This is a genomic window from Janthinobacterium sp. SUN206 (assembly GCF_030587305.1).
GTDB classification, from domain to species: Bacteria; Pseudomonadota; Gammaproteobacteria; order Burkholderiales; family Burkholderiaceae_D; genus Janthinobacterium; species Janthinobacterium kumbetense.
The window spans coordinates 2,686,497-2,744,167 of the sequence record NZ_JAPWIB010000001.1 but is presented as its reverse complement, the minus strand read 5'-3'; the positions used below and the strand labels follow the sequence as shown (position 1 = coordinate 2,744,167).

50 protein-coding genes, 1 tRNA gene and 1 pseudogene (2 of these 52 cut by a window edge) are annotated in these 57,671 nt (G+C 63.1%); 24 read left to right on the top strand and 28 right to left on the bottom strand.

The annotated features are described in order from the left end of the window. On the bottom strand, positions 1–678 hold the 5' portion of the coding sequence (gene rfbF / locus O3300_RS12305; RefSeq protein ID WP_099666671.1) for a glucose-1-phosphate cytidylyltransferase. It extends 93 nt beyond the left edge of the window; the window shows 678 of its 771 coding nt (coding positions 1–678); its start codon is at positions 676–678; its stop codon lies off the left edge, out of view. An 883-nt stretch (positions 679–1,561) separates the two neighbouring features. Then, positions 1,562–2,461: a sulfurtransferase gene (locus O3300_RS12300; RefSeq protein WP_305053055.1), complete on the bottom strand. Its 900-nt coding sequence runs from the start codon at positions 2,459–2,461 to the stop codon at positions 1,562–1,564. 253 nt (positions 2,462–2,714) lie between these two features. Here O3300_RS12300 and dnaE point away from each other — a divergent pair, with 253 nt between their 5' ends. Further along, entirely contained in the window at positions 2,715–6,215 is a 3,501-nt protein-coding gene (gene dnaE, locus O3300_RS12295) for a DNA polymerase III subunit alpha (protein WP_305053054.1), read from the top strand. Between the two features lie 63 nt (positions 6,216–6,278). Here dnaE and O3300_RS12290 read toward each other — a convergent pair whose 3' ends face one another. From O3300_RS12290 to O3300_RS12275, 4 genes are all read right to left on the bottom strand, one after another. After that, entirely contained in the window at positions 6,279–6,509 is a 231-nt protein-coding gene (locus O3300_RS12290; RefSeq protein ID WP_092713976.1) for a DUF6139 family protein, read from the bottom strand. 177 nt (positions 6,510–6,686) lie between these two features. Then, positions 6,687–7,685, bottom strand: a complete 999-nt coding sequence (locus tag O3300_RS12285) for a VirK/YbjX family protein (RefSeq protein WP_305053053.1) — start codon at positions 7,683–7,685, stop codon at positions 6,687–6,689. Positions 7,686–7,739: 54 nt separating this feature from the next. Continuing rightward, positions 7,740–8,294: a universal stress protein gene (locus tag O3300_RS12280; protein ID WP_099666675.1), complete on the bottom strand. Its 555-nt coding sequence runs from the start codon at positions 8,292–8,294 to the stop codon at positions 7,740–7,742. A gap of 88 nt (positions 8,295–8,382) precedes the next feature. Then, positions 8,383–9,204, bottom strand: coding sequence for a MipA/OmpV family protein (locus O3300_RS12275; protein WP_289898810.1), 822 nt, complete (start codon positions 9,202–9,204; stop codon positions 8,383–8,385). Positions 9,205–9,361: 157 nt separating this feature from the next. Here O3300_RS12275 and O3300_RS12270 point away from each other — a divergent pair, with 157 nt between their 5' ends. From O3300_RS12270 to O3300_RS12255, 4 genes are all read left to right on the top strand, one after another. Next, the gene (locus tag O3300_RS12270; RefSeq protein ID WP_289911354.1) at positions 9,362–10,048 is read left to right on the top strand and encodes a response regulator; all 687 of its coding nucleotides are present in this window, start codon (positions 9,362–9,364) and stop codon (positions 10,046–10,048) included. After that, positions 10,045–11,433 carry an ATP-binding protein gene (locus O3300_RS12265; protein ID WP_305053052.1) on the top strand — a complete coding sequence of 463 codons (1,389 nt, stop codon included), beginning with the start codon at positions 10,045–10,047 and terminating at the stop codon, positions 11,431–11,433. Before O3300_RS12270 ends, O3300_RS12265 begins: the two co-directional genes overlap by 4 nt. Before the next feature lie 118 nt (positions 11,434–11,551). Next, positions 11,552–13,147 (top strand): ATP-binding protein, encoded by a 1,596-nt coding sequence (locus O3300_RS12260; RefSeq protein WP_251350540.1) that lies wholly within the window; start codon positions 11,552–11,554, stop codon positions 13,145–13,147. After that, the gene (locus O3300_RS12255; RefSeq protein WP_077408234.1) at positions 13,134–13,745 is read left to right on the top strand and encodes a response regulator transcription factor; all 612 of its coding nucleotides are present in this window, start codon (positions 13,134–13,136) and stop codon (positions 13,743–13,745) included. The genes O3300_RS12260 and O3300_RS12255 overlap by 14 nt, the downstream gene beginning before the upstream one ends. 15 nt (positions 13,746–13,760) lie before the next feature. On the opposite strand, the gene O3300_RS12250 is transcribed toward O3300_RS12255, so the two are convergent. The 4 genes and pseudogenes from O3300_RS12250 to O3300_RS12235 all read right to left on the bottom strand — a co-directional run. After that, positions 13,761–14,861: a glycosyltransferase family 9 protein gene (locus tag O3300_RS12250; RefSeq protein WP_099666679.1), complete on the bottom strand. Its 1,101-nt coding sequence runs from the start codon at positions 14,859–14,861 to the stop codon at positions 13,761–13,763. A gap of 35 nt (positions 14,862–14,896) precedes the next feature. Beyond that, positions 14,897–16,630, bottom strand: a complete 1,734-nt coding sequence (gene msbA / locus O3300_RS12245) for a lipid A export permease/ATP-binding protein MsbA (RefSeq protein ID WP_077408230.1) — start codon at positions 16,628–16,630, stop codon at positions 14,897–14,899. 51 nt (positions 16,631–16,681) lie between these two features. Then, complete coding sequence (locus O3300_RS12240; RefSeq protein ID WP_305053051.1) at positions 16,682–17,893, bottom strand: O-antigen ligase; 1,212 nt, start codon at positions 17,891–17,893, stop codon at positions 16,682–16,684. 252 nt (positions 17,894–18,145) lie between these two features. Then, positions 18,146–19,384, bottom strand: a pseudogene (locus tag O3300_RS12235) (malic enzyme-like NAD(P)-binding protein); the annotation flags it as partial. Positions 19,385–19,591: 207 nt separating this feature from the next. Between O3300_RS12235 and O3300_RS12230 the strand changes: the two are divergent. Both O3300_RS12230 and O3300_RS12225 read left to right on the top strand, forming a co-directional pair. After that, positions 19,592–20,617, top strand: a complete 1,026-nt coding sequence (locus O3300_RS12230; protein WP_099666682.1) for a LacI family DNA-binding transcriptional regulator — start codon at positions 19,592–19,594, stop codon at positions 20,615–20,617. Positions 20,618–20,690: 73 nt separating this feature from the next. Beyond that, entirely contained in the window at positions 20,691–21,230 is a 540-nt protein-coding gene (locus tag O3300_RS12225; protein ID WP_077408222.1) for a hypothetical protein, read from the top strand. Here the strand turns inward: O3300_RS12225 and O3300_RS12220 are convergent. From O3300_RS12220 to O3300_RS12170, 11 genes are all read right to left on the bottom strand, one after another. Continuing rightward, complete coding sequence (locus O3300_RS12220; protein WP_305053050.1) at positions 21,206–21,832, bottom strand: LysE family translocator; 627 nt, start codon at positions 21,830–21,832, stop codon at positions 21,206–21,208. The two genes, O3300_RS12225 and O3300_RS12220, sit on opposite strands and share 25 nt — an antisense overlap. 79 nt (positions 21,833–21,911) lie before the next feature. After that, positions 21,912–22,700, bottom strand: coding sequence for an AraC family transcriptional regulator (locus tag O3300_RS12215; RefSeq protein ID WP_305053049.1), 789 nt, complete (start codon positions 22,698–22,700; stop codon positions 21,912–21,914). A gap of 2 nt (positions 22,701–22,702) precedes the next feature. Further along, positions 22,703–24,166 carry a ribonuclease G gene (gene rng, locus O3300_RS12210; RefSeq protein ID WP_099666686.1) on the bottom strand — a complete coding sequence of 488 codons (1,464 nt, stop codon included), beginning with the start codon at positions 24,164–24,166 and terminating at the stop codon, positions 22,703–22,705. Positions 24,167–24,207: 41 nt separating this feature from the next. Then, on the bottom strand, positions 24,208–24,828 hold the full coding sequence (locus tag O3300_RS12205) for a nucleoside triphosphate pyrophosphatase (protein WP_305053048.1): 621 nt from the start codon (positions 24,826–24,828) through the stop codon (positions 24,208–24,210). Positions 24,829–24,835: 7 nt separating this feature from the next. Then, the gene (rlmH, locus tag O3300_RS12200) at positions 24,836–25,306 is read right to left on the bottom strand and encodes a 23S rRNA (pseudouridine(1915)-N(3))-methyltransferase RlmH (RefSeq protein ID WP_305053047.1); all 471 of its coding nucleotides are present in this window, start codon (positions 25,304–25,306) and stop codon (positions 24,836–24,838) included. A 6-nt stretch (positions 25,307–25,312) separates the two neighbouring features. Continuing rightward, a complete protein-coding gene (gene rsfS, locus O3300_RS12195; RefSeq protein WP_289903725.1) occupies positions 25,313–26,002 on the bottom strand; it encodes a ribosome silencing factor in 690 nt (229 codons plus the stop codon). After that, a complete protein-coding gene (gene nadD, locus O3300_RS12190) occupies positions 26,003–26,650 on the bottom strand; it encodes a nicotinate (nicotinamide) nucleotide adenylyltransferase (protein ID WP_257218867.1) in 648 nt (215 codons plus the stop codon). Positions 26,651–26,670: 20 nt separating this feature from the next. Continuing rightward, a complete protein-coding gene (gene hemF / locus O3300_RS12185) occupies positions 26,671–27,585 on the bottom strand; it encodes an oxygen-dependent coproporphyrinogen oxidase (RefSeq protein ID WP_305053046.1) in 915 nt (304 codons plus the stop codon). Between the two features lie 103 nt (positions 27,586–27,688). Further along, positions 27,689–28,483 (bottom strand): hypothetical protein, encoded by a 795-nt coding sequence (locus O3300_RS12180; RefSeq protein ID WP_305053045.1) that lies wholly within the window; start codon positions 28,481–28,483, stop codon positions 27,689–27,691. A 125-nt stretch (positions 28,484–28,608) separates the two neighbouring features. Beyond that, on the bottom strand, positions 28,609–29,877 hold the full coding sequence (purD, locus tag O3300_RS12175; protein ID WP_099666692.1) for a phosphoribosylamine--glycine ligase: 1,269 nt from the start codon (positions 29,875–29,877) through the stop codon (positions 28,609–28,611). 70 nt (positions 29,878–29,947) lie between these two features. Then, positions 29,948–30,673, bottom strand: a complete 726-nt coding sequence (locus O3300_RS12170; protein WP_077408206.1) for a YebC/PmpR family DNA-binding transcriptional regulator — start codon at positions 30,671–30,673, stop codon at positions 29,948–29,950. 143 nt (positions 30,674–30,816) lie between these two features. On the opposite strand from O3300_RS12170, the gene O3300_RS12165 reads away from it, so the two are divergent. From O3300_RS12165 to O3300_RS12150, 4 genes are all read left to right on the top strand, one after another. Further along, positions 30,817–33,300 (top strand): alkaline phosphatase, encoded by a 2,484-nt coding sequence (locus O3300_RS12165; RefSeq protein ID WP_305053044.1) that lies wholly within the window; start codon positions 30,817–30,819, stop codon positions 33,298–33,300. 83 nt (positions 33,301–33,383) lie between these two features. After that, positions 33,384–34,304, top strand: a complete 921-nt coding sequence (locus tag O3300_RS12160) for a DMT family transporter (RefSeq protein ID WP_305053043.1) — start codon at positions 33,384–33,386, stop codon at positions 34,302–34,304. Between the two features lie 29 nt (positions 34,305–34,333). Continuing rightward, entirely contained in the window at positions 34,334–34,723 is a 390-nt protein-coding gene (locus tag O3300_RS12155) for a methylglyoxal synthase (protein WP_099666696.1), read from the top strand. 92 nt (positions 34,724–34,815) lie between these two features. Then, entirely contained in the window at positions 34,816–35,745 is a 930-nt protein-coding gene (locus O3300_RS12150; protein WP_251350740.1) for a quinone oxidoreductase, read from the top strand. A 308-nt stretch (positions 35,746–36,053) separates the two neighbouring features. On the opposite strand, the gene O3300_RS12145 is transcribed toward O3300_RS12150, so the two are convergent. Beyond that, positions 36,054–36,683 carry a DUF4136 domain-containing protein gene (locus O3300_RS12145; protein ID WP_305053042.1) on the bottom strand — a complete coding sequence of 210 codons (630 nt, stop codon included), beginning with the start codon at positions 36,681–36,683 and terminating at the stop codon, positions 36,054–36,056. 198 nt (positions 36,684–36,881) lie between these two features. Between O3300_RS12145 and pepN the strand changes: the two genes are divergently transcribed. From pepN to O3300_RS12125, 4 genes are all read left to right on the top strand, one after another. Next, positions 36,882–39,536 (top strand): aminopeptidase N, encoded by a 2,655-nt coding sequence (gene pepN / locus O3300_RS12140; RefSeq protein WP_305053041.1) that lies wholly within the window; start codon positions 36,882–36,884, stop codon positions 39,534–39,536. Between the two features lie 45 nt (positions 39,537–39,581). After that, positions 39,582–40,583: a class 1 fructose-bisphosphatase gene (locus tag O3300_RS12135; protein WP_077408194.1), complete on the top strand. Its 1,002-nt coding sequence runs from the start codon at positions 39,582–39,584 to the stop codon at positions 40,581–40,583. A 115-nt stretch (positions 40,584–40,698) separates the two neighbouring features. Further along, positions 40,699–40,774: transfer RNA gene (locus O3300_RS12130), tRNA-Thr, on the top strand. Between the two features lie 227 nt (positions 40,775–41,001). Further along, entirely contained in the window at positions 41,002–41,442 is a 441-nt protein-coding gene (locus tag O3300_RS12125; protein ID WP_305053040.1) for a hypothetical protein, read from the top strand. A gap of 136 nt (positions 41,443–41,578) precedes the next feature. Here O3300_RS12125 and O3300_RS12120 read toward each other — a convergent pair whose 3' ends face one another. Then, positions 41,579–43,453 (bottom strand): amidohydrolase, encoded by a 1,875-nt coding sequence (locus O3300_RS12120; protein ID WP_305053039.1) that lies wholly within the window; start codon positions 43,451–43,453, stop codon positions 41,579–41,581. A gap of 243 nt (positions 43,454–43,696) precedes the next feature. Here O3300_RS12120 and O3300_RS12115 point away from each other — a divergent pair, with 243 nt between their 5' ends. Continuing rightward, entirely contained in the window at positions 43,697–44,395 is a 699-nt protein-coding gene (locus O3300_RS12115; RefSeq protein ID WP_305053038.1) for a YoaK family protein, read from the top strand. 15 nt (positions 44,396–44,410) lie between these two features. Here the strand turns inward: O3300_RS12115 and O3300_RS12110 are convergent, their stop codons facing one another. Then, entirely contained in the window at positions 44,411–45,043 is a 633-nt protein-coding gene (locus O3300_RS12110) for a response regulator transcription factor (RefSeq protein ID WP_305053037.1), read from the bottom strand. 208 nt (positions 45,044–45,251) lie between these two features. Between O3300_RS12110 and O3300_RS12105 the strand changes: the two genes are divergently transcribed. Beyond that, entirely contained in the window at positions 45,252–45,938 is a 687-nt protein-coding gene (locus O3300_RS12105) for a hydrolase (protein WP_305053036.1), read from the top strand. Between the two features lie 71 nt (positions 45,939–46,009). Continuing rightward, positions 46,010–46,291: a XapX domain-containing protein gene (locus O3300_RS12100; RefSeq protein ID WP_099666703.1), complete on the top strand. Its 282-nt coding sequence runs from the start codon at positions 46,010–46,012 to the stop codon at positions 46,289–46,291. 11 nt (positions 46,292–46,302) lie between these two features. Here O3300_RS12100 and O3300_RS12095 read toward each other — a convergent pair whose 3' ends face one another. From O3300_RS12095 to O3300_RS12085, 3 genes are all read right to left on the bottom strand, one after another. After that, positions 46,303–46,950 carry a response regulator transcription factor gene (locus tag O3300_RS12095; RefSeq protein WP_305053035.1) on the bottom strand — a complete coding sequence of 216 codons (648 nt, stop codon included), beginning with the start codon at positions 46,948–46,950 and terminating at the stop codon, positions 46,303–46,305. Between the two features lie 8 nt (positions 46,951–46,958). Continuing rightward, positions 46,959–47,702, bottom strand: coding sequence for a sensor histidine kinase (locus O3300_RS12090; RefSeq protein ID WP_305053034.1), 744 nt, complete (start codon positions 47,700–47,702; stop codon positions 46,959–46,961). Between the two features lie 176 nt (positions 47,703–47,878). Next, a complete protein-coding gene (locus tag O3300_RS12085) occupies positions 47,879–48,859 on the bottom strand; it encodes an alpha/beta fold hydrolase (RefSeq protein WP_305053033.1) in 981 nt (326 codons plus the stop codon). Positions 48,860–49,044: 185 nt separating this feature from the next. On the opposite strand from O3300_RS12085, the gene O3300_RS12080 reads away from it, so the two are divergent. Beyond that, positions 49,045–49,458 carry a DoxX family protein gene (locus O3300_RS12080; RefSeq protein WP_305053032.1) on the top strand — a complete coding sequence of 138 codons (414 nt, stop codon included), beginning with the start codon at positions 49,045–49,047 and terminating at the stop codon, positions 49,456–49,458. On the opposite strand, the gene O3300_RS12075 is transcribed toward O3300_RS12080, so the two are convergent. After that, entirely contained in the window at positions 49,455–50,855 is a 1,401-nt protein-coding gene (locus O3300_RS12075; RefSeq protein WP_369812278.1) for a PLP-dependent aminotransferase family protein, read from the bottom strand. The two genes, O3300_RS12080 and O3300_RS12075, sit on opposite strands and share 4 nt — an antisense overlap. Before the next feature lie 376 nt (positions 50,856–51,231). Between O3300_RS12075 and O3300_RS12070 the strand changes: the two genes are divergently transcribed. From O3300_RS12070 to O3300_RS12050, 5 genes are all read left to right on the top strand, one after another. Continuing rightward, complete coding sequence (locus O3300_RS12070; protein WP_251350576.1) at positions 51,232–51,585, top strand: YqjD family protein; 354 nt, start codon at positions 51,232–51,234, stop codon at positions 51,583–51,585. 246 nt (positions 51,586–51,831) lie between these two features. Beyond that, positions 51,832–54,243 carry a catalase gene (locus O3300_RS12065; RefSeq protein ID WP_305053030.1) on the top strand — a complete coding sequence of 804 codons (2,412 nt, stop codon included), beginning with the start codon at positions 51,832–51,834 and terminating at the stop codon, positions 54,241–54,243. A gap of 194 nt (positions 54,244–54,437) precedes the next feature. After that, positions 54,438–56,132, top strand: coding sequence for an MFS transporter (locus O3300_RS12060; protein ID WP_305053029.1), 1,695 nt, complete (start codon positions 54,438–54,440; stop codon positions 56,130–56,132). Next, the gene (locus O3300_RS12055; RefSeq protein WP_289898760.1) at positions 56,119–57,303 is read left to right on the top strand and encodes an HlyD family secretion protein; all 1,185 of its coding nucleotides are present in this window, start codon (positions 56,119–56,121) and stop codon (positions 57,301–57,303) included. The genes O3300_RS12060 and O3300_RS12055 overlap by 14 nt, the downstream gene beginning before the upstream one ends. Continuing rightward, positions 57,300–57,671: the 5' portion of an efflux transporter outer membrane subunit gene (locus O3300_RS12050; RefSeq protein WP_305053028.1), read on the top strand. Its footprint extends 1,038 nt past the window's final position; 372 of the gene's 1,410 nt are visible here — the first part of the coding sequence; the start codon lies at positions 57,300–57,302; its stop codon lies off the right edge, out of view. Before O3300_RS12055 ends, O3300_RS12050 begins: the two co-directional genes overlap by 4 nt.

Genomic DNA, 57,671 nt, shown 5'->3' with positions numbered 1-57,671 from the left:
ATGGAAGAAGGCATGCATTTCGCCTTCCCGCGCCAGGCGCTCCATCGGCGCCTTTTCCCACACGGTGCTGTCTTCGGCGATATAGTCGATGACTTGCGGCGACAGCACGAAATAGCCGCCGTTGATCCAGGCGCCATCGCCTTGCGGTTTTTCCTGGAAACTGTTGATCTTGTTGCCATCCAGATTCAGCGCGCCAAAGCGGCCGGGCGGCTGGGTCGCAGTCAGGGTGGCGAGCTTGCCGTGCGCCTTGTGGAAGGCGATCGATTCTGTAATGTTGACATCGCTCACGCCATCGCCGTAGGTGAAACAGAATGCCTCTTCGCCTTCCAGGTAGGGCTGGACACGCTTCAGACGCCCGCCGGTCATGGTCTCGTCGCCCGTGTCGACCAGCGTCACTTTCCACGGCTCGGCATTGCGCGCATGCACTTCCATCTGATTATTCTGCATATCGAACGTCACGTCCGACGTGTGCAGGAAATAATTCGCGAAATATTCCTTGATGACATAGCCCTTGTAACCGCAGCAAATCACAAAGTCGTTGATGCCATGGCTTGAATAGCTTTTCATGATATGCCACAAAATTGGCTTGCCGCCAATTTCAATCATGGGCTTGGGTTTGGTGTGGGTCTCTTCGGAGATCCGGGTGCCGAGGCCACCCGCAAGAATGACTGCTTTCATTTTTATTATTCCTATTGAACGAATTAAATTTGCCTGCCTCATTGGTTTGCGGGCTGGCGCCCGTACAACTGATCGGCCAGCGCAGTGCCTGGTGGCAAAGTATAAGTTCGGTGTACAGGTCAGGCCACACGCTACCATGTCTGCTCTTGTCCCTGCTTTTCCGCATCGCTCAAGTTGATACCTTGATGCTTGTCACTAACTCGCCGGCCCATGGCCTGATCGCGTAGCGTTGTTTTTTGGTATGGTAATTTTCGCAACGCCGGGCGTCATGAATAGAAAACCGGCTGGAAAAATAGCTCGGTAGACTGGATACCTATTGCGCTAATTTTCCGAGCAAGCTTTCCGAGCAAGCGTGCTTATCACATCAGTTGCTGGTTCATCGTTCCGTGCAAGCCGAGTCTGCATGAAGTGAAATTATAAAATAATAAACTTCGGCTCTCCTGTTACCAAAATCATCTAAAATTTCCCATGCGACAAAAAACAATTAGCTCTTGATTATAATTCAGAACACATGGAATTGCCATGTATGCATCGCTTCAACGGACACCGTCCGGTTACAGGTGGATCGGAAAGAATGTGAAATAAAGCACGCAATAATGCCTGATATTAAAAATATCCAAACGGCAATTATTATTGTGGAGACGAACAGTGTTTATTAAAGCTCCAAGCAAATCCAATGTTGTTACATTTGCTTGCGTTTGGCGCGAGAGTCGGACGTGTATGTGGTGGAATATGTAATGATGTTAAAAGATTCTCTATCTAAACATTGCATGGCAACCATTTCAGGGTGCTGACTGCAATGTCTTGGAGCGTCAGGTTAGGCGTGCTGCGTCATGTGTGGCCACCAAGCCACACATTTCTTCACAATGATTTTGGGCTGACGTTATTGAACGATTTTCTTGCCGTAGCAATGCGGGCATGACACTTCATACACATATTCCGGCGCCAGCTGCTGGCGCGGCGTGACGACGGCGCGGCAGACGAAGCATTGCACGGTTTCCGTCGGTTCCAGTTTCGGGTTCAGCGCCGTGCGGTAATCGAAGACGAAGCAGTCCCCCGTGTAGTGCTCCCCGCCGACCTCTTCGAAGTATTTCAGGATGCCGCCGTCGAGCTGGTACACGCTGTCATAGCCGATTTCCTTCATGTGGATGGCGGCCTTTTCGCAGCGGATGCCGCCCGTGCAGAAGGTGACGACGGTCTTGCCTTCCAGCTCATCCTTGTGGGCGGCAGCCACGGCCGGGAATTCCGTGAACTTGTCGATGCGGTAATCAAGCGTGTTGTTGAACGTACCCACGTCCACTTCAAAGGCGTTGCGCGTTTCCATCATGACCACGGGTTTGCCCGCATCGTCGACGCCGGCGTCGAGCCAGCGCTTGAGCGTATGCGCGTCGACGGACGGGGCGCGGCCCAGTTCCGGCTTGATCAGCGGCATGCGCATGGTGATGATTTCTTTTTTCAGCTTGACCAGCATGCGCTTGTGCGATTGTTCGTTCGACAAGCTTTCCTTCCATTCCAGATCGGCCAGACGCGCGTCGCTGCGGACCCAGGCGAGGAAGGCATCGATATGCTCGCGCGTGCCCGACAGGAACATGTTGATGCCTTCCGGCGTCAGCAGGATCGTTCCCTTCAGTTCCAGCGCCAGGCATTGCTCCTGATACAAGGGACGCATGGCTTCCGTATCGTCGAGCGTAATGAATTTATACGCGGCGATATTGACAAACGTGGTGGCGGACGGGCTGACGGCGGCGGAAACGGCGGGTGTTGCTGGGGTGATGGCTTGCATGATGGCGATCGGCTTAGACTGAACAGCCGATATTATAAGCCCGACAGGCCTGGCGGGATACCCGGCCAGCCACGTTTTGCCGTGCCGGCGGGCTGTGCACGGCAGGAATTTCTTGCCCGCAATAGGGGGGGCGCACCGCCGGTCCGGGGCCGCGACGCGGTAGAATAGACCCCATTGAATTTTGCACGAAACGGTACACAGGATGGAAATGGTAATGCAAGAGGCCGGCGTTCCGGCAGGTTCACAGCAAGCGATGCAGCCCGGCCCTGCCTTCGTCCATTTGCGCGTGCACTCGGAGTACTCGATCGTCGATGGCCTGGTGCGCATCGACGACGTGGTCAAGGCGGCGGCGAAGGACAAGCAGGTGGCGCTGGCCGTCACCGACCTGTCGAACCTGTTTGGCATGGTCAAGTTCTACAAGGAAGCGCGCGGCAAGGGCATCAAGCCCATCGTCGGCGTCGACGTGTGGATCACGAATGACGACAACCGCGAAAAGCCGTCGCGGCTGCTGCTGCTGGCGAAGAACCGCATGGGCTATCTGCAACTGTGCGAATTGCTGTCGACGGCCTGGCTGACGAATCAGTACAAGGGCCGCGCCGAGCTGCGCATCGAATGGCTGCAGGCGCTGGCGACGAATACCTATGAGCTGTATCCGGGCGAAAGCGCGGCCAATGGCTTGATCGTCCTGTCGGGCGCGCACTTCGGCGATGTTGGCACGGCCATCGAGAATGGCAACCTGGCGCTGGCCGAGCGCAATGCGCAACGCTGGGCCGAGATTTTCCCCGGCCATTTCTATGTTGAAATTCAGCGCGGCGGCCAAGCCAACCAGGAAGCGCAGGTGCGCCATGCGGTGGCGCTGGCAGCCAAGCTGGGCTTGCCCGTGGTGGCCACGCATCCCGTGCAATTTATTTCTCCAGAGGAATTTATTGCCCACGAAGCCCGCACCTGTATCGCCGAAGGCGAAATGCTGGCCAATGCCAAGCGGGTAAAGCGCTTCAATGACAGCCAGCGCTTCCTGTCGCAGGCCGACATGGCGGAATTGTTCGCCGACTTGCCGGCCGCGCTGGCCAATTCCGTGGAAATCGCCAAGCGCTGCAATTTGACCTTGACCCTAGGCAAGCCGCAATTGCCGAATTTCCCCACGCCCGAAGGCATGACGATCGATCAGTTCCTCGTCGCCGAATCGCAGGCGGGCCTGGAAAAACGTTTATTACAGCTGTATCCCGATCCCGAGCGGCGTGAAAAGGAGCGCCCGCGCTACGAGTCGCGCCTGAAATTCGAGACGGACACGATCTGCAACATGAAATTCCCCGGCTACTTCCTGATCGTGGCCGAGTTTATCCAGTGGGCCAAGGAAAACGGCGTGCCCGTCGGCCCGGGCCGCGGTTCGGGCGCGGGTTCGCTGGTGGCGTATTCGTTGCTGATTACCGATCTTGATCCATTGCAATACAACCTGCTGTTCGAGCGCTTCCTGAATCCCGAACGCGTCTCGATGCCCGACTTCGATATTGACTTTTGTCAAGAAGGGCGCGACAGAGTCATCCAGCACGTCAAGGATTTGTATGGCAAGGAGGCTGTCTCGCAGATCGCCACCTTCGGTACCATGGCGGCCAAGGGCGCGATCCGCGACGTGGGCCGCGTGATGGACTTCGGCTATAACTTCTGCGACGGCATCTCCAAGCTGATCCCGTTCAAGCCCGGCAAACCCGTGTCGATCGCCGACGCCATCGAGGAAGAACCGCTGCTCAAGGAACGCCTGGAAAACGAGGAAGAGGTCAAGCAGTTGCTGGACCTGGCGCAGCAAGTCGAAGGCATCACGCGCAATATCGGCATGCACGCGGGGGGCGTGCTGATCGCTCCGGGCAAGCTGACGGATTTCTGCCCGCTGTACACGCAGGGCGGCGATTCCGGCGTCGTGTCGCAGTACGACAAGGACGACGTGGAAGCCGTCGGCCTCGTGAAGTTCGACTTTTTGGGTCTGACCACGCTGACGATTCTCGATCGCGCCGTGCGCTACATCAAGCAGCTTGATCCGGCGCAAGCCAATTTCGATCTGGCCACCTTGCCGCTGAACGACAAGCCATCATACGACTTGTTGACCAAGGCCAAGACCGTGGCCGTGTTCCAGCTGGAGTCGCGCGGCATGCAGGGCATGCTGAAAGATGCCCGTCCCGACCGTTTCGAGGACATTATCGCGCTGGTGGCGCTGTACCGTCCGGGCCCGATGGACCTGATTCCGGATTTTTGCAAGCGCAAGCACGGCGAACGCTTCGATTATCCCGATCCGCGCACGGAATCGATTCTGTCCGAAACCTACGGCATCATGGTGTATCAGGAGCAGGTGATGCAGATGGCGCAGATCGTCGGCGGCTACTCGCTGGGCGGCGCTGACATGCTGCGCCGCGCCATGGGTAAAAAGAAAGCCGAAGAGATGGCCGAGCACCGCGAGATCTTCCGCGCCGGTGCGGCGAAAGATGGTTTGACGGCGGAAAAGGCCGACGAGATCTTCGACTTGATGGAAAAGTTCGCCGGCTACGGTTTCAACAAATCGCACGCCGCCGCCTACGCCTTGCTGTCATACCACACGGCTTACCTGAAAGCGCACCACACGGCCGCCTTCATGGCAGCCAACTTGTCGCTGGCCATGGACGACACCGACAAGATCAAGATCCTGGTGGAAGACTCGCTGGAAATCTGCAAGCTGACCTTGTTGCCGCCGGATATCAATGAATCCGATTACCGCTTCATGCCGAGCGGTGCGGCGCCATCCGTGAGCGGCAAGAAAGTCACGCAGATCCGCTATGGCCTGGGTGCCGTGAAGGGCTCGGGCCAGAACGCCATCGAAGCCATCATCGCCGCGCGCGAGGCGGGCGGGCCATTCACCAGCCTGTTTGATTTCTGCAAGCGCGTTGATAAAAAGCAAATCAACCGCCGCACCATCGAATCCCTGATTCGCAGCGGTGCCTTCGATTGCCTGAAGGTCGACCGCGCCATCCTGCTCGCGTCCGTGGCGTTCGCCATGGAATGCGCCGACCAGGCGGCCAAGGCGGCGAACCAGGTGAGCCTGTTCGGCGGCGACGACAGCGACATGGTGGCGCCGCCCGAGTACGTCAAGGTGCCCGTATGGACGGACAAACAGCGCCTGACGGAAGAAAAGATCGCGCTGGGCTTTTACCTGTCCGGCCACCTGTTCGATTCGTATGCGCCCGAGGCACGTCGTTTTGCCCGCACGAAACTGTCGGAACTGTCGCCGTCGCGCGAACCGCGCATGATGGCGGGCGTCATCACGGGCTTGCGCACGCAGATGACGCAGCGCGGCAAGATCCTCATCGTCACGCTCGACGACAAGAGCGGCACGGTGGAAGTGACGGTGTACGGCGAATTGTTCGATTCCAACCGGAAAATCTTCAAGGAAGATGAATTCCTCGCCGTCGTGGGCAAGGTGTCGGAAGACCGCTTTTCGGGCGGCTTGCGCATCACGGCCGAGAGCGCCTTCGACATCATCTCCGCGCGCGTGCAGTATGGCCGCCAGCTGGGCTTGACTCTGCCCACGACGCTGGACATGAAGCGCATCAGCGACGTGATCATGCCGCACCGGGCTGCGGACGGACTGCCGATCGCCGCCAAGGTCAGCCCGCAAGGCGTCAGTTGCGTGCTGCAGTTCGGGGACGAATGGAAAGTGGCGCCATCGGATGAATTGCAGATGGCGCTGGAGCAAATGCTGGGTGCGCAAGAAGTGGCGGTCGAATACTGACCGGTACCGCCCGGCGTATGCAACAAAGCCAAACCGCAGACATGCTGGTTTGGCTTTTTTCGTTTACATGTCTTTCAGGCCCGTGATCGCATAGCCCTTGGCGGCGATCTGCTGGTGCGGCTGTTCGATATGGTAGTTGGGCAAGATCTCGGCATCGTCAGCCACTTCGCTGGCGCGTACTTCCAGCTGCCAGTCGGTATTGGTAACTTCTTCCGGAATGAGCTTTCCTTCCGGCACGGCGAGGTAGGAAAAAATGCCGTCGTGCTCGGCCCGGCGGTAGATGTCTACGCGCATGACTTGCCTCCTAGTAAGCGTTGGGGGAACCGGCGCACCGCAGTGCATGCCGATAGTGCTAGCGTAACAGGATTGAGCCGTGCATGGGTTGAAGCGTGTGTTGCAGGAGGGGCGGCGGTGCGGCAGCGATGGCAAACAACGATGCGGGGGCGGGGCATCGTGCAGTGGCCGGGGGACTCAGGCGATAGCGGAAGCGTAGTCGTCGTCATCCAGATCGACCGCTTGCCGTACTTCGTTGGCGGCTGCCGCAGCGCCTGCCGTGGCGAGCTGCACCGGGCTGCGATGGGCGTCGAGGCCGTTACGCAGGCTGCTGATCATGGCCAGCGTCAGTTCGTGGCGTTTACGTGCTTCCGAGCGCTTTTTCGAGGGAATGTCTTCCAGGGCAGGCAGGGGCAAGTTTTCGCATGGCAACTCAAAATCGCCATCCGTGCGTGCCTGAGCGCCGAGTTCTTGCCAAAGGGCATTGTAGTCGGCGAACAAACGCCCCTTTTTGGCGGAATGATGGACGGCGCGGTTGACGTTGCCTACAAGCACCATGTTACGGCAGCCATGTTCATGTCCCAGCTGGCGCACCAATCGCACCATCAGGGCCTTGGGGCGCATGCCATGCAGGTCGCGCGTGGCTTCGCGCACGCGGCGCAAGCCTTCCGCGCCGCGCGGGCCCTGGATGCAACCGATGCCCACGCTCATGCTGGCGCGCGCGCGGGAACCGAAAAAGCTAAACGCGACCGAGTAGATCACGTCATCGCCGTGCGCCAGTTGCAGGACCATCTCGCCTTCGCGGTCCATCGGTTGTAGCGAGCACAGCTGCAGGTGGTAGGGCGCGCCCGATTTTCCCGGCACGGTGCCCAGCCGCACCGGCGCGCGCGCCGCCTGCGTCATCAACTTGCCCCAGCCCTGCTGCAGGATGAAATGATAGTGTTCGACCAGCAAGGCGACGCGCTGACGGCACGACAGGTTCGTGCTCAGGTAAGGGCGGTACACCTTGTGCATCAGGCGCGGATAGGCTTGCAGCAAGTCCTGGAACACGGGGTGGGAATTGAGCAGCTGCAGCCAGATGCGCGTCTGGCGGCGCTGCAGTTGCGCCCGCAATTGCAGCTTGAGCAGCTCGCGCATGCGGGACATGCCTGGCGGCATATTGCTCAGGCCCGCATGCAGGGTAATAGCTTGTGTCATCAAAGAGTTTTCATGTGAATGTGGATGGGCCGGACGCGGGGTGCTGGCGGCGCTTCAGGCCGGCGGCGGCCCGCTCATGCCGTCGGTGTCGGCCAGCAATACCGTGGCGCTGCGCGTAGCGCGCGCCAGCTTGCGCGCGAGCGCACCGGAAAAACGACGCTGCCAGGGACTATGACGCAGGGCCGGCAGGACGATTTCGTGGCAACCGAGCAGTTCAGCAGTATCGAGGATCGTAAACAGCAGCTCGCCGGCAAAAATATGGGTATTGAAGGCGAGTTGAGAGCGGCTCAGGTACAGTCCCGCCTCGTGCATCATGTGCTGCGTGGCCGGGTCCAGCGCATGGCATTCGCCGGCGTTGTGCTGGGGCAAGCCATCGGCCCGGCGCGCTGGCGCCGGTGTCACGTGCAGCAGGCTGACGCTGACCTGGATACCCCATTCCTGCAGGCGCCGGGCGTAGCGCGCACCGTAGATGATGTCGCTGGCGCGCTTGACGGGCAAGAGCAGCAGCAAGGTATCCTGGCCCGGCTTGCCGCCCGTGCCCGCGGCGCTGTCCGGGGCGCGGTGACGTTGCGGAGCAAGGCGCGATGCATGCATGGAAGGGATGGCCATAGTGGGAAAACCATGTCATCTTATCCATGCGATTCCCCTCTGTAAATTGGCGAAACAGCGTACGGGTTTCCCTTATGCCGTCACGGTTTTAATAGCGGTAGGTGACGTACACGGCGCCGACCGGGGAGGTCTTGCGCTGCACGATGGGGCTCTTGGCCGCGTCGCCCAGGCGGCTCTCGACGCCGACCAGGGTATTGATGCCCCAGCGCGCATCGAAGCGGTGCTCCCAGTTGATGGTGGCCTGTGCTTCATAGAAACCGCCCTTGGGCGTGTATTGCTTGAACGAGGTGTTCGCGGCCTGGGTGGCCGTCACGCCATACATGGTCTGCACGTACTTGCGCTCGCCCCAGCCCAGCTGCCCGCCGATGGTCACGCTGTCCTGCTGCGCGCCCTTGGCATCGGTCCGGCTGTAGATCTGGCCCGCCGCGCCGAAATGCACATTCGCGCCATTTTCGCGGTTCGACAGGGGAATGTCGCTCGACACGCTCAGCGACAGGCCCGGCAAGGGCGAATAGCCCGCGCTGAGCAGGGCGCTGGCGTTGCCCTTGACTTCGCCCATGCCCTTCAGGTAGTCGCTGCCGCCCCAGCCATTGGCGCCATTGCGCTTGTGGTCTTCGCGGTTGCCGCGGTAGCCCAATGCAGCGCTATAGCTGAAGGGGCCGGCCTGGCCGCCATAGCCGATGCCGCGCGAAGTGCTGAAGAACAGGCCATTGGCCATGGCGTAATCGAGGATGATCAGGGGCGAGGCCGACAGCTTGTCGGCGCCGGAATAGCTGGACACGGCAGCGACGCCGCCGCCGATGGTGAAGACATTTTGCGGGGCCGGTTCGGCCGCGGCGGCGGCCAGCGGGTTGAGGATCATGCCGCTGGCGAGTGCCAGCGCGGTCAGCAGGGTTGTGGGTGCGTGCATGGAATTTTCCGTCAGGTGGAGAACCGAGTCCGGAGTGGCTCGATTGACTGCCGACAGTATCCATCCTTGCCATGAAGGAAAAATGAGCCTTTTATTAAGATTGGATGAAGAACGCTTCTTTACCCATTCTTCAGCTTGCGGTGGTTTAATACTCACCATGAAGATACTGCTGATTGAAGACGATATGGACCTGGGCAATGGCGTGCGGATCGCCCTGCGCGACCAGGGCATGCAAGTGGTCTGGGTGCGCAGCCTGGAGGATGCGGCGCGCAGCATCGAGCACGACAGTTGCGAACTGGTGCTGCTGGACCTGGGCTTGCCCGACGGCGATGGCCTCGATTTGCTGGCCCGGCTGCGCGCGGCGCGCCTGCCGGTGCTGATCCTCAGCGCCCGCGATACGCTGGAGCAGCGCTTGCGGGGCCTGGACGGCGGCGCCGACGATTATCTGGTGAAGCCCTTCGTGCTGGCCGAGCTGCTGTCGCGCGTGCGCGCTCTGGCACGCCGCAGCTACGGTTTCGATGGCGACACCATCGAGTTGCGCGGCCTGCTGCTGCAGGTGCCCACGCGCAGGGTCAGCGTGCATGGACGGCCCGTGGAACTCACCGCCAGTGAATATGCCCTGCTGAAGACCTTGCTGATGCGCGCCAACCGGGTCATCACGCGCCGCGTGCTGGAAGAGCATATCCTGCCAGGCGGGCTGGCCAATGCCAGCAATACCCTGGATGTGCATATGGGTAACTTGCGCCGCAAGATAGGCGAGGGGTATATCCGTACCGTGCGCGGCGTCGGCTATGTCATCGACCAGCAGGGCGAGACATCCGTCCCGCCGGGTGCCGGCGCATGATGGGCCGTTTCTGGGCCATGCTGCGCCGGCCCACCCTGGTGCGCCGCCTGATGATGGCGCAAATGCTGATGCTGACCGTGCTGTGGAGCCTGGCCGTGGCGTATGTGCTGTTCGAGGGCACGAGCGAAGCGAGCAATGTGACCCGCGGGGTCTTGCACGCCATTATCAGCGTGACCGACAACCTGGCCGACCAGCCCGTGCGCCAGGAGCAAAGCTTGCGCGCCATCGACGAAGCCTTGCGCGAAGAGTTTGAAATGGGGAAGGTGCCGGAACTGGCGCCGCGCATCCTGGTCTGGCGCGAGGGCAAGTTGGTCTACAAGTCGCCGAGTGCGCCCAGCGGCATCCGCAGCGCCGGCCCGGAACAGATGGAAGTGGTGTACGTCAAGGGCCAGGCCTGGCGCAGCCGCAGCCTTGCCGAAGGGGCCACCCGCGTGACCGTGCTGGAAGTGGGCGGCGCCTGGCAATTTTTCATCACGATCAATTCACGCGGCTACTACCTGCTGCCGTTGCTGATCAGCCTGCCGTTCCTGCTGGTGCCGGCCTGGCTGTCGATCCGCCTTGCCATGCGCCCGTGGCGCAAGGTGGCGCAGGAGGTGGCGGCGCGCGGGCCGCAGGATTTGCGTCCGCTGACGTTCAAGCCGCCGCATGGCGAACTGGCGGCGCTGGTCGACAATATCAATGCCCTGCTGCAGCGGGTCGATGCCAGTGCCGCGCGCGAACGCAGCTTCATCGCCGACGCCACGCATGAGCTGCGTACGCCGCTGGCGGCCATGCGCGTGAATGTCGAGGCCTTGCAGGGACAGGCGCATGATGCACGCCAGCAAGAGTTGCTGGACGGTATCTTGAACAGCGGCAACCGGGCCGCGCGCCTGGTGGGTCAGTTGCTGCAACTGACGCGCAGCGAAGTGCAGGCGGGCGGGGGCGAGTTGCCGCGGCGCCAGGCGCTCGATACCTTGCTGCAGGATCGCCTGGCGGCCCTGTCCGGACTGGCCCAGGCGGGCGATATCGAGCTCGAATTGCAAGCCAGCGTTTCGCTCAGCGTGCCCGGGCAGCGCGAGAGTCTGGTCTCGCTGATCGACAATCTGGTGGAAAACGCCATCAAGTACAGCCCGCGCGGCAGCAGCGTGACGGTGTCGCTGCATGCGGAGCGGGGCCAGGCCGTGTTGCATGTGGCCGACCAGGGGCCGGGCATCGCGCCGGCGCTGTATGAACGCGTATTCGACCGCTTTTTCCGCGCGCCGCAGCAGGTGCAGCCGGGCAGCGGCCTGGGCTTGTCCATCGTCGCTTCCGTCGTGCAACAGCATGGCGGCACGATTCAGTTGCACAGAGGCAATGGCGGCCTGGGCTTGCTGGTGGAGGTGCGCCTGCCGCTGGCCGAGGCCTGATTCTGTCGGCGCGCCTTGCGATATTGCATGAAAATTATTTTGTGTGCTTATAACGCAAGATGGCATGGCGTGGCGCACGCTTGCGATGCATAATGCGGGACAGTTAAAAAACACCGTTATGCGCCCACTCCTGTCCCGCTACCTGCCGTATCCCGCCTTTGTCGGCCTGTATCTGCTGTTTGACTGGGCCACGTATATCGATCCGATGTACGGGCTGAACATCACCCCCTGGAATCCCGATCCCGCGCTGGGCCTGGTATTTTGGCTGATCCACGGCCGCAAGGCGGCGCTGCCGTGGTTTATCGCCCTGGTGGCCGGCGAGGTGCTGGTGCGCGGCATGCCGGCAGGCCTGCCCCTGACCTTGCTCTGTTCGGCGTGGCTGATGCTCGGCTATGGCGGTATCGGCGCAGTCTTGCGCCGCAGTTTCAGCAGCAGCGACATCTTCGACAACCGGCGCCGCCTGAGCGCCTGGGTTGCCATCGTGCTGCTGGGCACCGTGCTCAATGCGCTCGGCTACATTTCCCTGCTGTCGCTGACGGGACGCATCCCGGCCGGCGAATGGGGGACGGCAGTCTGGCGCTTCGGCATCGGCGACATGGTCGGCATGCTGGTATCGATGCCGTTGATCTGGGTGCTGTTCAGCGAGCGGGGGCGCGAACGCCTGCATGCCGCCGTCTGGCGCTGGGAAACCCTGGCGTATCTGGCTCTCGCCAGCTTCGTGCTGTGGAGCCTCTTCGGTTCCATCGTGCGTTCCGAATACAAGCATTTCTATTTCCTGTTTCTTCCCGTGATCTGGGCCGCCTCGCGCCAGGGCTTGCATGGCGCCGTGCTGGCCGTGTTTGTATTGCAACTGTGCATCATTACTCTGGTGAAATGGACGCATGCGGTCGATATCCAGTTTTATGAATTGCAGTTGCTCGATGCCGTGCTGGCGCTGGTGGGGTTTTTTATCGGCATCGTCGTCGATGAAATGCGCCAGGTGGCCGACGAATTGAAACACACGATGCGCCTGGCCGCCGCCGGCGAGATGGCGGCGGCGCTCGCGCATGAGCTGAACCAGCCGCTGACGGCCTTGTCGACCTATGGCAAGGCGTGCGAATACTTGCTGGAACGGGGCGAGACCGGCGCCCTGCTGCAGGGCGCCGTGGGGCATATGATCGTCGAATCGGGCCGCGCCGCGGACGTGGTGCGCCGCCTGCGCGACTTTTTTCGCACGGGCGCGATGCAGCTCGAAGCGGTGGAGGCGAGCGTCTTGATCGAGGGCATGGCGCGGCAGTTCACGCCGCTGTTCCATGAGCATGGCATCGAACTGGTGCTGGCGCCGCCGTCGCCGCTGGCCGTCAACGCCGACCGCCTGCAAATCGAGCTGGTATTGCGTAATTTATTGGCCAATGCGCAGGATGCGGTGATGGGCCAGCCGCGCGGCCGGCGCCGCATCACGGTCTCTGCCGAGCGGCTCGAAGGCGGGCGGCTGCGGCTGTCCGTGGAGGATAGCGGCCCCGGCATTTCCAATAGCCTGGCGGCACGCCTGTTCGAACCGTTCGTCTCGACCAAAGCCAGCGGCCTGGGTCTGGGGCTGGTGCTCAGCCGCAGCATTGTCGAAGCGCATGGCGGCCAGTTATGGGCCGAAGTGGGCAAGCATGGCATTTTTCGTTTTGTCCTGCCCCTGGCGTGCGCCAGCGCGGCCGCTACAGGAGAGTATGGTGACAAGTAATTTGACGGTGTTTATCGTGGATGACGATCCCGCCGTGCGCGATGCGCTGGGTTTGCTGCTGGGCATACGCGGCTACCGCACGGCCCTGTTTTCCTGCGGCGAGGATTTCCTGCACAGCTGGCGGCCCGAGTGGGCCGGCTGCCTGCTGATTGATATCCGCATGTCCGGCATGGATGGCCTGAGCCTGCAGCGCCGTTTGCTTGAGTTGAAATGCATGCTGCCCATCATCATTATCACGGGGCACGGCGACGTCACCCTGGCACGCCAGGCTTTCAAGGCGCAGGCCAGCGATTTCCTGGAAAAACCGTTTGACCACGACAAGCTGCTGGCCGCCATCGATGAAGCGTTTTCGCGCGAGGCGCATGCGCGCGGCCAGTTGCTGCGCCAGGTGGAGGGGCAAGCCTTGCTGCGCGCCCTGACGCCGCGCGAGCGGGAAGTGATGCATCTGGTGGTGACGGGCCAGCACAACCGCGATATCGCCCCGGCACTGGGCATTTCCGTGCGCACGGTGGAAGTGCACAAGGCGCGCCTGATGGACAAGCTGGGTGTCGACAACGTGGCCGACCTGGTGCGCATCAGCATGCTGGGCACCGGCTAGCCGCTGCCGCGTTGTCTAGGCGATGGTCTGCAATACCTGATCGACCGAGATCGCCTTGACCCAGTCGCTGCGCCGGGCCACCGTGATGACGGTGCTGTTGGCGCTGTCGAACGGCGCCCATTCCGGATTCTTCTTGCGCATCAGCGCCACCACGGGCACATGCACGGCGTTCGCCAGATGCATGATCGACGTTTCCACCGAAATAATCAGGTCGCATTGCGCCAGCATGGCCGGCAGCTGGAAAAAGTTGTCGACGGCGCTGAAGGCTTGCGTGCGCGGCAAGTTGTGCGCCTGCACGACGGCATTCACCTTGGCCAGTTCCTGCGGCATGGCATTGATCAGGAAGCAGGCATTTGCCCACTTTGGCATCGCCTGCATGCGCGCGATCAGTTCGGCGATGCGCTCCAGCGGCCAGCCGCGCTTGTGCGACTTGGCAAACGGATTCAATAGCACCAGCGGACCCTGGCGCGGGGCAAAGCCCCAGGCGGCCAGCTGCTGCTGCGCCTGCTGCAACGCGTGCTCGGGAATGTGCACGAAGGGATAGCGTTCGGCCACGGGAATGTCGAGTCCAGTCAATTGACGGAACCAGTCCGCATAGACGCTGCTGATATGGTGCTCGCCCGCATCCTGTCCCGCATACGAGGCCAGCACGGCATCGATCTTGCGGTAGGCCAGGTAATGCCAGGGGCGCAGCGGACTGAACGGTTTGCGCGTGCCGATTACCAGTCCATTCGGGCTGATCGCGCGGGCAAGATCTGCGTATTGCTGTGGCCGTACGTGGGCCAATGACACGACGACAGGATAGCGTTCCGCCTTGGCCTCGCGCAGGGATTCTTCGTACAGCGCCGGGCTGTAGGTCTTGCGGTACACCTTGGCGAACAGGCCCGATTGCTCCACCCAGTCGTACAGCGAATAGGTACGCAAGCCTTCCCATTGCCTGGAGTCGGACGTGCGGCGGACTTCATCGACCCACAGGTGGATCTGGATATGGGGATAGGCCGCGGCAAAGGCGCGGAAACCGTTTTGCAGGTAGGTAAAGTCTCCCAGCGCCAGATGGGCGATGAAAAGAATTTTGTCCGACTTTTGTAGAAGTTCGGCGGGAATCAAAGGCGTCATGTATCAGTACGATTTCAGGTATTCGGTCGATGGTGTCAAACCACTTGCTGGGAAAATTGCAGGCGATGCAGATTGGCATACGCGCCGTTGGCATCCAATAATTGCTGGTGACTGCCGGTTTCCATTATTTTCCCATGTGACAATACCACGATACGGTCCGCACGTTCAATTGTTGATAGCCTATGAGCAATAACTAAGGTGGTTTTTCCTTGCATCAGGTGTTCCAGTGCCGCTTGTACGGCCCGTTCCGCCTCCGTATCCAGTGCCGAGGTGGCTTCATCGAGGATCAGGATGGGCGCATCCTTGTAGATGGCGCGGGCGATGGCCACGCGCTGGCGCTGGCCGCCGGACAGGCGCGAGCCGTTGTCGCCCAGGCGCGTGTCCAGGCCATCGGGCAAGCCGTCGATGACGTCCGACAGGAAGGCGGCGGCCGCCGCCGCTTCGATGCGCTGCCGGTCCGGCGCCGCATCGCCATACGCGATATTCGCAGCCAGGGTATCGTCGAACAGCACCACCTGCTGGCTGACCATGGCGATCTGGCTGCGCAGGCTGGTCAGGGCGATGGCATCGATATTCTGCCCATCGAGCAAGATCTCGCCACTGCTGGCCGAGTAAAAGCCGGGCAGCAGGCTGACCAGGGTCGATTTGCCGCCGCCGGACATGCCGACAAAGGCGACCGTTTGTCCTGGCGCAATGCTCAGGTCGATGTGCCGCAGGGCTGGTTCCTGATGTCCGGGGTAGGCAAAGCTTACGTCCCTGAACTCGATGCGGCCTTTGCTGCGGCCAGCGAGCGGCGTGCCGCCCGTGCGCTCCGGCGTCTTGTCGATCAGTAAAAAGACTTCTTCGGCGGCGGCCATGCCGCGCTGCAGGGGGCCGTTGACTTCGGCCAGCTGTTTTAAGGGCGTCAGCAGCATCAGCATGGCCGTGATGAAGGATACGAAGCCGCCGACCGTGATCTGCCCCTGCTCCGACTGGAACAGGGCCATCACGATGACCAGGGCCACGGCGGCGGCCGTGATCACCTGGGTGATCGGCACGGTGGCGGAAAAGGTCGTGGTCATGCGCATGCTGTAGCGGCGCAATTGCTCGGCACGCTCTTCGAAGCGCGATTTTTCGTAGTCCTGGCCACCGAAGATCTTGATCACTTGCTGGGCGCGCGTGGTTTCCTCGATGACCTGGGTCAGCTCGGCATTGACGGCCAGCGAGTCGCGGTTGAGTTTTTTCAGGCGCTTGCCCGTGGTGCGCACGACGATGGTCAGCAGGGGCAGCAGCACCAGGGTCACGAGGGTCAGCACCCAGTTCAGGTACAGCAGCCACGCCAGCAGGCCCAGCACGGTCAGCGAGGAGCGCACGATCGAGGTAAACACCTTGGTCACCATTTCGATGATCTGCTGCACCTCAAACATGATGGAGTTGATGACTTTGCCCACCGTGTGCGTGTTGTAGAAGTCGATGGGCAAGTTGAGCATGCTGGCAAACATCCTGCGCCGCAACTCGTTGAGGATGCGCGTGGAGACGTAGCTCATCAGATAGCTGCTGGCGAACGTCGACGCGCCGCGCATGGCAAAGATGCCGATGACGATCAGCGGCACCAGCCAGAAGGAAAAATTCACCTTGCCGCCAAAGCCATTGTCGAGCAGCAGCTTGAGCGCATACGGCAGCAGCGGTTCCGTGGCCGCCGTGACGACCATCGCCAGCAAGGCCAGAGCCAGGTGTTTCTTGTAGGGCGCGTGCAGTGCGGTGAGGCGCTTCAGGTCGGGCGTGAGCATCGGTATGGTTCCTTGCAGGGGACAGCAAAAACGGTCAGGCGAAAAACGAACTCAGGCAATGCGTTCTTGCTGGCGCAGCATGGCCCACAGTATCACCATCGGGAAGACCAGCATGATGATGCCGATATTCAGGGTGAGCGAGCTCGTCGTCAGGCCAAAAATCATGTAGCAGGTGCACAGCATCACGCCGGCCAGCGCAAATGGTTGCGCGCTTGCGGGGCCGTGACGCAATGCCCTCGTGAACAGAGTCAGCGGTAGCAGGAATAGCAGCAGCAGGGCCAGCAGGCCGAAGATGCCACGCTTGACCAGGGAGTCGATGTAGTCGTTATGCGCGTTGGTGTAATGCAACACAATTTCGCTCATTTTTCCTTCCGCCGACAGTTTTTTCTTTGCCTCCAAGTAGCCGTTGCGTCCCATGCCGAACCAAAGATGGTCATTGGATAAAGTTAATGCTGTACGCCACATTTCCAGCCGTTGGCCGACTGACGTGCTGACGTTGTCGCTGTCTTCAAATTTTTTCAAATCTTCCACGGCATCCGTCGCGCGTTCAAGCACGGGGGAATTGGGCACTATGTAGGATAGTACCGCCACGGCCAGCAGCGCCGCCAGCAGGCCAGTCATATAGTGCTTGCCGCGTGTTCTCGCGTAGTGGACGACAAATATGCATCCGCAGACGGGCAGCGCCAGCCAGCCACCGCGGCTACCGCTGATGATGGAGCCGAAAATTCCGATTAAGCCGCCTGCCAGCAATAGCACGCTCCAGGCGATTCGATGGCGCTGTTTGATGGCCCACTCGATCCCACATAACGTCAACATGCCAAACAGCATGCTGACATTGCCATAGTGAATAGCGTTACTGGTGGCGGCTTGTGGCCGGAAGGGGCTGCTAGGAATATATTGCGTAGCCGCCAAGGCTGCCCCCGCGATGGCGCCAATTGCCAGGCCGCTCCACCATGCCGCCGCCCGCGGCGGATAAGCAATCAGCAGCAGCAGCACGGGCACGGCCAGCAGCACCCGCAAGGGCATGTCGAGTTCTCGCGCCGGATCGCCGTGGTACAGCATATTGGCGGTGAAAATAAGGAAGTAGGCCAGCATCACGCCCATCAGCAGATAGTCCCGGCGCTGCAGATGCAGGCGGGGGCGCTTCCATAGCAGCCAACTGCTGGCCAGCAGCAGGACCAGCGCGCCAAAGGAATATCCGCTGTTGACAGCCAACGCCAATGCCGAAAAGAGAAAAACACAAACAGAGGTCAGGCCGAGCATGAATATCCTTGTTAACGCACATCGTCGCCATTATGGCAACTGTAGCAACATAAAGTAGGCGTCATTGTAATCGAAGGTGGCAGCAAAAACGTCCCTGGGAGATTTACTCTTCGATAACTGTATAGGCGATCTCAAGGGGGAAATGAAAAAAACCATGGTTTTTAGACATGGTTTTTTTGTAAGCAATGGTAACTTGCTGTTATTTTGCTAAGGCCGCAAGGTCGGTCATGCGTCTCAGGCGGTGGCTGGCACGCGGGTGGCCACGCCGGTGGCGATGGCCGCTTGCGACACGGCAGGCGCGACCCAGCTGCGCAGGCGTTCGTCGAACGGCGATGGAATCAGTTGCAGCGGCGTCAGCGCGCTGCTCTCGTGACCCGGCAACGGTTCCTTGGCCAGCGCGGCGATGGCGCGCACACAGGCCAGCTTCATCTCTTCGTTGATGGTGGTGGCGCCCACGTCGAGTGCGCCACGGAAGATGTACGGGAAGCACAGCACGTTGTTGATCTGGTTCGGGTAGTCCGAGCGGCCCGTGGCGACGATGGCGTCGTCGCGCACGGCATGCACTTTTTCCGGGGCGATTTCCGGATGCGGATTGGCCAGGGCGAAGATCAAAGGCTTGGCGGCCATCGATTCGACCATCTGCGCGCTCACCACGCCGCCCTTCGAGACGCCGATGAAAATGTCGGCGCCAACCATGGCGTCGGCCAGGTCGCGGTCGCTGGTGTCGTTCGCGTAGCGCGCCTTGTTCTCTTCCATGTTGGCATCACGGCCCGGGTAGATCACGCCCTGGCTGTCGCACACTTTCAGCAGCGATTTATTCAGGCCCAGCGAGACGAGCAAGTCCAGGCAGGCGATCGAGGCCGCGCCGGCGCCCGAGACGGCCACTTTCACGTTGCCGATATCCTTGCCCACCAGTTCCAGGCCGTTCAGGATGCCGGCCGCGACGATGATGGCCGTGCCATGCTGGTCGTCGTGGAAGACGGGAATGTTCATGCGCTTGCGCAATTGCTGTTCGATGTAGAAGCAGTCCGGCGCCTTGATGTCTTCCAGGTTGATGCCGCCGAAGGTCGGCTCCATGCGCACCACGGTGTCGATGAACAGGTCGGGATCGTTCTCGGCCAGTTCGATGTCGAACACGTCGACGTCGGCAAATTGCTTGAACAGGCAAGCCTTGCCTTCCATCACCGGTTTGCTGGCCAGCGGACCGATATCGCCCAGGCCCAGCACGGCCGTGCCATTGGTGATCACGGCCACCAGGTTGCTGCGCGACGTGTAGGTGCCGGCCGTGCGCGGATCTTCCACGATCGCTTCGCAGGCGAAGGCCACGCCCGGCGAGTACGCCAGGGTCAGCGCGCGGGCGTCGCCCAGCGGTTTGGTTGGCGTAACGGAAATCTTGCCTGCGCGAGGTTCCGCGTGATAGGCGAGGGCGGCTTCTTTCAGGTTGAAGGTTTCGCCGTTCTGTTCGGCGTGCTTGCTGTGCGAAGTAGACATAGGAATTCTGGGAAGGGCATACAGGGCCCGAGTGGTCAATCCGAGCCATGGTATGCAAGCGTTTGCACGCTGTCAAGGCTGGATTGTACTTAAGAGTGTCAAAACCGCTTTGGGAAACGGCTTTATCTCAATGCAAGCGTTTGCTCGGTTTTTGACGGAATGGGGAATTTTTACGATAAAATCACGGTATTGCGATCCGGGAAGCCCATGACAAACAAGAACCCCACCTTAAGCGACGTCGCGCGGGCCAGTGGCGTGCACTTTTCCACCGTGTCGCGCGTGATGAACCCGGCAACGCGGCAAATGGTCAGCGCCGAGGTGGCCGCGCGCGTGCTGGCCGAAGCGGGCCGGCTCGGCTACCGGCCGAACCGCGCCGCCTCCACCCTCGTCACGCGCAAGTCGCGCATCATCGGCGTGGTCTTGCCCGACATTACCAACGCGGTTTTTCCGCCTATCCTGCTGGGCATCGAGGAAGGCTTGCGCAAGCATGGCTACCTGGCCATCGTCGCCAATGTCGGTGCCGACGAGGAAGAGCAGCTGTTCGTCATCAACCGCCTGCTGGGGCAGCAGGTCGATGGCCTGATTTTGGCTACCGCACGGCGCGACGATCCCGTCATCAAGATGTGCATCGACCAGAATGTGCCGGTGGTGACCGTCAACCGCAGCGACGAGACGGGCGTCGCTTCCTGCGTCGTCAGCGACGACGTGGTCGGCATGCGCCTGGCCGTGGAACACTTGCTGGCGCTGGGCCACCGGCATATCGCGCATATTGCCGGCCCGGAAAACCTGTCCACCGGCCACGTGCGCCGCCTCGGTTTCCTGGCCGCCATCCAGGCCAGCGAACTCGATCCCTCGCAAGCCTTCGTGTTTGAAAGCAGCGGCTATTCGCGCGAATGCGGCAAGGCGGCCCTGCTGGAGCTGCTGCGCCAGTCGCCGCGGACGACGGCCGTGGTGACGGGCAGCGACCTGGTGGCCCTCGGCTGCTACGACGCCATCCGCGAACTGGGCTTGAGCTGCCCCGAAGATATTTCCGTGGTGGGCCACAACGACATGCCCTACATGGACATGATCCGCCCGCCCCTGACCACCATCCGCATCCGCCACCACGGCATCGGCACGGAAGCGGCCCGGCTGATCCTGCAAACCATCGATTCGCCCGATTCCGCCGTGCTCGACGTGCGCCTGAAACCCGAGCTGGTGGTGCGTGAATCGACGGCCGCTCCCCGGGGCTGAGGCCACGCCTGGGGCCGCGCCGCTGCAAGGTGGTACACTGGCGCCCCTCAACGTATTTTGCCCCTCTATCGCCATGACCAAAACCAACACGCCTTCCCCGAAACGCCGCGAAGAGGGCGTCGCCAAGCTGACCGTCAATCCCTTCCTCGATGCCGAGTTTTACGCGCGCATGCGCGACTACACGGAGCGCGATGCGGCCATCATCAAGGAATTGAAGGCGATCGCCGAGATCCGCGCCGGCAACAAGCAGCCCGATCCCCGCCTGGCGCCGTCGCTGGAAGCCCTGCGCAGCACCGTCAAGAAAGGCTTGAGCTTTGGCGAAATGCTGGAGCGCATGGCCGCCGGCAAGGAAAAAGGCTTGTGGGAGCCGTGGATGACGACCTTCGGCATTGAAATTCGCGCCGTCAACTACGGCGCCGGCCCGCGCAACGCCTGCCTGGTGCTGGACCTGGCCGCGAATGCCCCCGCGCACGCCATGTTCGCCAAGGCGGGCATCCAGAACTGGCGCAGCCTGGCCGCCGACGACTGCTCCGTCGTGCGCTCGGAAAAGGCGACGGAAACCACGCCCTTGAAAGTGTATGCCGTGTTTTATCTGGACCCGCTGCCAGCCTGATCCGCCAGCAGCACCAGCGCCAGCACGATCAGCACCACGCCCGACAGCCGTTCCAGCGACGGCAGCGCGCGCGCAAAGCGCTGCCGCAGGGCGGCGCTGCCGATGGCCAGCGCCACCGCCATATCCCACGCCAGCACGGCAAAGACCATCCACGCGCCATACGCCACCATCGCAACGGGACTCGTCTGCCTGGCGGCCAGCACGGTGGCCAGGCTGACATAGAACAGCGCATTCTTCGGGTTCAGGATGGCGGAGACAAACCCCATCGCGACACCGCCGCGCCAGCGCGCCTTGCCGGTGGCGGGCTTTGCCTCCAGGCTGCTCTTGCCCGCATGGCGCAGGAACAGCCAGCCCAGGTACAGCAGATAGGCGCATCCCGCCAGCCGCACCAGCATGAATGCCGTGCTGCCCGCCCGCAGCACCGATAGTCCCGCAAACGCCGCCACGATAAACACCGCATTGGCCACGGTAATGCCCACGCACGTGCCGGCGGCGCCGCGCCAGCCGTGGGCCAGCGAGGTGCGCGCGATCAGGAAAAAATCGGGACCGGGCGACAACAGGGAAAGAAAGTGGGCGGCGGCGATGAAGAGAAAATCCTGCATGGAGTTTGGCTCCGGCAATGGCGATGCGCGAGTATGCCGGGCCTGGCGACAGCCTGTATTGAAGAAAATTGCAGGCGTTCTAGCTGCCCTGGCCGCGATAGCGCCCCGGCGTGATACCCGCATGTGCCTTGAACACGCGTTGCAGGTGGCTCTGGTCGGCAAAGCCGAGCTCATGCGCCAGTTGCGCCAACGCCGTCCCGGCCTGCAAGCGGCTGCGCGCGCGGTTGACGTGCATATTCAGCTGGTAGGCATGCGGCGTCAGGCCCGTGGCGGCGCGAAAGGCGCGGATCAATTGATACGGGCTCAGGCCAGCCGCCTCCGCCAGTTGTCGCAGGCTGGCCGAGGGCTGCGCCTGCAGCGTTGCGAGCACGGGCGCCAGCTGCTGCGGCAGCGGCTTGCGTTCCGAAGGCAGCCGATCCGCACAGGCGCTGGTGCAGGCGACCAGAAACGCCAGCAGCGCCGCATTTTTCTCCGCCGCGCTGGCCCTTGAAAACAGCAGCGCATTCAGGGCGCAAAACTGCGCGTACAGCAGCGGGCAGTGCAACACCGCCGCCGTATCGCCATCGAGCGCCGGCGCGTGTGCTTGCAGCCATTGCGCATCGAGATGCAGCATCTGGTAGCTCCACAGGGTGTCAGGCAGGGGATTGCAGGCGTGTACGCAGCCGGCCGGCACCAGCACCAGGCTGCCATTGCCGAGTGCGACCTTGCCGTCTTTGCTGCCCGTAAAGATGCTGCCGCCAGAGTCGACGGCGCCGATGGAAAACGTGGGATGGCTGTGGGGCTTGTAGCAAGCCCGGCTGTGGCAGGCGCGCCGGCTCTCCACGTGAGGGAGAGACGGGTCGCGCCAGAAGGCGGTGGTACCGGGCATGACTACATCAAAATCACGTCGTACTGCTCCTGGTGGTAGGCATTCTCCACCTGCAGCGAAATCTTCTTGCCGATGAAATCGCCCAGCATGGCCAGGTGCTGTGATTCTTCTTCGAGGAATAAATCCACGACTTCCTGCGAGGCGAGGATGCGGAATTCGCGCGGGTTGAACTGCTTTGCTTCGCGCAGCAGTTCGCGCAGGATTTCATAGCAGATGGTGCGCGAGGTTTTCACTTGCCCCTTGCCGGCGCAGGCGGGGCATGGCTCGCACAGGATATGGGCCAGCGATTCGCGCGTGCGCTTGCGCGTCATTTCCACCAGGCCCAGCGGCGAGAAATTGCTCACCGAGACCTTGGTGCGGTCGCGCGACAGGGTGCGTTTCAGTTCGGCCAGCACGGCGTTGCGGTGCTCGGCGTTGTCCATGTCGATGAAGTCGAGGATGATGATGCCGCCCAGGTTGCGCAGGCGCAGCTGGCGCGCGATGGCGTGCGCCGCTTCCAGGTTGGTCTTGAAGATGGTATCGGCGAAATTGCGCCCGCCGACGAAGCCGCCCGTGTTGACGTCGATGGTGGTCATCGCTTCCGTCTGGTCGACGATCAGGTAGCCGCCCGATTTCAGGTCGACCCGGCGGCCCAGGGCGCGCAAGATCTCTTCTTCCACGCCGTACAGGTCGAACAATGGACGCTCACCCGTGTAGTGCTGCAGGCGCGTCAGTTCGCTGGGCGTGTAGATTTCCGCGAATTCGCGCAATTTCACGTAGTTTTCGCGTGAATCGACCTGGATGGTGGCCGTTTCATCGCCGACGAAATCGCGCAGCACGCGTTGCGCCAGGCTCAAGTCCTGGTGCAGCAGGCTGGTGGCGGGGCGCGTGCGCGCACCGTGCGTGATCGTGCTCCAGGTTTTTCTCAGGTAGTCGACGTCCGCCTTCAAGTCCGCGTCGGACGCGTCTTCAGCCATGGTGCGCACGATGTAGCCGCCCTTTTCATCGGTGGGCAGCAGGCTTTGCAGGCGCACGCGCAGCTGCTCGCGCTCCGCTTCCTTCTCGATTTTCTGCGAAATGCCGATATGTTTATCCTGCGGCAGGTACACCAGCATGCGCCCGGCGATGGAAATCTGCGTCGACAGGCGCGCGCCCTTGGTGCCGATCGGGTCCTTGATCACCTGTACCGTCAGCACCTGGCCGTCAAACAGGATTTTTTCGATGGGCGCCGGCGTGGCGTTCTGGCCGTCGTGGCCACGCGCTTCCCAGATGTCGGCCACGTGCAGGAAGGCGGCCCGTTCCAGGCCGATGTCGATGAAGGCCGACTGCATGCCCGGCAATACGCGCACCACTTTGCCGGAATACACATTGCCGGCCAGGCCGCGCGTGAGCGTGCGCTCGATGTGCAATTCCTGCACGGCGCCCTGCAGGATGAGGGCGACGCGCGTTTCTTGCGGCGTGATATTGATCAGGATGTCTTCGTTCATGGAGGCGCGGGAGTGGAGGCAACGAATGACATCATACCCGATCAGGGCAGGGGCAAACCTGCCAGTCGCAGCAACTGTGCAGTTTCGTACAGGGGCAGGCCCATGATGCCGGAATGGCTGCCTTCGATGTGCTCGACGAACAGCGCGGCGCTGCCCTGGATGCCGTAGCCGCCGGCCTTGTCGTACGGTTCCGGCGTGGCGCAATACGCGGCGATCGAGGCGGGCGACAGCACGCCGAAGCGCACTTGCGAGATCTGTGTGTGCTGCTCGGCGAAATCCTTGTAGTGCACGGCGATCGAGGTGAGCACCTCGTGCGTGCGGCCCGACAGCTGCTGCAGCATGGCCACGGCCTCGGCCCGGTCGGTCGGCTTGCCGAGGATGACCCCATCGATGGTGACGGTGGTGTCGGCCGCCAGCACGGGGCGCGGGGTCAGGTGGCGGCGGCGCACCAGGTCCCAGGCGAAGGCGGCTTTTTCATTCGCCACGCGGGCCACATAGTCGAGCGCCGACTCGCCGGGGAGGACTTCCTCGGTGACGTCGGCGCCGCGCGGGCCGTCGCTGCGCAGCAGCAGCAATTCGAAATCGACGCCGATCTGGCGCAGCAATTCGCGCCGGCGCGGGCTTTTGGAGGCGAGATAGATCTTGTTATCGGCCGGTTTCATGGGAAATTCAGACGCGGTGGTAGGGGTGGTTTTGCGTGATCGACCAGGCGCGGTACAGCTGCTCGGCGAGGATCACGCGCACCATGCCGTGCGGCAGGGTCATGCTGGAAATGCGCAGCATGCCTTCGGCACGTGCCTTGAGTTGCGGATCGAGGCCGTCGGCGCCACCGATCAGGAAGGCCGTGTCGCGGCCATCCTGCTGCCACGCCATCAACTGCTGCGACAGGCCGACGCTGGTCAGGTCCTTGCCGCGTTCGTCGAGGGCGATGATGCGCACGCCCTTGGGCAGGACGGCTTCGATGCGTTCGCGTTCCAGCGCCATCGCCGTGGCGGCGGTCTTGCTGCCGGAACGCTCCACCGGCTTGATTTCTTTCAGCACGATGCGCAATTCCGGCGGCATGCGCTTCGCGTATTCCGCGAAGCCCGTCTCTATCCAGGCCGGCATTTTATGGCCGACCGCAGCGATGATGAGCTGCATCGAGGCTTACGCTTCGACTTTTTTGATACGCTTGATCACGGTTTTTGCCGGTGCAGCATCGGCTGCCGGCTTGGCCGCGCGTGGGGCGCGTACTTTTTTCTCCGGCAGCGCTTTCAGGGCTTTCACTGCGGCTGCTTCGGTCTTGGTTGGCGCGACTTTCACGGTCTTGCCGACGGCTTTGGAAGCGGTGGCTTTTTTCGCCGGGGCTTTCTTGGCGGCGGTGGTTGCCGCAGCTTTCTTGGCAGGCGCCTTTTTCTCGATCACGGGCGTCGCTTCCACATTGGCTTTGCTTGCTGCCAGGTGGCCGCTGACCTTTTTCGGTTCGTCGCCGGCCGCTTTTTTCGGCGCGCGCTTGGCGGCACCCAGCTTGACCGGGGTATCGCCCCAGATTTCTTCCAGGCGGTAGTAGGCGCGGATAGGCGCTTGCATGATGTGGACGATCATGTCGCCCAGATCGACCAGCACCCATTCACCGGTGTCCTCGCCTTCCATGCCGATGATGTCGCCGCCGGCGTCCTTGACCTTGTTGCGCACCGAGGCGGCCAGCGCCTTGGTTTGACGGTTCGAGGTGCCGGAAACGATCGCGATGCGGTCGAACAGGCTGGTCAGGTGACTCGTTTCGAAGACGGCGATGTCTTGGCCTTTGACGTCTTCAAGGGCGTCAACGACGAGGGTTTGCAGTTTTTTGATGTCCATTTAGCTTTTGTATAAATTATGTTGTTCAATATAGTCTAGCACTAGCGGGGAAACAAGCGGGTTTGCCCGATTCCCCCGTTGTAATGCCGCACGTATTTCGGTGGCGGAGATATCCACCGCGAAGTCCTGTGCCAGATAAGTCAGACCGTGCGGCGTGTTGCGGATGCTTTCCAGTGACCCCAGGCGGCGCGAAAATTCTTCGGCGACCACTTGTGGCACTGCGGTGTCATTCAGCGCGAAGCCGGGGCGGGCCGCGACGCAGATATGCGCGTATTCAAATAATTGCTGCCATTCGCGCCATGTCGCGAGCCGCTGCAGCTGGTCGGCGCCCATCAGGAAAACGATGGAAGCGCGCGGACCCAGCTCGGCGCGTACCTGGCGCAAGGTATCGATGGTGTAGCTGGCCTGGCCATGTTCGCTGCGCGCGATTTCCTGGCGGTCGATCACGACCGGCAGGGGCAGGCCGGCAAACGCCAGGCCGGCCATCTCGGCACGCTGCTGGCCGGTGGCACCCAGCTTGCTTTTTTGCCAGGGCGCGCCTGCCGGAATCACGCGCAGTTCATCGGCGTGCAGCAGGCTGGAAAAATGCGTGCCCAGCGCGACATGCCCCATATGCACCGGATCGTAGCTGCCACCGAGCAGCGCCACGCATGCCCTGCTACCTGGGTTCACGCCTGCAGCCAGTCGCGATGCACGAGGAAGTCAGTATACAACGCCGCTTCGGGACTGCCCGCTTCCGGGTGCCAGTCGTAGCGCCACTTGACCACGGGCGGCATCGACATCAGGATCGCCTCGGTGCGTCCGCCCGACTGCAGGCCGAACAGGGTGCCGCGGTCGAACACCAGGTTGAACTCGACATAGCGTCCGCGCCGGTAGCACTGGAAGTCGCGTTCGCGTTCGCCGTAGGGCGTGTCCTTGCGGCGCGCCAGGATCGGCACATAGGCGTCGATGAAGGCGTCGCCGGCGCTGCGCATCATCGCAAAGCTGTCGTCAAAGCCCAGGGCATTGAAATCGTCGAAGAAAATACCACCCGCGCCGCGCGCTTCGCGCCTGTGCTTCAGGTAGAAGTAATCGTCGCACCACTGCTTGAACTTCGGATGCAGTTCCTCGCCAAACGGCGCCAGCGCATCATGGCATACCTGGTGAAAGTGCTTCACGTCGCCCGCGTCGCCATAATACGGCGTCAGATCCATGCCGCCGCCGAACCACCATACGGGTTCGCCATCGGCATTCACGGTGGTGAAGAAACGCACATTCATGTGCACCGTGGGCGCATACGGATTACTCGGATGCAGCACCAGCGACACGCCCATCGCTTCCCACGCCTTGCCACCGAGTTCAGGGCGCGCGGCCGCTGCCGATGGCGGCAATGCGGCGCCGGTGACGTGCGAAAAATTCACGCCGCCACGCTCGAACACATTGCCTTCCTCGATCAGCCGCGAAATGCCGCCGCCGCCCTCGGGGCGCTGCCAGGCATCGGTCAGGAAGGGCTTGCCGTCCTGCGCTTCGAGCGCCTGCACGATACGGCTTTGCAAATCGAGCAAATAGGCCTTGACGGCCGAAGGAGAGGGAGTTGACGACATCGCGTGGGCCGACGAGGCCGAAATAAAAAAGTAAGGACGGATTGTACCCTGTTACGCGTTTTTGTGATAGGGCGGCGCTTGCGCTGTGCGTTTGTGTTGTGGATCAGCGTGCCGGTGGCGTGGCGTCGTCCTGCACCACCGTGATGGACAGGTCCGCGCCGGCGCCGGGCAGGCGCGCGCTTTCCACGGCGTGCGCGGCGCGCCGCTGCAAGTCGGGCCGCTCGACGCCCTGCCCGGCGACGGGGGCTGCGGCGGGGGAGGGTGCCTGCCCGGAGACGATGGCGCGGCCGGCAAAGGCCAGTACCAGCACCAGCAGCGCGGCCATCACCCACGTTTCCGGGCGCGCATAGGCGGGGCGTTCCCGGCGGGCCTGGCGCGCGGCGCCATCGACGATGATGCGGCCCAGCTCCGAGCCGTGCTGGCGCGTGCGCAATAGCTCGAATTGCTGCGCCGTCAAGGTGCCTTGCCGGAGCATTTCGCGCAGTGCGTCAATCGGCGAGGCGAGCAGGCGCTTCTCCGGCAAGCTGGCGTGGGCGGCATCGCGCTGCCACTGGTTGATCAGGTCTTCGTCGTACAGGGTGTCGATGGCTTGGCCGTTGACCAGCTTTAGCGCGTCGGCGGCCAGTTGCTGGCGCTCGAGCAGGGCTTCGCCGCCATGCCGGCGCGGCAGATCCTGTACGCGTCGCAGGAAGTCGTCCTGTGGCAGCAGGTCAGTGCGCAGCAGCCATGCCAGGGCCTCGGCGGGACCGGCGCCGGCGGCCAGTCGTGGCATGTCGACGTCGTCTTCCTCGTCCAGGGCGAGGATTTCCAGTTCGGCGATGGCGTCGTCGAATTCATTGTCCGTGATCAGGAGGAGTTGGCGTACCTGAGCGAGGGCGGGATGGACGTGGCTGGTCATGGGTTGCAACTTTGTCTGAAAGGCAAAATCTTAGCGCAAGGTCCGCTTTCCTGGCGCGCCAATCAAAACAGGGCCGGGGCGGATGCATTCCGCGCCGGCCCTGCCGTTTGCCGTCTGGGGCGGGCTTAGTGCTTCAGGCCGCGCCAACCGATGTCGCGGCGGTACTGCGCGCCGTCGAAATGGATTTTTTCCACGGTTTCATACGCCTGTTTCTGCGCCATCTTGATGCTGTCGCCCAGGCCCACCACGCACAGCACGCGGCCGCCGTTGGTCACCAGGCGCTCGCCCTCGATGCGGGTGCCGGCATGGAAGGTGACGGAATCATGCGTTTCGGCCGGGATGTCGCCGATGGAGGTACCCTTGACGGGATCGTCCGGATAGCCGGCGGCGGCCATCACGACGCCAACGGCCGTGCGGCGGTCCCATTCCAGTTCCACGGCGTCGAGCGTGCCGTTGACGGCGTGTTCCATGACGGTCACCAGGTCGGTCTTCAGGCGCGCCATGATGGGCTGCGTTTCCGGGTCGCCCATGCGGCAGTTGAATTCCAAGGTCTTTGGCGTGCCCTTGTCGTCGATCATCAGGCCCGCATACAGGAAGCCCGTGAACGTGATGCCGTCCTTGGCCATGCCCTGGATGGTTGGCACGATGATTTCGCGCATGACGCGCGCATGCATGGCCGGGGTGACGATAGGTGCCGGCGAATACGCGCCCATGCCGCCCGTGTTCGGGCCCTGGTCGTGGTCTTTCAGGCGTTTGTGGTCCTGGCTGGTGGCCAGCGGCAGGATGTTCTTGCCATCGCACATGACGATGAAGCTCGCTTCTTCGCCGGCGAGGAATTCCTCGATGACGATGCGTGCGCCGGCGTCGCCGAACTGGTTATCGGACAGCATCATGTCGACCGCCTGGTGCGCTTCTTCCAGGGTCATGGCAACGACGACGCCCTTGCCGGCGGCCAGGCCGTCGGCCTTGATGACGATCGGCGCGCCCATGGCGTCGACATAGGCGTGCGCGGGGGCGACGTCGGAGAAGGTCTGGTAAGCGGCCGTCGGGATGCCGTGGCGCTGCATGAAGGCCTTGGCGAAGTCCTTCGACGATTCCAGCTGCGCCGCTTCTTTCGTGGGGCCGAAGATTTTCAGGCCGCGCGAGCGGAACAGGTTGACGATACCGGCTGCCAGCGGCACTTCCGGACCGACGACCGTCAGGCCGATGTGTTCCTGTTGAACGAAATCGGCCAGCAATTGCGGGTCGCTGATGTCGAGATTGACCAAGCGCGCATCGCGCGCGGTGCCGCCGTTGCCCGGCGCGACATACACCATCTGTATGCGTTCGGACTGGGCCAGTTTCCAGGCCAGGGCGTGTTCGCGGCCGCCAGAGCCGACTACCAGAATTTTCATAGGAACCGTTCGTTCAGTGTGGGTTGCAGGGCGGTGCTGCCGCCCTTGAGGTGTATAGCTTATTTTTTGCTTAGTTTTCGATCAGGGCGTTCGTAAATACTTCCTGCACGTCGTCCAGCAGCTCCAGGGCATCGATCAGCTTTTGCATCTTGATGGCGTCGTCGCCCGTGTAGACGGTTTCCGTCGCCGGTTTCATGATGACTTCGGCCACTTCGGCCTTGAAGCCGGCCGCTTCCAGCGCTTCCTTGACGGCGGCGAAATCATGCACGGGAGTGACCACTTCGAAGCCGCCCTCTTCATCGGCGATGACGTCGTCGGCGCCCGCTTCCAGGGCCGCTTCCATCAGCTTGTCTTCATCGGTGCCCGGCGCGAACAGCAGCTGGCCGCAGTGCTGGAACATAAAGGCGACCGAGCCTTCGTTGCCCATGTTGCCGCCGTTCTTGTTGAAGGCGTTGCGGACTTCAGCCACCGTGCGTACCTTGTTGTCGGTCATGCATTCGACGATGACGGCTGCGCCGCCCACGCCGTAGCCTTCGTAGCGCACTTCTTCGTAGTTGGCGCCATCGACGCCGCCGCTGCCGCGGTTGATCGCGCGCTGGACGTTGTCTTTTGGCATGTTCGCATCGGCCGCCTTGTCGACTGCCAGGCGCAGGCGCGGATTGGTGATGGCGTCGGCGCCGCCCATGCGGGCCGCGACCGTGATTTCCTTGATCAGGCGCGTCCAGATTTTGCCGCGCTTGGCATCGGTGGCAGCCTTTTTATGCTTGATATTGGCCCATTTGCTATGTCCTGCCATGTCGAATCTTCCTTAGACGGGTGTTCAATTGTGGCCGACATTTTAGCATATCGGCCCCCTGCGAAGCGGCGCGGCCCCGTCATCAGGATGACACAATCTGTTGCTAAAGTGACGCGCTTTCACCATATCGAGGGCGCGACATCATGGCAAGTCAAATAGACAGGCGGCAATTTCTGAAATTGGGCGGCTTTATTACCGTCTCCGTGGCCACTGTCGGCCTCGCCGCCTGCGGCAGCACCGATTACAGCGATCCTGGCGTGCCGCTGGCCTCGGGCAGCGACTGGAAATTCCCGCAAAGCGTGGCTTCGGGCGACCCGCGTGCCGACAGCGCCATGCTGTGGACGCGCGTCGTGCCCGCCAGTTTCGACGCCGTCGCGCCCGCCGTGGCCGGCAAGTCCGACGTCGCCGTGCGCCTGATCGTCAGCGCCAGCGACAATACGGTCGCCCTGGGCGGCAACACGGCCCTGGTCGGTACGCCCATCGTCGATGCGAAATTGCCGCTGAAAGCCGATTTCGACAATACCCTGCGCCACAAGGTGACGGGCTTGCAGCCGGGCCAGGTGTATTTTTACCAATTCATCGCCGGCGACGTGCGCTCGAACGTGGGCCGCTTCAAGACGGCGCCCGCCGCGACCAGCGACGTTGCTCAGCTGCAATTCGCCTACCTGACATGCCAGGACTGGAGCATCAATCACTGGGGGGCGCTGTCGCACATCGCCGCCAACGAATCGCTCGATTTTATCGTCCACCTGGGCGATTACATCTATGAAACGGTGGGCGAAGCCTTCCAGAGCGGCGCAGTGGAAAGTCGCCACGACCAGTTGAAATTGCCCGACGGCACGTATAAAAGCGGCACGTCCGGCGCCAAATACGCGACCACCGTGGCCGATTACCGCTACCTGTACAAGAAATACCGCACCGATGCGCGTCTGCAAGCCGTGCACGAGCGTTTTGCCTTCATCGCCATCTGGGATGACCATGAATTCACGGACGACGCCTGGCAGGATGCGTCCACCTATGAAGGCATCGTGGCGGCCGACGGCAGCGATTTGCACCAGCCGGCCCGCCGCCGCAGCGCCAACCAGGCCTGGTTCGAATACATGCCGGCCGACGTCACGTTCGACGCGGCCGCGACGACGTTCCAGAATATCCAGATTTACCGCGATTTCCAGTTCGGTAAACTGATGCAGCTGGTGATGACGGACGAGCGCCTGTACCGCGCCGACCATGCTATCGCCGAGTCGACCATCAATCCTGCCACGGGCAAGCCGCTGGGCAGCATCGGCAGCCGCTACCTGGTGCCGCAAGCGCTGTTCGACAGCGTGGAAGGGCAGAAAATGGCGGCCGCCACCAAGGCCGGCGCCGATCCGCTGGCGGCAGTGGGCATGCTGGGCAACACGCAGCGCGACTGGTGGAAGGGCAAGATGAAGGCTGCCACGTCGACCTGGAAGCTGTGGGGCAATGAAGTGTCGTTGCTGCGCATGGGCTTGAATGGTACGGATGCGATCGCCACCCTGCTGGCGCTGAGCGCCATGGCCAACGTGGGCAAAGCCATCGCCAGCACCCTGCCATTGGTGGGCGGCAGCGTGCCGCTGGCGTCCGCCATCGTGGCCGCCTCGACGGCGGGCGCATCGTCAAGCGTGGCGCAGGCCGCCGCCATGGCGATTGCCGGCGCGGCAGCCAATGCCGGCGCGCAGGGCGCCGCTGCCGTGGGCGCCGGTTTGAGCGCGGCCCAGGCCGGCATCACGGTGGCTGCCTACAACAGCGCTTCGCCGGCGGCGGCCGCGCAAGTGATCGCCTTCGGCTGGATCAAGCCCGACGTGCAGGCCAAGGGCGCCGCATCGAGCTTTGTCGCCGCTTCCGGCCAGCAAGCCGCGCTGGCGCCATTCTTCACGCGCTTCCTGCTCAATTGCGACCAGTGGGATGGCTACAACAGCGAGCGCAAGAACCTGATGGCGCACCTGAAAACCAATGCCATCGGCAACGTGGTGGCCATCACGGGCGATATCCACTCGTTTTTTGCGGGCACGGTCAGCGACGATTTCGACGCGGCCGGCGGCGGCACGCCCGTCATGGTGGACCTGGTGTCGGCCGGCGTCAGCTCCGATTCCTTCTTCAGCTACCTGAAGTCGGCCGCCGGCAGCATGGGCGATATCGGCACCCTCGTCAGCTATCCGCTGGCCATTCCCGTCACGGGCCTGGGCACGGTCAATCTCGACATCAACCTGCTCGATTACACCATGGGCAAGGCGGCGCCCACCGTCGACAGCCTGCTGGAACAGTTGCGCGTGCAGCTGCGCGGCGCCCTGGCTGCCAAGGGCGTGCCGGAAGCCCAGCTGGACGGCACGGTCGCCGCCGTGCAGGCAGGCTTGAAAGCGAGCACTGACTTCAATGCGACTTTGCTGGGTCTGGCGCAGCAATTGTCCGGCCTGGGCAACAACCCATGGATCAAGCATTTGAACACGGATGCGCAGGGCTACACGGTGGTCACCTTGACGCCGGGCAAGCTGGTGGCGCAGTTCAAGCAGGTGAATAAACTGGTCGGCACGGCGGCGCCGTCGAACGTGATTGCGCGCGTGACGACGGCGACGGTGACGGCAGGTGCGGCGGCGGTGGTGGTCTCTTAATCCGCCGCCGGTTTTATTCGGGGTCAGACGGGGACGCCGAGTCCCGCCGGGTCTGGCCCCGGCTTTTGCCTTACAATCTGGGCATGAGCTCCAGTTCCCCGCAAGCATCCCCTGCATCGATTCCCCGTTCCGTCTACCTCGGTGGCCTGGCCATCGCCTTGGGCGGGGCGGTACTGTTTTCCACCAAGGCCATCGTCGCCAAGCTGCTGTACCGCTACCAGATCGACGCCGTCACCCTGATCGCCTTCAGGATGATCTTTTCGCTGCCCGTGTTTGCCGTCATCGCTTGCTGGAAGATGCGCACGGAGCCGCCGCTATCCAATAGCGACCGTTGGCGCCTCGTCGGGCTGGGCCTCGTCGGCTACTACCTGTCCAGCTATCTGGATTTCCTGGGACTGCAATACATTTCCGTGGGGCTGGAGCGCCTGATCCTGTTCCTTACGCCTACTTTCGTGCTCCTGATTACCACCGTGTACTTCAAGCAGCGCATCAGCCGCCTGCAATGGCTGGCCCTGTTCACCTCCTACTGCGGCATCGTGCTGGTGTTCGTGCACGACTTGCAGGGCGGCGCCAGCAATGTGGCGCTGGGCTCGACTCTCGTGCTGGGTTCGGCCTGTGCCTATGCCGTGTATCTGCTGGGCTCGGGCGAGCTGGTGAAGCGCATCGGCTCGATGCGCCTCGTCAGCTATGCCATGTGCGTGGCCAGCTTTGCCTGCATCGCCCAATTCTTCATCCTGCGCCCCGTCGAGTTGCTGATCCAGCCCATGCCCGTGTATGGCTTGTCTTTGCTCAATGGCATCTTTTGCACGGTGATGCCCGTCTTCATGACGATGATTGCCGTCGAGCGCATCGGCGCGCCCGTCGCTTCGCAGGCCGGCATGATCGGCCCCGTGTCGACCCTGTTCCTGGGCGCCATGATTCTCGATGAACCGATCACCAACTGGCAACTGGCTGGCACCAGCCTGGTATTGGCCGGCATTTACTTGCTGTCGAAAAAGAAATAATTCCTCCACCCACTGAAAATGTCCCCACCATGAAAACACGCATCGCCCTGATTGCCCACGACAAGAAAAAAGATGACATGATTACCCTGGCGGGCGAATACCTGGACTTTTTGAAGGGTTGCGAACTGTCGGCCACGGGCACCACGGGCGGCCGCCTGATCACTGAGCTGGGCCTGGCGGTTGAGCGCAAGCATTCCGGCCCGTTCGGCGGCGACTTGCAGATAGGCTCGCTGCTGGTGGAAGGCTTGATCGATTGCGTGATCTTCCTGCGCGACCCGATGACGCCGCAGCCGCACGAGCCGGACATCAACGCCCTGGTGCGTGCCTGCGACGTGCACAACGTGGCGTGCGCGACCAATCTGTCGTCGGCGCACCTGGTGCTGTCGCAATTGCAGGCGCGGGCCAGCGCTGCCGCCTGACGTTTTCCCGATTCTTCTTCAAGGAGCATATTGTGAGCGCAACGATTACCACCAAAGCCATCCGCGTACAGCGCGTGGGCGGCCCGGATGTGATGGAATATGTGGATGTGGAACTGCCGCCGCCGGGTCCCGGCGAGGCGCGCGTCAAGCACGAGGCCATCGGCCTCAATTTCATCGACGTGTATTTCCGCACGGGCTTGTATCCGCAGCCGCTGCCCAATGGCCTCGGTGTCGAGGGGGCGGGCATCGTCGAGGCGGTGGGCGAGGGCGTCACGGAAGTGAAGGTGGGCGACCGGGTGGCGTATGCGGCGCGCATCAATGGCGCGTATGCGCAGCAGCGCAACCTGCCGGCGGCCCTGCTGCTGGTGTTGCCCGAGCGTATAGGTTTCGATACGGCCGCCGCCATGATGCTGCAAGGCTTGACGGTGCAATACCTGTTCCACCGCACGGTGGCCCTGAAGGCGGGCGATACCATTTTGTTCCACGCGGCCGCGGGCGGCGTGGGCCTGATCGCCTGCCAGTGGGCCAAGGTGCTGGGCGTGAATCTGATCGGCACGGCCGGTTCCGATGAAAAGGCGGCGCTGGCCAAGGCGCATGGCGCGGCCCATGTCATCAATTACAACACGGAAAACTTCGTCGAGCGCGTGCGCGAGATCACGGGCGGCAAGGGCGTCTCCGTCGTCTACGATTCCATCGGCAAGGATACGTTCACGGGTTCGCTCGACTGCCTGGCGCCGCTGGGCATGATGGTCAGCTTCGGCAACGCGTCCGGTCCCGTGCCGGCCTTCACTTTGAGCGAACTGGCATCGCGCGGCTCGCTCTTCATCACGCGTCCGGCCCTGTTCAGCTATGCCTCGAACCGCGCGAATCTGGAAGAGATGGCGACCTCGCTGTTCGGCGTCGTCAGCAGCGGCGAAGTGCAGATCGAGATCAACCAGCGCTACGGCCTGGCCCATATCGCCCAGGCGCATACGGACCTGGAAGGGCGCAAGACGACCGGTTCGACCATCATCGTGCCATGAGCGGCGGCAATGATGGCACGCCGAAGTTCGGCCGATTGCTGATCGTGCTGTTATTGGCCGTGGCCCTGATCGGCGCGCTGACCTTTGCCGCCGAGGCGTATTATTCGTAGACATAAAAAAACCGGCTGGCGCATCGCTGCACCAGCCGGTTTTTTAAAGTACTCCAGACTTCTCGCGCCTGACAAAACCGTAGCGAGCGGCAGTGATTTGTGGCCGAGAAGCGCAACCGTACTTTAGTACGGGGGCGCCGAGCCGGTGAGCATCGCCGGCCGCAAAGCGCGACGCGCAGTAGGTTTTGGCTGGCGCTCTCAGTCTATCTTGACTTCCACCTTGCGGGGAACGCCGCTTTGTCCGGGGAAGTCGGCAAAGGCGCTGGCGACCATGGCGGGCATTACTTGCGACGTGGCGCGCTTGTTGCTGGTCGATTGCACGGTTACGTCGTAGAGTTTCTTGCCGTTGCGGTCATTGATCGTCACGCGCAATTCGCGTTCGTATTTATGGCGTACGGTTTCTTCCACGTCCATCGGACCATACCAGTAGGGGTTGTAGCCAAAGCGACCATAGCCTGGCCATGCGCCGTAGCGGTAGCCGTAGCGGCCAGGCCAGTAGCCGGGGCCATACCAGAATGGGTCGCTGGCTTGCAGCACGCGCTCAGGGTAGTCGACGGTGGAGAAATTCATTGCCACGCGCAAATTGGCTGCCGCGGGGCCGGACGCCTCGCCGAAACCGTGTTTGGCCAGTTCCGCGCGCACCAGGTTCTGGTAGCTGCGGTATTCCAGCGTGTCGTCTTCGGCCGCCGGCGCTTCAAATGCATATGATTTGTCCTGCAATTGCGCAGGCCACTCATGGAAGACGGTCACATCGCTGCGTATGGTGGTGGCGCATCCGGTGAGCAACACGGTCAATGCGGCCATCATGATGGTGAGATATCGTTTCATTGCATGACCTCCTGATTAGTAGACGCAATTCTTCGCTTAGTATTATAAGAATAGTTCTATTTGTTTCTATTCATTATTACAGAATGTTACCTGGCATGTCTGCGTGTAAGGGAATCCAACATTCCTGACCTGAATCGCGACTATCGGGGGCTGGTGTTGGTAAAATAGGCTTTTGCCTCCGCTCCCACCCAAATCCCTATGCGCACAGACAGCCCTCAGACGATTTACCGTAAAGATTACACGCCGCCCAGCTTCCTGGTTGACAGCGTCGAACTTGGTTTCGATCTCGATCCCGCCCGCACAGTGGTGGCGAGCCGGATTCAAATGCGCCATAACCCGGCCAGCACCAGCCGCAGCATCGAATTGCACGGCGAACACATCGAACTGGTGCTGGTGCGCCTGAATGGCAAGGTATTGAAGCCGTCGCAGTACAAGCTGACGGCCGGCATGCTGACCATCCCCAAGGCCCCGGACGAGGTGACGCTCGATATCGAAACCGTGCTGGCGCCGCAGGACAATACCTCGCTGTCCGGCCTGTATGTGTCGAACCATAATTTCTTCACGCAGTGCGAGGCGGAAGGCTTCCGCCGCATCACCTTCTTCCCTGACCGCCCGGATGTGATGGCCAGGTACACGGTCATGCTGCGCGCCGACAAGGACAAGTATCCGGTGCTGTTGTCGAACGGCAACCTGATCGAAGAGGGCGACCTCGGCGATGGCCGCCATTACGCCAAGTGGGAAGACCCGTTCAAGAAGCCGTCCTACCTGTTTGCCCTGGTGGCGGCGCGCCTGGTATGCCAGGAAGAGCGCTACACCCTGAAGTCCGGCCGCGAAGTGCTGCTGCAAGTGTGGGTGGAAGACGGCAACCTGGATAAAACCGACTACGCCATGCAGTCGCTGAAAAACTCGATCCGCTGGGACGAGGAACGCTTCGGCCTGGAACTGGACCTGGACCGCTTCATGATCGTCGCCGTGGGCGATTTCAATATGGGCGCCATGGAAAACAAGGGGCTGAACATCTTCAATACCAAGTATGTGCTGGCCAATGCGCGCGTGGCGACGGACGTCGATTACGCGGGCATCGAAGCGGTGGTGGGCCACGAATACTTCCATAACTGGACCGGCAACCGCGTGACGTGCCGCGACTGGTTCCAGCTGTCGCTGAAGGAAGGCTTGACGGTGTTCCGCGACCAGGAATTCTCGGCCGACATGATCGGCACGGACACGGGCCGCGCCGTCACGCGCATCGACCAGGTGCGCACCCTGCGCCAGGCGCAGTTCCCCGAAGACGCGGGCCCGATGGCCCATCCCGTGCGTCCCGATTCTTTCGTCGAAATCAATAACTTTTATACGGTCACCATCTACGAGAAGGGTGCCGAAGTGGTGCGCATGTACCAGACCCTGGTGGGCCGCGACGGTTTCCGCAAGGGTATGGACCTGTACTTTGAGCGCCACGATGGCCAGGCCGTGCAGTGCGACGACTTCCGCGCCGCCATGGCCGATGCGAATGGCCGCGACTTCAGCCAGTTCGAGCGCTGGTACAGCCAGGCGGGTACGCCTGTCGTGACGGCGTCTACGCGCTACGATGCGGCCAGCCGGACGTTCGAGCTGACCCTGGCGCAAAGCTGCCCCGCCACGCCGGGCCAGCCGAAAAAACTGCCTTTCCACATCCCCATCACCGTCGGCTTGCTGGCCGCCGATGGCCGCGACCTGCCGCTGCACGTCGATGGCGTCGTGTCGAACGGCGCTGCCAGCGTCGTGCTGGAACTGACGCAAGCGTCGCAGACTTTCCGCTTCACGAATGTGACGGAGTTGCCCGTGCCGTCGCTGCTGCGCGACTTTTCCGCGCCCGTGGTGCTGGAATACGATTACACCGACGCGGAATTGCTGCACCTGTTCCGCCACGACAGCGACCCGGTCAACCGCTGGGAAGCGGGCCAGCGCTTGGCCATGGAGCGCCTGCTGAAACTGACCGGCGCCGTCGCCGCCGGCGAGCACCTGGCGCTGGACGACACCTTCATCGAAGCGCAACGCGCTTTGCTGGCCGACGAAACGCTCGATCCTGCCTTCCGCGAGCTGGCCCTGATCCTGCCGTCGGAAACCATCATCGCCGAGCGCATGGCGCAAGTCGACCCGCAAGCGATCCACGCGGCGCGCCAGTTCATGCGCCGCACCATCGCGGCCGCCTTGAAACCTGAACTGCTGGCGCAGTACCACGCCAACCAGACGCCGGGCGAGTACAGTCCGGATGCCCTGTCGGCCGGCAAGCGCGCGCTGAAAAACCTGGCCCTGTCCTATCTGCTGATCGCGCCGGGCGAGCAAGAGCTGGTCCTGGCGCAGCAGCAGTTCGACGGTGCCGGCAACATGACGGACCGCGCGGCAGCGCTGGGCGCCCTGATCCATTCGGGTTCGCCATCGCACGCGCAGGCGGCGCTGGCCAGTTTCTATGCCGACTTCGAGAACGAAGCGCTGGTGGTCGACAAGTGGTTCGCCATGCAGGCGGCCGCGCCATCGACCGATGTGCAAGCCGTGCGCCAGCTGATGACGCATCCGGCCTTCACCTTGAAAAATCCGAACCGCGCGCGCAGCCTGATCTTCAATTTCACGAACGGCAATCCGTCGCAATTCCATGCGGCTGACGGCAGCGGCTACGCCTTCTGGGCCGAGCAAGTCATCGCGCTCGACGCCCTGAACCCGCAAGTGGCAGCCCGCCTGGCACGCTCCATGGACCGCTGGCGCCGTTACGTGCCCGCACTGCAAAGCCACATGCGCGACGCGCTGGAAAAAGTCGCCGGCCAGGCCAGCTTGTCGAATGACGTGATGGAAGTCGTTTCCAAGGCATTGGCCAATTAACACCGTAAAAAATTTATCAAAAAGCTATTAAAACAGAGGGATTTCATGAAACGCATCAGTCTTACGCAATACCTGGTTGAAGAGCAGCGCTCGAACAACAGCATTCCGGCCGAACTGCGCCTGCTGATCGAAGTCGTCGCGCGCGCCTGTAAAACCATCAGCCACGCCGTCAGCAAGGGCGCGCTGGGTGAGGTGCTGGGCACGGCCGACACGGAAAACGTGCAGGGCGAAGTGCAGAAAAAGCTCGACATCATCTCCAACGAGATTTTGCTGGAAGCGAATGAATGGGGCGGCCACCTGGCGGCCATGGCGTCGGAAGAGATGGAATCGATCCACCCGATCCCGAACCGCTATCCGAAGGGCGAATACATGCTGCTGTTCGACCCATTGGATGGCTCGTCGAACATCGACGTCAACGTCTCGATCGGCACCATTTTCTCGGTGCTGAAGGCACCGGAAGGCATGGGCGAGCCGACGGAGCAGGACTTCATGCAAGCCGGCAGCAAGCAAGTGGCGGCCGGCTACGCCGTGTACGGTCCGCAAACCATGCTGGTGCTGACCTTCGGCAATGGCGTGAACTGCTTCACCCTGGACCGCGAGATGGGGTCGTGGGTTCTCACGCAAAGCAATATGCAGATTCCGCCGACGACGAAGGAATTCGCCATCAATATGTCGAACGCGCGCCACTGGCATCCGCCCGTGAAACGCTATGTCGACGAACTGCTGGCCGGCGACACGGGCCCGCGCGGCACCAATTTCAATATGCGCTGGATCGCCTCGATGGTGGCCGACGTGCACCGCATCCTGAACCGCGGCGGCATCTTCATGTACCCGGCCGACCTGCGCGACACGTCGATGCCTGGCAAGCTGCGCCTGATGTACGAAGCGAACCCGATGGCTTTCATCGTGGAGCAAGCCGGCGGCGCCGCCACCGATGGTCAGCAGCGCATCATGGACATCGCCCCGCACAAGCTGCACCAGCGCGTGCCCGTGTTCCTCGGCTCGAAAGACGAAGTGGCCCGCGTCACCGCCTACCACGCGGAGTAAAAGCCGCACTTTTCCACGATTTTTAGCGGCCTGCAGCCGGGCCGCTAAAAAAATGCAAAAAAGTTCGCGTTGACACTAGCAAATTTTGTGCATTGTTTGTAGAATGTGGGTCTTCGCCGTTGTAGCTCAGTTGGTAGAGCAGCACATTCGTAATGTGAAGGTCGCCAGTTCGATTCCGGCCAACGGCACCAAGTTTCATCAGAAAACCCGCTTACTTGCAAAAGTCAGCGGGTTTTTTGTTGTCCTCGATTTCAGCGGCATGGCATGCAGCCTGCTGTGATCAGGGGGCACAGCATCTGGAAGGCGTATGTCGCCATCACCTTGCCGCGCGTTCGAACCCCGGCGCGGTGCTTTGCCTGGATACGCGGTCTGCAGATTACAATATGGCATTGTATTTCATATCAACGGAACCTTGCCCATGCCCGACAAAATCTACCAGTACCTGACCTCGCCCGGTGTGGACGATGGCGATACGCCACCCGTGGTCGATCTCGATCTCTACTTTGCGGGCAATGCCGACGAAGAGTCGATCGCGCCGAACCAGTGGGGCTATGGCCGCCCGCCGATTGCGCGGCTGTATGACATGTTCCGCGAGATCGCCGCCAGGCCGGACGTGGAAAAGGTGCTGGTCGGCTTGCACCAGGACTGGTGCGATTATGGCCAGGCGGACGTGGACGCGAAATGCTTCCCGCCGGCGGAAAACGTGCACATCTTCACGTCCGCACGCCAGGACGAGGTGGAAGGCTGGATCGCCGGCATGGAAGCCGACGGCGTCATTCCTGGCTGGCCTTATGGCAAGCCCGCCAACGCTCCTGAGCCGTCGGAGGGCTATGCCGTGCTGTCAGTCTGCTGGGACTGAACGCCGCTCAGAAACTGTGTCTGATCCCCGTCGCCAGGGTAGCGTACAGGGTACCGCCATCGTGGAGCTGGACGGCCGATGTCAGTGAGGGATGCGCACCGTTGGTCGGTCGTTCTTCCTCCATGCCACGCGTACGTCAAAACGCAAAGCAGCTGCATCCCAGTGCGCCCCAGAAGCTGGAGTGGCTGGAAACGGGGACGGAACTCTTGCGCGCCACGTCGTGGGCGTGCGCGTGCACGCCGCAGGCACCCTGGCACTGATGCTGTTGCATCACGCTGGCCGTTTGCGGCGGCGCGGCGCGGTAGTGGCCAGCCACGTTTTTCACGGGTGACCAATCTGGCAATACCGGAATGGGAGGCGGCGCCAGTGGCGTGAATTCCGCCTGGCCGTAGACGATCTTGCCGCCGACGATGGTGAGCACGGATTCGATCGACTTGATGGCCTCTTCATCGATGCTGAAAAAGTCCGCGCTCAGCACGGCCAGGTCGGCCAGCATGCCTTCCTGGATGCGTCCCTTCTTGCCTTGCTCGCTGGAGAACCAGGCGCTGCCCGCCGTCCACAGTTCCAGCGCCGTGTCGCGCGACAGGCGCGAACCTGCGTCGTACAGGCGCAAGCCGCCAACGGTGCGGCCCGATACCAGCCAGTACAGCGCCGTCCACGGGTTGTAGCTGGCCACGCGCGTGGCGTCCGTGCCGCCGCCCACCGGCACGCCCGAGGCAAGCATGCGCGCGATCGGCGGCGTGGCCTTGGCCGCCTCGGCGCCGTAGCGGTCGACAAAATATTCGCCCTGGAAGGCCATGCGGTGCTGGATGGCGATGCCGCCGCCCAGCGCCTTGACCCGGTCGATGTTACGCGGCGTGATGGTTTCGCAGTGGTCGAACATCCAGTGCAGGCCGTCGAACGGGATATCGCGGTTGACCTTTTCAAACACCGTCAGCATGCGGTCGATCGATTCGTCATAGGTGGCGTGCAGGCGGAAGGGCCAGCGCTTGGAGACCAGGTGGCGCACCACCTTTTCCAGTTCGTCGTCCATGCCGGGTGCCAGCTCCGGGCGCGGCTCGAGGAAATCCTCGAAGTCTGCGGCGGAAAACACCAGCATTTCGCCGGCGCCGTTATGGCGGTAATAATCGTCGCCCTGGCCCGGCGTGACCATCTGCGTCCATTTTTCAAAATCTTCCAGTTCGCGGCCCTTGTTTTGCGTGAACAGGTTGTAGGCGATACGGATGGTCAGCTGCTCTTTTTGCGCCAGCTCGTCGACGACGGCGTAGTCTTCCGGATAATTCTGGAAGCCGCCGCCCGCGTCGATGGCGCTGGTCAGGCCGAGGCGATTGAGTTCGCGCATGAACTGGCGCGTGGAATTGACCTGCAATTCGCGCGGCAGGGTCGGGCCCTTGGCCAGGGTCGCATATAAAATCATGGCGTTCGGCCGGGCGATCAGCATGCCCGTGGGGTTGCCGGCAGCGTCGCGCACGATCTCGCCGCCGGGCGGGTTCGGCGTGTTCTTGTCGTAGCCGACCACGCGCAGGGCGGCGCGGTTCAGCAGGGCGCGGTCGTACAGGTGCAGGATGAAGACGGGGGTGTCGGGCGCGGCCGCGTTGATCTCGTCGAGGGTCGGCATGCGCTTTTCCGCGAACTGGAATTCCGTCCAGCCGCCCACCACGCGCACCCATTGCGGATTCGGCGTGCGCAGCGCCTGTTCCTTGAGCATGCGCAAGGCGTCGGCCAGCGAAGGCACGCCTTCCCAGCGCAATTCCAGGTTGTAGTTCAAGCCGCCGCGGATCAAATGCAGATGCGAGTCGTTCAGACCGGGAATCACGGTGCGGCCACCCAGGTCGATCACGCGGCTGTCGGGCGCGCGGTGGCGCATGACGTCTTCAACGTCGCCGACGGCGAGGAATTTGCCGTCGGCGATGGCCACCGCGCTCGCTTGCGGGCAGCTTTTATCGACGGTGTGGAAGCAGCCATTGAGCAGGATCAAGGGCGCGGCGGCGGGGAGGGTGTGTTCTGGCATGGTGCAGCTCCATGGTTGCGGTGCGGGGAGGGCCGGCGTGCGCGGCGCGAAAGTCACGTCGTCCAGTGTAGCGGGCGGGCGGCGCTTGAACACGGGCCAAAAGATCAGGTGGAGCGGGCGCACTGGCCGAAGGACGGGGGCGGCGACCGGCCACATGGCTTACCATGCAGGCAGCGGCACCGGGGCGTTTTCCTGGCGCGTTTTTCGTTTTTTAGTGCATTGCACGGTATCAGGAGTCATTCGATGGATCAGCCACCACACAGCCGCTTGTTCGGCACCAGCCTGGGATTTTTAGCGGGGTATGTCGATACCCTGGGTTTCATTGCCCTGTTTGGCCTGTTTACGGCCCATGTCACGGGTAACTTCGTGCTGATCGGCGCCGCCCTGGCGGATGCATCGCGCGCGTCCATCCTGTTGAAGTTTCTCGCTTTTCCTGCCTTTATCGCCGGCGTCGCCATCACGCGCCTGATGGTGCTGGCCGTGGAGCGCCGCGCCGGCCCGTCACTGACCCTGGCGATGCTGCTGCAGTGGGCCTTGCTGGCCGGCTTCATGGTGTTTGGCTGCCTGGCTGAACCGATCGGCAAGGATGTCAGTTCCATGGCCATGGCGGCCGGCTTGCTGGGCACGGCCGCCATGGGCGTGCACAGCGCCACCAGCCGGCTGCTGCTGGCGCACCTGGCGCCCACTTCCATGATGACGGGGAACGTGACGCAGATCGTCATCGACACCGTCGACGTGCTGCGCGGCGCGGCTGATGGCGCCACCCATGCGCGCTGCGGGAAGTTCTTCTGGCCGTTGCTGGCCTTTGCCCTGGGCGCCATCGCCGCCGCCTTTGCCTACCTGGCCGTCGGCTTCGTGGCGCTGGCCGTACCCCTGATTTTGCTGGGCGCCCTGATCGTAGTGCAGCAACGCAGCGTGCGACCGGCCGTGCCGGCGGCTTGAGCGTGCTGGCGCCGCTCAGGCGTCGAGGATGCCGCGCCGCAGCGCGATGGTGACGGCGTGGGTGCGGTCCCGGGCGCCCAGCTTGGCCAGGATGGTGCTCATGTGCGCCTTGACGGTTTCTTCCTTGATCTGCAGCAAGGCGCCCGTTTCGCGGTTGGAATTGCCTTGCGCAACCTGCTTGAGCACGTCCAGTTCGCGGTTCGACAGCACGTCGCTGCAGGCATACAGCGCCAGTTCCGCCTCGATCTCGGGCGTGATGTGGCGCCGCCCCGCGTGCACGTTCTGTATCGCCGCCAGCAATTCGTGGCGCAGCGCGCTTTTCAGCACATAACCGCATGCGCCCGCGCGGATGGCGCGCAGCACCTGCGTGTCGCCCTTGTAGGTGGTCAGCACGATGATGCGCGCCTGCGGATGGCGCGCGCGGATGGCGCCGATGGCGTCGAGGCCGCTCATGCGCGGCATCTGCAAATCCATCAGCGTGACATCGGGCTGCAGCGCGTCAAATTGCTGCACCGCCTGCTGGCCATCGGTGGCCTGGCCCACCAGCGCCACGCCGGGAAAGGCGCCCAGCAGGGCCGCGATGCCGTCGAGCAGCAACTGGTGGTCGTCGGCGATGAGGACGCGTATCGGCGCCGTATCGCTGCGCATGATGTTGCCTGGCAAAGAGGAGTTATCGATCAAGAGTCGTCGGAACAGGGTGAGCAAAAGGTATTTTACCGCAGCGCCTGGCGGGCTGCAGGGGGACTCCCCAGAGGCAAGCTCCATGTCAGCCTATATTTAGATAGTGGTGCGGGCACGCGGCAAGGCATACGATGCACGGCAGTACCCACTCAACCCTCTCTGCATGGATGACATCATGACCAATCCGAAACTGGAAGTCCTCACCCCCGACAATTGCCAGATCATTTTCATCGACCAGCAGCCGCAAATGGCGTTCGGCGTGCAATCGATGGACCGGCAAGCGCTGAAAAACAATACCGTGGGCCTGGCCAAGGCCGCCAAGGTGTTCAACATCCCCACCATCATCACCACGGTGGAAACGGAAAGCTTCTCCGGCCACACCTATCCCGAACTGCTCGACGTCTTCCCCGGCCAGGATATCCTCGAGCGCAGCTCCATGAATTCGTGGGATGACCAGAAGGTGCGCGATGCGCTGGCCGCCAACGGCAAGAAGAAAGTGGTCGTATCGGGCCTGTGGACGGAAGTGTGCAACAACAGCTTCGCCCTGTGCGCGATGCTCGAAGGCGACTACGAAATCTACATGGTGGCCGACGCTTCCGGCGGCACGTCGAAGGAAGCGCACGACTACGCCATGCAGCGCATGATCCAGGCTGGCGTGGTGCCCGTGACGTGGCAGCAGGTGCTGCTGGAATGGCAGCGCGATTGGGCGCACAAGGCAACCTATGACGCCGTCATGGCCATCGTGCGCGAACATTCGGGCGCCTACGGCATGGGCGTCGACTACGCCTACACGATGGTGCACAAGGCGCCGCAGCGCATCCATGGCGAACACGCCACCCTGGCGCCGGTACCGGCCAAGTAAGTTCCACGTGGCAATGCCATGCGCCGCGCGCCTGACCGTGCGCGGCGTTTTTTCATCGAAAGGAGTGCGCCATGAAGTTATATGTGATTTCGCTGGCGGTGGGCTTGCTGGTTGGCATTATCTACGCCGTCTTGCAGGTACGCTCGCCGGCGCCGCCCGCGATAGCGCTGATCGGCCTGCTGGGTATGCTGATCGGCGAACAGATCGTCCCCGGCGTCAAGCGCCTGATGGCGGGCGAAGCCATCACGGTGTCGTGGCTGCGCAGCGAATGCGTGCCGAAGATCAGCGGCGTGGAGGCGAAGCCAGCGCTGGCCAGGGCAGAACCGCAGCAGAAGGATGACAGCGCCGCTTGATATCCGTGGCGTCAGAACGCGCCCAGCAAGCCGCGCCGGGCGGCCACCGTGGCCGCCTCGGTACGGCTTGATACATTGAGCTTGGTCAAAATGTTGTTCACGTGAAATTTGACCGTGCCTACCTCGATGCCGGCGCTGCGCGCGATCATCTTGTTGCTCTTGCCCGCGGACAGGTGCAGCAGGATGTCGTGCTCGCGTTTCGACAGGCGGTTCGCCTCGATGCGGCCGGCCTGCTGCGCCGCCAGTTCCGGCGGCAGGTAGTTCCTGCCGGCAGCCACCTGGCGGATGCATTGTGTCAGTTGCAGGAAGCCGGAATCCTTCAGCAGGTAGCCGCGCGCGCCGGCGCGCAGGGCCCGGTGCACATTGTCCTCGCCCTGGTAGGTGGTGAGGATGATGATCTTTGCTTGCGCGTCGTCTGCGCAGATGCGCTCGATCGCCTCGACGCCATGCATTTCCGGCATGTTCAAATCCATCAGCACCACGTCGGGCCGCAGTTCGCGGTACAACTCCACGGCGGCGCGGCCCGTGCCGGCCTGCCCCAGCAGGCGCAAGCCGGGCAAGGATGCGATCAGCGAAGCCAGGCCGGCCAGGATCAGCGGGTGGTCGTCGGCGATCAGCAGAGTAGTCGGCGGATCGGCCGGGGGGATGGTCGTGTGCATGGCTGTGCTCATGGTGCTGGCAGGGTGAAGTGGAAGACGCTGCCGTGGGGTGCGCCGGGGGCATGCCACAGGCGGCCGCCATGCGCGTCGAGGATGCGGCGGCAGATGGCCAGGCCCATGCCCATGCCGTCCGGCTTGCTGGAATACAGGGCGTGGTACAGGCGGCCGGCCGCCTGCGGCGCGATGCCGGCGCCATTGTCGGCGATGCTGAAATGCTGCACGCTCCCATCCAGGCGCGAGGACAGCAGCACCGTGCGCGGCCGGCCGCTGGCGCCCTGCAGGGCGTCGATGGCGTTCATCAGCAGGTTCAGGATGACTTGCCGGAATTGCACCGGGTCGGCGTGCAGCAGCGGGCGGCCCGGCGCCAGCTGCGTTTCCAGGTGGATGGCATGGCGTTGCAATGGCGCGCGCAGCAGCGGCAGCAGATCCTGCACGGCGTCGTCGGCCACAAAATGGCCATGGCTGCCCGGCGCGTTGCAGGCCAGGCCATGCACGCTGCGCAGCACGGCGCTGGCATGGCTGCCGGCGCTGGCGACCAGGGCCAGCGCCGCGCGCGCCTCGTCGAGGCGGGGCGGATCGTGGTCGAGCCAGCGCAAGGCGGCATCGGCATTGAGCGCGATGGCCGCCAGCGGCTGGCGCACTTCGTGCGCGACCGATGCGGCAAATTCGCCCATGCCGTCCATCCTGCCCATGCGCTGCGCCTGCGCCAGGCCTGGGTCTTGCTGCTGAGGGAAAGAATGCGTGCTGGCCATCGCGGGACTCCTGTCGTTCGCCGCGGCTCATGCCGCGCGGCAACAAGTATGCATGGCCCGGCAGGCAAGGCAGTTATACGAATGGGGGAGGCGGGCGGTTTTTTTGCGCGGCGGAGGCGCCGGCGGGGGGGATAGACGCCGCCGGGCGGGCCGGCGGTGCGGGCAGCGCAGAGCGGTCAGGAGTTGATAAAGGTCAACAAGTCTTCGTTCAGGCGATCCTTGTGGGTGGCTGGCAAGCCGTGCGGCGCGCCTTCATAGATGACCAGCCTGGCGTTCTTGATGAGCTTGGCCGCAGCCTTGCCGGAGGCGTCGATCGGCACGATCTGGTCGTCGCCGCCGTGTACCACCAGGGTCGGCACGGAGATTTTCTTCAGGTCGGCCGTGAAATCCGTCTCGGAAAACTGCTTGATGCAGTCATAGGCATTCTTGATGCCGCACTGCATGCCCTGCAGCCAGAAGGTGTCGCGCATGCCTTGCGACACCTTGTTGCCGGGACGGTTGGCGCCGAAGAACGGTACCGTCAGGTCCTTGAAGAATTGCGAGCGGTCGGCCAGCACGCCGGCGCGGATGCCGTCGAAGACAGACATCGGCAAGCCGCCCGGATTGGTAGCCGACTTGACCATCTGCGGCGGCACGGCGCCCACCAGCACGGCCTTGGCCACGCGTTTTTCGCCATGGCGGCCGATATAGCGCGCCACTTCGCCGCCGCCCGTCGAATGGCCGACCAGGGTTGCGCCCTTGATGTCGAGCGCGTCGAGCAGGGTGGCCAGGTCGTCGGCGTAGGTATCCATGTCATTGCCCTGCCACGGCTGGCTGGACAGGCCGTGGCCGCGGCGGTCGTGCGCGATCACGCGGTAGCCGTGGCTGGCCAGGAACATCATCTGGTCTTCCCAGGCGTCGCCCTGCAGGGGCCAGCCGTGGCTGAAGACGACGGGCGTGCCCGTGCCCCAGTCCTTAAAGCGGATGACGGTGCCGTCCTTGACGGTGACGCTATTGACGGTGAGCTTGCCCGGTGCCACTGTGGTGCTGGCGGCTGGCTTGGCGGCGGCGCTGGCGCCACCGGCGGCCAGCAGTCCCGCGCCGGCGGCCACGCCGGCGACGCTGACGAGCAGCTTGCGGCGGGAGTTGACTTCTTCGGCTTCGATTTTCTTCGACATGATGCATTTCCTTCGGGGATGGGGGAGGGGCCAGTTACGGCCTGAGCCAGCAATGGCATCGGCCAGTCTAGGCCTTCGCGCGCGCCGGCGCCTCTGCCAAAAGACCAGTCGCGCCCAGGCGCCCGGCTGCCTATGATGGCTGGCAGCGGCGCGCCGCGCCGCCTGGCTTTCCCACTGGAGCGATCATGAAGAAAAACTGGAGGGCGGTGCTGACGGGCCCCTTTTTACCCGATGCAGGCTTGCTGTTTGCGCGCGTGGCGGGCGCGCTGCTGGTGCTGCACGTGCACGGCTTGCCCAAGCTGCTGCATTTTTCTGCGGAACTGGCACGCATCGACGATCCGCTGCACCTGGGCCGCGCCGTCACCCTGTACTGCGCCCTGTTCGCGGAAATCCTCTGTCCGCTGTTGGTCGCCGCCGGCTTGCTGACGCGCCTGGCCTGCCTGCCCCTGCTGTTCCTGCTGGGCGTGTCGATGCTGCTCGTGCACCCGGACTGGAGCATCGCAGACGGCCAGTTCGGCTGGCTGCTGATCATCGTCTTCGGCACCATCGCCATCAGCGGCGCTGGCCGTTATTCGCTCGATGCGCGGTTGCGCCGCTAAATGACGAATTCCCGCCGCACGGCCGGTTTGTGCGCCAGCAGCAGCGATAATTTCTTCAATGCGCTGGCCAGGCGCGCGCGGTCGCGGATGCTGCCCAGCGAGATGCGGATGGCGTTCGGCGGGCGGTTGTCGTAGAAGGCGTCGGACGCCGTGACGGCCACGCCCTGGGCGCGGGCGGTGGCGGCCAGTTCGCGCGAGGTCCAGTAGCCGGGCAGCGAAAACCACACGTGGATGCCATCGCTGCGCGGGTGAGTGGTTCCCGTCAGGATGGTGCGGATGACGTCCTGGCGCGCATCGGCTTCGCTGCGTATGCCGGCCAGCAGCGCGTGCGCGGAGCCGTCGTGTATCCATTGCGTCGTCAGCGCCGTCGTCACGGGCGTGGCCATCAGGCTGAAAGAGCGCAGGGCGTCCAGGAAGCGTTCGCGCAGCTGCGTGTCGGCGATCAAGGTATAGGCCATGCGCAGGCCCGGCGCCAGGCATTTCGACAGGGTGGCGATGTAGGATACGTGGGCGGGCGCGTAATGCGCCAGGGGCGGCGGCGCATCGGACGCCAGCAGCCAGTACGGATCATCCTCGATGATGTGCATGCCGCAGCGCTGGGCCACTTGCGTGATGGCCAGGCGGCGCGCGGCCGGCATGGTGTGCGCCGTGGGGTTTTGCAGGGTGGGATTCAGATACACGAGGCGCGCGCGGTGCTTGCGGCCAGCCTTTTCCAGCGCTTCGGGCAGCATGCCATCCGCATCCGTTTCCACGACGACGGCCTTGCGGTTCAGCTGCCCGGCCGCCGAGCGCAAGCCCGGATACACGGCCGGCTCCGTCAAGATGGCGTCGCCGGGCCGGCTCAGGGTCAAAATCAGCGCCGCCAGCGCCGCCTGTGCGCCGGGGCAGGCGACGACGTGTTCCCCATCGACGTTGCCGAACATGGGCGCGAGCCAGGCGGCGCCCGCCGCGCGGTCGGCCTTGCTGCCGCCGCCCAGGTGATAACTCATCAACATATCGCTGTCCGTGCGCATCAGTACCTGCGCCACGCCCTGTTTCAGCAGGTCGTCGAAATCCACGCCCACGGGCGGCGGCGGGATGTTCATGCTCAGGTCCAGCATCTGCGTCAATTCCACCTTCGGCGCCGCCACGTAGGTGCCGCGCGCGCCGTGCCCTTCCAGCAGGTTGCGGCGCTTGGCTTCGTCGTAGGCGCGCGTCACGGTCGTCAGGTCGACCTGGAACAGGGCGGCCAGGCTGCGCTGCGGCGGCAAGCGGTCGCCCGGGCGCAGGCTGCCGCCGGACAGCGCGCGCTCGAGCATGTCGGCGATCTGCAGGTAGCGCGGACCGCCGTGCTGCACGAACGGCATGATCCACGCGCTTGCATGGTCATCTTTTTGTATGGATTTAGACGGAGGCATTTTGTCTTGATGTATGTATTTTAGTGCCTACATTATGCGTAAAATCTGCATAAAAATCCATGCATTTGTATGGGGCCGGCTTTCTCTTCTGGGCCGACCATGCATCACGCAGCGTTACTCCCCACCCGCCGCACCAGGCCGGCAGGGATTGTTATTTCTGGCAGGCATTTAAGTCTGGCCTTCAAGGTGTGGCAGCGCACGGTGGCGTGTGGCAGGCGCGGTTAAGGTAGTGCCAACAGCTTGCTGCTGATCCACTGTTTGATATGGCTCAGCCCGGCAGCGTTTAGCCGCTTCTTTTTCCCAGAAGCGAGGAGAATCATGATTCGGTCACGGCATCGAGCATGGTTGAAATTATTCACTGTTAAAGGAAACCATCATGAACGCGATTGAAAAAACCAGCTCCGATATCAACGGTACCGCCCAGGATACCCGCCAGGACTTGCACCGCACGATCGACAAGGTGGCAAGCCAGGCCCAGCCCCTGGCCGACAAGGTGGCCACGCGCGCCCACGACGGCGTGGACCAGGTGGGCGACCGCATCGACCAGGTCAGCGACAGCGTCAGCAAGGCTTCCGAACGCCTGATGGCGCGCGGCAAGCAATTGGGCGCCGCCTGCCAGCGCGCCGGCGAGACGGGCCGCGATTACGTGCGCGAACGGCCGGCCGTGTCCCTGCTGATTGCGGCAGCGGCCGGGTATGGCCTGTCGAAATTGCTGGGTTCGCGTAAATAAGTTTTACGCCTTCCTGGCCGGTATTTGTCGTGGGCGCTGTTTCCTTCGCCGTGATGGCGGAGGAAGCAGCGCCCACGCGCATAAGGTAGTAGTTAGTAGCAGGCCGTAAAGGAGAGTGAAGATGCGCTCCATTTTGTTGTGGTTGATCGGTGTACCTATTCCCATCATTGTTTTGATTGCCCTGTTCGTGCGCTGAATGAGGGAGTTGTAGCGTTCTCCCGGGGCAGACTACTCACAGGAGATGTAATGGCTACCAACAAGAAAACGCCGTCCACGGACGGTGCTGGTTCCGTATTGAGCAGCATGTCCGGCCCATCCGACAGCAATGCGCCGGACAGCCTGGGGGCGGATAATGAGCTGACCCGCGCGCTGCTGCAAAAGACGGCCGCCGGCCAGCAACTGTCCGCCGCCATGGCCGTCAATCCCAAGGAGGAGGGCCAGTATGGCGAGGCGGCGCGCACGCCGGCCGAAGGCGTGCATGTGGCAAGCGGCGAAGCGCTGGCCACGGCCAGCACCACGGGCGAAACGGTACCTTCCCCGAAGACGGGCGATGGCCAGCCCGCGCTGGGCGAGAATGCGTTGAATAATTCGCTGGATCACGCCCGCAGCGACGACAGCGGCTGCGTGCTGACGACCAACCAGGGCGTGCCCGTGGGCGACAACCAGAATTCGCTGAAGGCGGGCTTGCGCGGCCCCACCCTGATGGAAGATTTCATCCTGCGCGAAAAGCTCACGCACTTCGACCATGAGCGCATCCCCGAGCGCGTCGTGCATGCGCGCGGCTCGGCCGCCCACGGCTATTTCGAATGCTACAAGGAGCAAAGCAGGCACACGCGCGCCGCGCCATTCGCCAAGGCGGGCAAGCGCACGCCCGTCTTCGTGCGTTTTTCCACGGTGGCCGGCGAACGCGGTTCCACCGATACGGCGCGCGACGTGCGCGGCTTCGCCGTGAAGTTTTATACGGACGAGGGCAACTGGGACCTGGTCGGCAATAACATCCCCGTCTTCTTCATCCAGGATGCGATGAAGTTCCCCGACCTGATCCACGCCGTCAAGCCCGAGCCGCACAACGGCATGCCGCAGGCGGCCAGCGCGCACGACACCTTCTGGGACTTCGCCTCGCTGTCGCCGGAAATCACGCACATGCTGATGTGGGCCATGTCGGATCGCGCCATCCCGCGCAGTTTCCGCATGATGCAGGGTTTCGGCGTGCATACCTTCCGCCTCGTGAATGCGAAGGGCCAGTCCGTCTTCTGCAAATTCCACTGGTCGCCCATGGCCGGCACGTATTCGCTGGTGTGGGACGAAGCCGTCAAGCTCAGTGGCGCCGATACCGACTTCCACCGGCGCGACCTGTGGGAAGCCATCGAGTGCGGCGCGTATCCCGAATACGAGCTGTCCTTCCAGCTCTTCACGGAAGCGCAGGCCGAAGCGTTCCCCTTCGACGTGCTCGATCCGACCAAGCTGATTCCCGAAGAACTCGTGCCGCTGGTCCCCGTCGGGAAGATGGTCTTGAACCGCAATCCCGACAATTTTTTCGCCGAGACGGAGCAGGTGGCGTTCTGCACGGCGCACATCGTGCCCGGCATCGATTTCAGCAACGACCCGCTGCTGCAGGGGCGTATCCACTCCTACGTCGACACGCAGATCACGCGCCTGGGCGGCGCCAATTTCCATGAAATCCCCATCAATTCGCCGCTGGCGCCGTTGCACAACAACCAGCGCGACGGCATCCACCGCCAGGCCATCAACCGGGGCCGGGTCGCGTATGAACCCAATTCCCTGGCGGGCGGCTGCCCGTTCCAGGCGGGCGCGAAAGGCTTCAACAGCTTTCCCGCCGCGACCGAAGGCGACAAGGTGCGCGGCAAGCCCGAGAAGTTCGCCGAGCACTTCGGCCAGGCGCGCCTGTTCTGGATCAGCCAGACGCCGGTGGAACAGGACCATATCGTGCATGCGTTCCGCTTTGAACTGAGCAAGGTGCAAACGGTGGCCATCCGCAAGCGCATCGTCGCCATGCTGCGCAATGTCGACGAAACCCTGGCGCAGCGCCTGGCCGATGGCCTGGGCCTGGCGTTGCCGCCCGTCATGCCGCGCGCCTCGATGCTGCCGATCCCCACGTATCCACCGTCGCCGGCCCTGTCGCTCTTTTTCCGCCCCGGCAAGACGGGCATCCATACCCTGCGCGTGGCCATCCTGGTGGGGCCGGGCAGCGATGGCGCGCAAGTGCGCAATATCTATGCCTCGCTGCTGGCCGATGGCGCCGTGCCGCGCCTGGTGGGCAGCCACCTGGGGAAAGTCGACACCAGCGGCGGTGCACCGCTCGAGGTGGAAATCTCGCTCGAGACGGGACCGTCCGTGCTGTTCGACGCCGTCGTGCTGCCGGACGGCCAGGGCGCCGTGCAGCAGCTGGGCAGCGACGCCAACGCGCTCGACTTCCTGCGCCTGCAGTACCGCCACTGCAAGCCCATGCTGGCTGTCGGCGCGGGCAAGGACTTGCTGGACAAGGCGGGCGTGCCGGTGACATTGCCGGATGGCAAGCCCGATCCCGCCATCATCGTCGCGCCGTCCGGCGACGTGGCGAAAGCCGTGGCGGCCTTCAAGAAGGCGCTGGCCGCGCACCGGGCGTTTGCGCGCGAGACGGACCCGCCGCGGGTGTGAGTGGCGGCATCGGCAACGGGGCCGGATCCGCCGGCCCCGTTGCATACGCTGTTTGCGCGGCATGCGCAACGCCATGCAACAATGTAAACAATAAAAACGTCCTGCGGTGATATGCTGCTGACTAGAACTGTTCATTTGCAACTATTTCTATAGCAGCAAAGAACGGCTTCAGCAAACCGGATCGCGATTACCGCATGGACAAGTACACACCTCGCACCTGGGGGCCGGGCGAACGCCCGACCTTGCCCGGGTCGCCATCGATGCCCGAACATTCGACGCCCAAGCGTGTCGCGTACTTCATCGTCGGCCTGATCGTCGCGCTGACGGGGGGACTGGGCAACGGCCTGGTGACGGCCAATCTGCTGAACCTGCAAGGTTCGCTGGCCGCCTATGCCTACCAGATGCAGTGGCTGCCGGCCGCCTACGTGATGACCATCGTGTCCATGAATCTGCTGCTGGTGAAGTTCCGCCAGCAGTTCGGCCTGCGCCTGTTCACGGAAGCGTTCCTGGTGCTGTATGCGCTCGTGACCTTCGCCCACTTGTATGCGAATACCTTGCCGTCGGCGATCGCCGTGCGCGCCGCGCATGGCATGGTGGGCGGCGCGCTGGGCGTGCTGGGCCTGTACTACACCTTGCAGGCGTTTCCCGCGCGGCACCGCCTGAAAGGCGTGGTGCTGGGCCTGGGTTTTGCCCAATTGGCGCTGCCGCTGGCGCGCATCTTCACTTCCGAACTGCTGCAGATCGGCGAATGGCATGGCCTGTACCTGTTCGAACTGGGACTGGCCCTGCTGGCGCTGGGCTGCGTGCTGGCCCTGAAACTGCCGCCCGGCGACAGGGTGCAGACGTTCGAGCCGCTCGATTTCCTCACCTTCATCCTGTTCGCGCCCGGCGTGGCCCTGCTGTGCGCCGTGCTGGCGCAGGGGCGCACGGCGTGGTGGATGGAATCGGAATGGGTGGGCGTGTGCCTGGCAGGCTCCATCGTGCTGATCGCCGCCTCGCTGGCCATCGAGCATAACCGCGCGCGCCCGCTGCTCAATACGCGCTGGCTCACCACGGGCAAGATCGCCAAGCTGTTCTTGTCCGTGCTGCTGTTTCGCATCGTGCTGTCCGAATCGACGGGGGCCGTGGGCTTCCTGCAGGCGCTGGGCTTGAACACGGACCAGATGCAGAACCTGTTCATCGTGGTGCTGCTGGGCAGCGTGGCTGGCCTGGTGGTCAGCGCGCTGACGATCAATCCGGCCACCCTGAACCGCTCGCTGATGTTCGCGCTGCTGCTGATCGCCGCCGGCGCCCTGATCGACGCGCACGCCACCAGCCAGACGCGCCCCGTCAACATGTATGTCAGCCAGTTCCTGCTGGCCTTTGGCGGCACGTATTTCCTCGGCCCTACCATGGTGGCCGGCATGGGTGCTGTGATCGCCGAACCGCGCAACCTGGTGAGCTTTTCCGTGATGTTTACCATGACGCAGAACCTGGGCGGCTTGCTCGGCTCGGCCATCGTCGGCACCATCCAGACGGCGCGCGAAAAATACCATTCCAGCTATCTGGTCGAGCACCTCACTATGCTCGACCCGCAGGTGGCCGTGCGCGTGCAGTCCGGCGCCGCGAGCTACGGCGGCGTGCTGACGGATCCTGCCTTGCGCAGCGCCCAGGGCGTGGCGCGGCTGGGCGCCATCGCCACGCGCGAAGCCAATGTGCTGGCCTATAACGATGTCTTTTTGATGATCGCCGGCGTCGCCATCGCCACCCTGATCTGGATGCTGGTCAGCCAATCCTGGACCCGCATCACCACCGGCGCGCGTCGCCTGGTCGGCCCCGTGCGCGATGCGCAGACGGCCATGGCCATCGTCCCCATTACCAATTCGGAACCGAGCAATGACAGAAAATAACAATCCACCGCCACCTCCCGCACCTGCATCGGCGGCGCCTGCAGCCGCACCCGCCGCCCCTTCCACGGCGCAGCCGGACCGGCGTCACCAGTGGCTGTCCGCGCTGGCCTTTGCCGCCGTGGCCCTGGTGGGCGTGCTGATCGTGCTGTACGCGTGGCGCCTGCCGCCGTTCACCAGCCCCGTCGTGACGACGGAAAACGCCACCGTGCGGGGGCAGGTGACGATCATCGGCACGCAGCTGTCCGGCTACGTGGTGGAAGTGACGGTGCAGGATTTCATGGACGTGAAGGAAGGCCAGCTGCTGGTGCGCATCGACGACCGCATCTACCAGCAGCGCTACGAGCAGGCGCAGGCCCAGCTGGCGGCGCAGCAGGCGGCGCTGTCGAACTGGGCGCAGCAAAAGGCCAGCGCGCAGGCGGGCATTTCCGTCAGCGAGGCGGCGCTGGCCAATGCGGAAGCGCAGGCGCGCAAGGCCAGCGCCGACCTCAATCGCGTGGAACAATTGGTGGCCGACGGTTCCCTGTCGCAGCGCGAACACGACCAGTCGCGCGCCACGCAGGCGCAGATGGCGGCCGCGCTGGCGCAGGCGCGGGCCAATCTCGACATCGCCCAGCAAAGCGTGCATTCCGTGGTGGTCAACAAGCAGGCGCTGGAAGCGGCCGTGGCGAACGCGCAGGCAGCCGTCAAGGCGGCGAAGATCGACCTCGATAACACGCGCATCGTTGCCCCTTCCGATGGCCAGCTGGGCCAGGTGACGGTGCGCCAGGGCGCGTACGTGAATTCGGGTGCGCAGCTGATGGCGCTGGTGCCGCGCCAGATGTGGGTCATCGCCAATTTCAAGGAAACGCAGATGAACGGCGTGCAGGAAGGGCAGAGCGCCACCTTCCACGTCGACGCCCTCGACGGCGCCGTGCTGACGGGCCAGGTGGAGCGCATCTCGCCGGCCACCGGTTCCGAATTTTCCGTGCTGCCGGCCGATAACGCGACGGGCAATTACCTCAAGATCGCCCAGCGCATTCCCGTGCGCATCCGCATCGACGCGGGGCAGGCGAATGCGCGCCGGCTCGTGCCCGGCATGTCGGTGGTGGTCAGCGTCGACACGTCCGCCGTGCTGAACGACTCGGCGGACAATCCGGCGCCGCCGCCAGCGCCGAAGAAGGCCAAGCCATGAAGCGCCATGTCCTGCTGATGGCCGGCGCGCTGGCGCTGGCCGGCTGCGCCGCCACCGCGCCGCCGCAGCCAGTATCGGCATTGCAGCTGCCGTCCGGCTGGCGCGCGCAGGCGGACGGTGCGCCGGTGCTCATTGCCGCCTCCGATGGCGCGCAGGTGGAGCAGTTGTGGTGGCAAGCGTTCGGCGATCCGGTCTTGAGCGACCTGGTGGGCGAGGCGCTGGCGCGCAACGGCGACTTGCGCGTGGCCCGCGCCCGGGTGCAGGAATACCGCGCGCGCCTGGCACAGGCCGACGCGAACCGCGCGCCCAACCTGGCCTTCGACGGCTCGCCCACGCGCACGCGCACCCTGGCGTCCAGCGGCAAACCG

Coding starts and splice junctions, on each gene's coding strand:
- O3300_RS12225 (WP_077408222.1), top strand. CDS start 20,691: ATGACCAAAACCAACACGCCTTCCCCGAAACGCCGCGAAGAGGGCGTC.
- O3300_RS12255 (WP_077408234.1), top strand. CDS start 13,134: ATGGTGACAAGTAATTTGACGGTGTTTATCGTGGATGACGATCCCGCC.
- O3300_RS12110 (WP_305053037.1), bottom strand. CDS start 45,043: ATGCGCAGCGATACGGCGCCGATACGCGTCCTCATCGCCGACGACCAC.
- O3300_RS12055 (WP_289898760.1), top strand. CDS start 56,119: ATGACAGAAAATAACAATCCACCGCCACCTCCCGCACCTGCATCGGCG.
- O3300_RS12145 (WP_305053042.1), bottom strand. CDS start 36,683: ATGAAACGATATCTCACCATCATGATGGCCGCATTGACCGTGTTGCTC.
- O3300_RS12155 (WP_099666696.1), top strand. CDS start 34,334: ATGAAAACACGCATCGCCCTGATTGCCCACGACAAGAAAAAAGATGAC.
- rlmH (WP_305053047.1), bottom strand. CDS start 25,306: ATGCAGCTCATCATCGCTGCGGTCGGCCATAAAATGCCGGCCTGGATA.
- O3300_RS12160 (WP_305053043.1), top strand. CDS start 33,384: ATGAGCTCCAGTTCCCCGCAAGCATCCCCTGCATCGATTCCCCGTTCC.
- O3300_RS12250 (WP_099666679.1), bottom strand. CDS start 14,861: ATGACGCCTTTGATTCCCGCCGAACTTCTACAAAAGTCGGACAAAATT.
- O3300_RS12300 (WP_305053055.1), bottom strand. CDS start 2,461: ATGCAAGCCATCACCCCAGCAACACCCGCCGTTTCCGCCGCCGTCAGC.
- O3300_RS12125 (WP_305053040.1), top strand. CDS start 41,002: ATGCCCGACAAAATCTACCAGTACCTGACCTCGCCCGGTGTGGACGAT.
- O3300_RS12205 (WP_305053048.1), bottom strand. CDS start 24,828: ATGAAACCGGCCGATAACAAGATCTATCTCGCCTCCAAAAGCCCGCGC.
- O3300_RS12215 (WP_305053049.1), bottom strand. CDS start 22,700: ATGCCCGGTACCACCGCCTTCTGGCGCGACCCGTCTCTCCCTCACGTG.
- O3300_RS12105 (WP_305053036.1), top strand. CDS start 45,252: ATGACCAATCCGAAACTGGAAGTCCTCACCCCCGACAATTGCCAGATC.
- O3300_RS12220 (WP_305053050.1), bottom strand. CDS start 21,832: ATGCAGGATTTTCTCTTCATCGCCGCCGCCCACTTTCTTTCCCTGTTG.
- O3300_RS12060 (WP_305053029.1), top strand. CDS start 54,438: ATGGACAAGTACACACCTCGCACCTGGGGGCCGGGCGAACGCCCGACC.
- O3300_RS12165 (WP_305053044.1), top strand. CDS start 30,817: ATGGCAAGTCAAATAGACAGGCGGCAATTTCTGAAATTGGGCGGCTTT.
- O3300_RS12115 (WP_305053038.1), top strand. CDS start 43,697: ATGGATCAGCCACCACACAGCCGCTTGTTCGGCACCAGCCTGGGATTT.
- O3300_RS12100 (WP_099666703.1), top strand. CDS start 46,010: ATGAAGTTATATGTGATTTCGCTGGCGGTGGGCTTGCTGGTTGGCATT.
- O3300_RS12170 (WP_077408206.1), bottom strand. CDS start 30,673: ATGGCAGGACATAGCAAATGGGCCAATATCAAGCATAAAAAGGCTGCC.
- O3300_RS12275 (WP_289898810.1), bottom strand. CDS start 9,204: ATGCACGCACCCACAACCCTGCTGACCGCGCTGGCACTCGCCAGCGGC.
- O3300_RS12290 (WP_092713976.1), bottom strand. CDS start 6,509: ATGCGCGTAGACATCTACCGCCGGGCCGAGCACGACGGCATTTTTTCC.
- dnaE (WP_305053054.1), top strand. CDS start 2,715: ATGCAGCCCGGCCCTGCCTTCGTCCATTTGCGCGTGCACTCGGAGTAC.
- msbA (WP_077408230.1), bottom strand. CDS start 16,630: ATGCTCACGCCCGACCTGAAGCGCCTCACCGCACTGCACGCGCCCTAC.
- O3300_RS12240 (WP_305053051.1), bottom strand. CDS start 17,893: ATGCTCGGCCTGACCTCTGTTTGTGTTTTTCTCTTTTCGGCATTGGCG.
- O3300_RS12230 (WP_099666682.1), top strand. CDS start 19,592: ATGACAAACAAGAACCCCACCTTAAGCGACGTCGCGCGGGCCAGTGGC.
- O3300_RS12120 (WP_305053039.1), bottom strand. CDS start 43,453: ATGCCAGAACACACCCTCCCCGCCGCCGCGCCCTTGATCCTGCTCAAT.
- O3300_RS12285 (WP_305053053.1), bottom strand. CDS start 7,685: ATGACACAAGCTATTACCCTGCATGCGGGCCTGAGCAATATGCCGCCA.
- O3300_RS12090 (WP_305053034.1), bottom strand. CDS start 47,702: ATGGCCAGCACGCATTCTTTCCCTCAGCAGCAAGACCCAGGCCTGGCG.
- O3300_RS12150 (WP_251350740.1), top strand. CDS start 34,816: ATGGAATATGTGGATGTGGAACTGCCGCCGCCGGGTCCCGGCGAGGCG.
- O3300_RS12135 (WP_077408194.1), top strand. CDS start 39,582: ATGAAACGCATCAGTCTTACGCAATACCTGGTTGAAGAGCAGCGCTCG.
- O3300_RS12070 (WP_251350576.1), top strand. CDS start 51,232: ATGAACGCGATTGAAAAAACCAGCTCCGATATCAACGGTACCGCCCAG.
- O3300_RS12180 (WP_305053045.1), bottom strand. CDS start 28,483: ATGACCAGCCACGTCCATCCCGCCCTCGCTCAGGTACGCCAACTCCTC.
- hemF (WP_305053046.1), bottom strand. CDS start 27,585: ATGTCGTCAACTCCCTCTCCTTCGGCCGTCAAGGCCTATTTGCTCGAT.
- rng (WP_099666686.1), bottom strand. CDS start 24,166: ATGAACGAAGACATCCTGATCAATATCACGCCGCAAGAAACGCGCGTC.
- O3300_RS12075 (WP_369812278.1), bottom strand. CDS start 50,855: ATGCCTCCGTCTAAATCCATACAAAAAGATGACCATGCAAGCGCGTGG.
- O3300_RS12270 (WP_289911354.1), top strand. CDS start 9,362: ATGAAGATACTGCTGATTGAAGACGATATGGACCTGGGCAATGGCGTG.
- O3300_RS12085 (WP_305053033.1), bottom strand. CDS start 48,859: ATGTCGAAGAAAATCGAAGCCGAAGAAGTCAACTCCCGCCGCAAGCTG.
- O3300_RS12095 (WP_305053035.1), bottom strand. CDS start 46,950: ATGCACACGACCATCCCCCCGGCCGATCCGCCGACTACTCTGCTGATC.
- O3300_RS12280 (WP_099666675.1), bottom strand. CDS start 8,294: ATGGCCATCCCTTCCATGCATGCATCGCGCCTTGCTCCGCAACGTCAC.
- pepN (WP_305053041.1), top strand. CDS start 36,882: ATGCGCACAGACAGCCCTCAGACGATTTACCGTAAAGATTACACGCCG.
- O3300_RS12260 (WP_251350540.1), top strand. CDS start 11,552: ATGCGCCCACTCCTGTCCCGCTACCTGCCGTATCCCGCCTTTGTCGGC.
- O3300_RS12265 (WP_305053052.1), top strand. CDS start 10,045: ATGATGGGCCGTTTCTGGGCCATGCTGCGCCGGCCCACCCTGGTGCGC.
- rsfS (WP_289903725.1), bottom strand. CDS start 26,002: ATGGACATCAAAAAACTGCAAACCCTCGTCGTTGACGCCCTTGAAGAC.
- O3300_RS12080 (WP_305053032.1), top strand. CDS start 49,045: ATGAAGAAAAACTGGAGGGCGGTGCTGACGGGCCCCTTTTTACCCGAT.
- purD (WP_099666692.1), bottom strand. CDS start 29,877: ATGAAAATTCTGGTAGTCGGCTCTGGCGGCCGCGAACACGCCCTGGCC.
- O3300_RS12065 (WP_305053030.1), top strand. CDS start 51,832: ATGGCTACCAACAAGAAAACGCCGTCCACGGACGGTGCTGGTTCCGTA.